Below are 55,309 nucleotides of genomic sequence, written 5' to 3'. Positions count from 1 at the left end.
CACGGCGAAGGACACCGACCTGGCCGAAGCCATTGCAGCTGAAAAGGATGCGACACTAGTCTATGTCGCCAAGGGACACGACCTATTCGCCACTGTCGAAGGCACACTGAGGATCAACAATGATCGGGCAGTCATCGACCGCTTGTGGAACCGCTTTGTCGCCGCTTGGTTCGAAGGGGGCAAGGAAGATCCGAAGCTGTGCTTACTCAGGTTCGATCCTGCGGTCGCCGAAATCTGGAACGATGCATCCAGCATCGTCGCCGGGGTGAAACTTTTCCTCGGGATGGGCGACCCGAAAGCGGACTACAGGGACAGCGTGGCACAGGTTCGCATGAAGTAACCCGGCCCTCTAGACTGGACCCAGGCGAGGAGTGCACGGCGTCCCTTTTCACTGCCGACCGTATGCAGCCATTCATGCCGCGCCGCGAGTCGCTGATCTCTAGGGCCGAAGGCATAAGCCGATGCGCCAGAACGCGTTGCGCTCATCGGGCGAGCGGGTCGGCTTTCGGGTCGAGCTTGTCGCCGACTGGCGCTTGTCGGCAGCATCGTTCGCCTAACCAGATCTGACGACGCTGCCCTAATGCAGCCTCCGTCCAGACGCGCATCCACCTGTCGCATACCCTCGCAGGATCGCAGGGAGTGCCGGGCCACTTGCAACAAATTGCCTATCACGACTGACTTAGACGTATCTTGTCTTCAGTGTGGGTGAATAGACTCCCAGTGAGCGACGCAATCTCTTCCTCTCCCCACATGGCTTTGGTGGCTATGATGGGCACCATCGGCAGATTGGATTCCTCTGCGGATGACCGTCCCTCTTTGAGAGCCGTAATCTCGTCATCCCGCCTGGCAATGCGGCTTTCCAGATTTGCGATGCGCTCCGTCAAAAAGTAGCGCCCGACTAGGAAGCCTCCACCTCCAAAGAGGACCGCGAACGAAGCAAAGGCGACTGGGTTGGCTAGCACCAGGGCCGAGTTGGTTTGTAGAAAAACGATCAGGTTCTGCATCTCTCATATCCCTTTCAGTTCCTCGGCAGCTTGTGAATCTCCAGCCGCACCGGGCCGCCTCGGTCGCAGCTCGTGCAAATCAGCGCCCTTTCCACGGTGCTGAACAGCGCGTCCTTGCCGTATCGCCCGATGAGGGCCGGCGCCTTTACCTCCGCATGGTGTGAGCAGTTTCTGCACCAGGCGCGTAATGTGTGCCATTCGCGAAGATCGCCCAGCGATACGTCCAGCCACGGCATGTACGCTGCCCTCAACGATCGTCTGCGGCGGCACTGTAGGCTCGCCCGGCGTGATGATCTTTTCCATCACATGCCGGCTGTTGTAGTGGATCAGGAGCATACCGGGTCGACGTCGGATAGCGGTTTGCCACGCCGTTTGGCTGACAAATGAGTCCGGTGATCGACAGATGGTCTCGACAAGCGCCTTCTCCTCGCGGTCCCAAACCTCGATCCGGAAATTGTCCTCTGCTGTTGTTGCCATGGCTGGGCCGCGCCTTATGCCAGCCGCGAGAAAAGCCACTCGAGACAGCTGCCCGCGACAACGCAAGCTCGCGCTCGAGTTCGGCATTCCGGATGAGCACGTTCAGCAGGGCAATCACAGCATCTCCGCCTGCCGCAGCTATGGCCTGCTGGGCAACTAGTTCCAATTCACAAATAGCTTCGCCGGCCGGCGTGTTTTGGCGCTTGCCCATAACCCATCCTGCTCAGATGCATCTGAGATAAGGAACATATTCCTCGTCAGTCAAGGCTGGCTTGACGAATTTGTTCTCATTTTGTTCACTTGAGGCGAGGTTAACCGCAGGAGGCGTCACGGACCTGTTTTGAAAACTCCGCCTGAGAAAAGGCACACGCCGCACTGGTTCTTTCGGGTAGCGCCAATCCGTGACCCAACGGTGACATTCATTGTCCGCGTTGCGAATGGCAGCTCTGCGCCCGAACTCGGTCGTCAAAGTTAGCTGTGCCACTGTCTTAAAGCGGACGCTACCGGCCACCGAACTGACGCTTGTAGGCCGGACATCGTTTCTCAGCACACGGCCTAGGCTCGTCGAAGCTCTGACGGCGCAACCCCCTTGTACTGACGATATACCCGGCTGAAATGACCGGCATTTGGAAACCCGCACCTGTAAGCTATGTCGCCGATTTGGAGATCGCTCGTCTCCAAAAGCATTCTTGCATACTGCAGACGTATCGCGAGATATGCCACCATAGGGCTGGTTTGCACCTCAGTCGCGAACAGCCGCTCCAGTTGGCGGCGCGAGATCCCAAGCTTGGCCGCCAAGCCTTCTACGGTGATTTTCTCCTGCAGATTGCTCTCCATCAGAAGCAAGGCGCGCCTTATGTGGCGGCTTCTGGCCTTGGGGAACAGCTCGCCGTTTGGCTGCACGTCCCGGCCTGTTCTGATTCTGTCGAGAACCAATATTTTTGCAGCCTTCTCGGCAGCTCTATTGTCCACGTGCTTCGACACAAAGTGGCTGGCAAGATCGGCTGCTCCGGCGCCGCCAGCGCAGGTGGCCCGGTTTCCGTCGATTGAAAACAACGTGTCCGCATGCGCTCGAACGTGCGGGAAAGAATTCCGAAATTCTTTGATGTGAAACCAGCTCACGCAGGCTCGATATTGGTCGAGCAGACCATAGTGCGCCAGTATGAAACTGCCGGTGCATAAAGCTGTGAGCGGGATGTTGGACTGAGCCGCTCGTCGCAGGAAGGTCTCCTTTTCTGCACTGAGGCACAGAGTCCCATTGAGGAGCCCTCCGACGACAACGATATTGTCGTATTCCTGTGGATTGGTGATTTGCTTGGTCGGCAGTAATTCCACACCGCAACTCGAGCGGATCGGAAGGCCTTTCTCACCGAGGATTTGCCAGTCGAAACGTCCTCGCCGGCTACGGTCGCCATCGTCACCAGCAAGCCGCAGCGTGTCGACAAAAAGCGACATTGGCGAAAGTGTAAAATTTCGGGCGAGCAGGAATCCGAACCGCAATGCCAGCCTCCTATTCTCCGGGCAGGATGTGGCTCGCTTCAGCGCGCCAGGAGACCCAGATCGTGGCACCGGGCGTCAGGTTCAGTTGCTCCAACTCGTCGTGGCTCTTCTGCGCCTTGAGTTCCAGGCCGTCGTCGCCCTCCAGATGGATGACGGCGGTGGCGCCAACAAATTCCTCGCCGACCACTGAGGCGCGCATCGCGTTGGTGGTGCTCGGCTGGCTATTGCTCAGTTGCACGCGATCGCCCGACACAACGAAGGTCGCCCTGTCGCCCTTCGCCAACGCCTTGGTGGGGTTCGGTGCGACGTCAAACTGTCCGGCCGACGTGGCGATCCTGACGGCATTGCTGGTGATCTCAGACACCTTGCCGGCGAAGACATTCGAAGAGCCGAGGAATTCGGCGACGAAGCGCGTGCGTGGGGCGCGGTAGATTTCCTGCGGATTGCCGATCTGCTCGATACGGCCACGGCTCATAATGACGACGCGGTCGGCCATCGAGAAGGCCTCGGATTGGCTGTGTGTGACATAGACAAAGGTAATGCCGAGCTCCTTCTGCAGGTTCGACAGCACTGTCTGCATGCGCACCTTGAGATGCGCGTCGAGCGCCGACAGTGGCTCGTCGAGCAGCAGGATCTCCGGCTCTGTCACCAGCGAACGGGCAAGCGCCACGCGCTGGCGCTGCCCGCCGGAAAGATGCGCGACGTTGCGCTGGGCAAATTCAGTGATCTGCATGCGCTCCAACCACTTGTCGACACGCCGGCCACGCTCGATCTTGTCGATACCGCGCATTCGCAGGCTAAACTCGACATTCTCGCGCACGGTCAGGAAAGGAAATAGCGCGAGGCTTTGCCACACCATTGGCGTGTCGCGCCGCCAGGTCGGCAGGTCGTTGATGCGCTTGCCGGCCAAGCGGATTTCGCCCTCGGTCGGTGCCTCAAGACCGGCGAGCATCCTGAGCGTCGTCGTCTTGCCGCATCCGCTCGAGCCCATGATGGCCAGGAATTCGCCCTTGCGGATGTCGAGGTCCATAGGTTCGACGGCGACGAAGTTGCCAAACCTTTTGACCACGCCGTCAAAGACAACAAGTGCTTCTTCGGTCATGTCTTTGACTCCGCTTTGCCGCCGGTCTGGGCGGGATTGCGTTTCATGAGGAGGAGCTGGGCGAGAACTACCAGGGTCATCGAAGCGAGGAAGACGAACGTGCCGATGACGTTGATCCGCGGGCTGACCTGGCCTTGCAGGAAGCCGAGCACCTTGACCGGCAGCGTTTCGTGGAGGCCCGATACGAACCAGGCGACGGCAAATTCGTCGAACGACACCGCCATGGTGATGAACAAAGCCGCGAAAATCGCAGGCCGGCAGAAGGGGACGATGACATGCCGCATGGCCATCCATTCGGAAGCGCCGAGGTTCCACGCCGCCGCTTCCAGCGAGGGGTCCATCTGCGACAGGCGCAGCCGGCAGATCGCCATGGCGAAAGGGGCGCACATGACCACATGGGCGATGATGACGGCGTGGATTTCACCGGACAGATGGACGTTCGACAAGAACGCCAGCATCGCGAGACCCAGGATGACAACCGGAATGGTTGGCGGCAGCAGCGCCAATGCCACATAAAGGGGCTTGCCGAAGAATTTGTAGCGGAAGTCCGTATAGGCTGCCCCAAAGCCGATCGCTGTGGCCAGCACGGAGACGGTCGAGCCGACGATCAAGGTGTTGCGCAGACCTTCCCATACCAGCGGGTCGGCATAGACGGCCTCGTACCAAATGGTCGAGAAGCCACCAAGCGGCAGCGACGGGAAGCGGTCGACATTGAGCGAAAAGACGAAGCTTGCCGCGATTGGTGCAAAGATGAAGGCGAATGACAGGACGATGTAGAGCCTCAAGGCCCAGTCGACCAGCCGGCTGCGGTTCAAGTTGTTCATCGTCCGCGCTCCCTGTAGGCGTAGGTCACGGCCGCGAACGCCACCGCAAGCAGGGTCGAGATCATGGTCAGGGCGATGACGGCAGCACGCGGCCATTGCTGGCCCGACTTCGTCGTATCAGTAATCAGGATCGAGAGCGTCGGCGGATCGCCACCGCCGAGATAAAGCGGGCTGACGAAATCGCCGAAAGTCAGAATGAAGCAGAACAGGGCTGCGATCACCAGTCCGACCCTTGCCGCAGGCACGACGATCTCGAACACGGTGCGCAGCCGCCCGCAACGCAGATTGTGAGCAGCCTCGATCAGCGTTCTGTCGACGAAAACGAGGCTGAACAATTGCAAAAGCACCACCAGCGGAAAGCTCAAGGTCAGGTAACCGATCATCGTGCCGAAGGTCGTGTTCAGCATGCCGAACGGGCCGAGGCCGGCATGGGTGAAGAGCGCGTTGAAGATGCCGTTGTCGGACAGGAAGATTTGCCAGGAATAGACCCGCACGAGATAGGACGTGAAGAACGGGATGACCATCAGAAACACTGCCCAGCGCCGTGCCGTTTCCGATAGTTTGAAGGCAATCCCATAGGCGCAGGGGAAGGCCAGTGCGCTGGTGATGATTGCGGCGAATGTAGACAGCCACAGCGTGCGAAAATAAGCATCCCAGAAGACGCCGCGGCCGAGCATCCTCGTCCAGTTGTCCGGATTGAAATCCGGTTCCATGCGGAAGTTCTTGACCGTCCAGAAGCTGAGCGCGATCAGGAAGACAAGCGGCGCAAGGAAGAACAGCACCTGCCAGGCCAGCATCGGCAGTGAGAATGTCAGGCCATAGAGGGTGATCGATTTGCGCATGAGAGCGAGCTCTGCCGATTGAATATGGCCGATCTGATGGGGCGGTCACAACAGACCGCAAATGTGAAGGGCGGGCGCATTGGCCCGCCCCTCCTGCTTGACGAACTTATCCGAACCGGGGGGTCAGTATTCTAGGCGCCCTTGTAATCGGACCAGAAATCGTTCCAGTCCTCAAGGCTTTGCTGGACCGGAAGCTGCCGGTATTTGATGCGTCCGGCGCGGATCAGATCCATGGCGTTGCTCTCGTTGAGCAGCATGCCCTGACGCTTGGCTTCCGCCGGTGTTTCCTTGGCCAGCAATTCCCAGCCCTTCTTGTTGGGTATGAGACATGGATAGGCGGCCATATTGGCCGACTTTACCTGGCCTTTTGCCGAGGTGATGTACTGAATCCACTTCTTGGCCAGATCGGCCTTGGTGGAGCCCTTGCCGATGGAGAAGGACTCGGTGAACTGCAGGCCGCCCTCCTCTGGAATGGCGGTGCGGACTTTCGCCCCACCCTTCTCCAATGCGCCGGTGATCCAGTCGCCGATGCCGGCCATGGCCAACATCTGGCCATTCTGCAGTGAGGAGAACGTGCCGCCATAGTCGAAAAAGCCGCCGATCTGCGGGCGCAGGGTCTTCATTTTCTCCTGCAGCGCGCCCCAGGCATCGCTGTCGATGTCATAGGGCGTGGCGTTGCCGTTCAACAAGCTGATCTGGCCGAGATTGGGCAGGTGCCAGTCGAAATGACCCACCTTGCCTTTCAGCTTGTCGGCCCAATACACGTTGTAGGTCGAGGCTTCCTTTTCGGTAATCGCCTCGGTGTTGTAGGCGACCCCCAGGAAGCCGAAGCGCGTGATGACCGAATAGAGGTCGTTGCCCTGCCAGTGGCCGGGGAAATGCTGGAATTCGGGAAAGAAATCGTCAAAGGGATAGTCAGCCGGATCGAGCTTCTCGATATAGCCGGCCGCGTTCAGCTGCTGCACATATTCGGCGTCCGACAGAATGACGTCGAACGTGCCGGGAGGCGACTGCGAGATCAGGCCCAGCATGTTGTCGCCACCGGTATAGTATTTCGGCTTGAACTTGACGTTGTTGGCCGCCTCGAACTCCGCCACCACGTCGGGTTCGGCGTGGCCATACCAGGCGAGCATGTTGAGCTCTACAGGTTCGGCAAAGGCCAGCCGGCTTAGGTACGGCAGAGCGAGAGCGCCACCAGCGAGAACGCTTGCGCCCTTCAAAAGGTCGCGGCGCGTACGCTCGCCGGATAAGGTCTTGCTTATTGTCATGGAGTTCCCCTTCGCGCTTTGGTTTCCGCTAAGGTAGGAAGCTCCCATGTATTTGAAAAATTAATTCTTATAATAAATGCATTTGCAAACCTTATTGCCGATCGAGTTCGATGGGGCGGCGCACCGGGTCGCCGGATACGCCTGCTTCATCCAGCCGCGCGATGATGTGGTTGACCAGTCGGATGCCAGCGTCAGACAGGCGCGGGTGCTTGTAGAACAGCCCGACGCGGATTTCCGCGAGCGGCGGCAGGCCATCGCTGTCGTCGAGCGCTCGCATGCCGGGCAGCATGGTGTACCGGGTCAGCGCGCTGACACCGAGCCCGTTGACGACCGCATTCTGCAAGCCGCCGATGCCGGAGCCCGTGTAAGCGACGCGCCAGCGGATTTGCGCCGCGTCGAGTGCCTGGATCATGCGCGCGCGGTATGCGCATCCTTCCGGGTGGGCTGCAAGCGCAATGCCCTTGGCGAGGTCGAGCTCGCTGGAGGCTGCTACTGCCCAGATAGGACGCTCGATCCAGGAGCGGGACAGATATTGGGCACGCTCATTGTTGACCATGGCCACGGCCAGGTCGAGTTCGTCGGCGCGAAGCCGATCGAGGATTTCGGCACTCCAGCCACAATGGATTTCCAGCGAAATGCCTTGGTGCTGGCGCGTATACTCGGTGATGACGCCCTGCAGGAATGAAACGGCATAGTCGTTGGGCAAGCCGACGCGCAGCACGCCGGCGATCTTCGAGCGGTTGAAATAGGACGCTGCCTCGTCATTGAGACGCAGCATCTCGCGAGCATAGCTCAAGAGCATCTCGCCCTCGCCGGTCAACAGCAGCGTACGGCCGGCTTGCTTGATGATCGGAGCACCGACCAGGTCCTCAAGACGGCGAATCTGCAACGAAATTGCCGGTTGGGTACGGCCGAGCGCCTCGCCCGCCTTGGTATAGGCACCCAAATCGATGACCGAGACGAAGGTCCGCAACAGGTCGGTCTGGAAGTTGACGATGTTTCCCACTGATTTCCATTCCTTATGGAAGGATCACAATTATAAATTTCTCATATCGCATGAATGGGACCAAATCATCAACCCAAACGCTCGAAAGTGGGGATGAAAATGCAAAGTGATACGGTCTTTGCTGCCGAACTGACCTGGCCAGACTACGACGCCAAAGTGCGTGACGGTTCGGTGCCGGTCCTGATCCCGATCGGTTCGATGGAGCAGCATGGATGCCACATGCCGATGCATGTCGATGTGCTGCTGCCCACCGAGTTCTCACGTCGTGTTGCCGTCCAGACTGGCGCCCTCGTCGCACCGCCCTTTACCTATGGCTACAAGTCGCATCAGAAATCGGGCGGCGGCAACCATCTGCCAGGGACCACCAGCCTCGACGGCGCGACTCTGGTCGCGGCACTGCGTGACGTCATCAAGGAATTCGCCCGCCATGGCGTGCGGCGGCTTTGCCTGATGAATGGCCATTTCGAGAATTCATGGTACATCGTCGAGGGTATCGATCTTGCGTTGCGCGAATTGCGCTGGGGCGGCATCGACGACATAAAGATCGTGGTGCTGTCCTATTGGGACTTCGTCGACAAGGCGACGATCGCACGGCTTTATCCGAACGGCTTCACCGGTTGGGATCTGGAACATGGCGGTGTGCTGGAGACCTCGTTGATGTTGGCGCTGTACCCGGACCTTGTCCATCTCGAGCGCGCCGTTGACCATCCGCCTGCCAGTTTCCCGCCCTATGACGTCTATCCGCCCAAGCCGGAGTGGACGCCAAAGAGCGGCACACTGTCTTCGCCCAGGGACGCGTCGCCGGAGAAGGGAGTGATCCTCCTGGACGTCTGCGTCGCCGGCATCGTAAGGGCACTAAACACAGAGTTCCCGCGCTGAAGTTCTTGCCGTCCTACAGGACGAAGAGCCGTTTCCGGCCGACCGACGTCTGTCTGGCCGCGCCAGGCAATCGCACGCAGACCCAATGGCCGCGGCAACTGCTGCAATCGATGGCTTTGGAACCGTGCGCCACCCCAGTCTGCATCTGGAAAGATCGACTGGGTCGAGGACGCAGCGACTGCTACCTGGCTTGTCGGTGCCTTTGTTAGTCCTTCAAGGGCGGGCTTGTCGGCACGGCGGCCGGCCTATGGCAGGCATCTTCATTTGATGGCTTGCGTTCTGGCTGCGTGGAGGAAGCCGCCTTGCCTTGCAGGGCGGTGGCCAAAAATGTTCGCCTGAGAAAGGCAATCATCTCACAGGCCAGGCCATAGGCCGGTGCTGTCGCATAGGGGTCGGGCCGGGCACGCGTGCCCGACCCCTCCCGATGCCAGTCATGGGGGATGTAGTGCATCCTGGTCAGTTCCGGATGATGTTGTGTTCCGGCCCGAAGGGGAAACCGGTGATGTTTTCGGCGCCGTGGTCCTTGACGATCAGGATGTCATGCTCGCGGTAGCCGCCCGCACCTGGCGTGCCTTCTGGCAGCATAACCATCGGCTCCATCGACACCACCATGCCGGGCTCCAGCACTGTTTCGATGTCCTCACGCAACTCGACGCCAGCCTCGCGGCCATAATAGTGGCAGAGCACACCGAAGGAGTGGCCATATCCGAAGGAGCGGTATTTCAGGAGATCCCACTCGCGGTACATTTCGTTGAGCTCGGTTGCGATGTCTTTGCAGCGGACGCCCGGCTTGATCAACTCGAGGCCGCGGCGATGCACGGCGACATTCTTCTGCCAGACGTCCAGGCTGGCATCGTCGGCGTGGTCGCAGAACAGCGTCCGTTCGAGTGCGGTGTAATAACCGAAGATCATCGGAAAGGTGTTGAGCGACAGGATGTCGCCGGCCCGCACGACGCGGTTCGTGACCGGATTATGTGCGCCATCGGTGTTGATGCCCGACTGGAACCAGGTCCAGGTGTCCATCAGTTCGACGAAGGGATGCGATTTCGCGATTTCGCGGACCATCGCATTGGTGGTGGCGATCGCCACTTCGTGCTCCGGAACGCCAGCCTTCACCGCCGCCACGCAGGCCGCACCGCCGACGTCGCAGACGCGTGCACCCTCACGGATCAGAGTCTGCTCCTCCATCGACTTTATCGAGCGCATCCACATCGAAGGCTGGGCAATATCGACGAATTCGACTCCCGGTAGCGCTTCTTCGAGCTGACGGCGGAAGTCGAGATTGACCTGGTCGAACTCGATGCCGACGCGCTTGGCGCCCGCCGTCAGCTGGCGCACGGCGCGGTAGTAATTGTCGCGGCGCCAGTCCGTATAGGTAATGTTGTCGCCGAAGCTGCGGCGATAGGGCTGGCCGCCATCGATGCCGGCCGAAATGGTCGTGGCGTTGTCCTGGTCGATGACCATGCCGTACTTGCGGCCGAAGTAGCAGTAGAGCCAGCCGGAATAATAATTGATGCAATGATAGGAGGTGAACAGGGCAGCATCAACCTTGTTGTCGGCCATCCAGCGGCGTACATCGTTCTGACGGCGCTTCATCTCAGCTTTCGAGAAGGGAGAATAGTCCTTCTCTCCGTTGTGCCATTTTACCACGTGCAGCATGTCGACAGTCATCGTCTGTGCTCCCTTCAAATTGAATGCGGGGAAGCTACTGTTCAGACCGGCATTAGGAAAATTTATTCACCTGATGCCATCATTTCAAAAAATTATGCCGCGAATTTGCCAGGCACCGTCTCTACACTAAAGCCGCAGGTGCTCCCGGCCGATCCGGACGCGTTCCAGACTGCAATCTTATGCGACTTTCGAAGCACAAGTAGAGAACATCCACGGACTCGGTTTCCAGCTCATCACCTTGAGGTCAGCCTCGCGCCAGCTCCTGATGTTGCGCTGCACGCAGGGAAGGTCGCGAGCCGATCCGTTGCCGGCCGTCAATGACATGGGCGTTGGACGCCTGGATTGAGCCCAAGGCGGTCATTTGCACCAACGGAAGCGTGCACAACTATCCAAGCTCATGGATCGTCACGCTCGGAATAATGGCCTTGGCGATCTCGCACAGGTGTTGGTGATGCGTGAGGTAGATCACCTGACCCGCACATCCCATCTCCCCAAACAGCTTGAAGACCTCCTCGGATCGGACGTGATCGAAGGTTTCCATTATACCGTCGGCGATAAAGGGCACAGAGGGTCCAACCGACTCGACTCGCTGTGGCTTTCGCCACATCATGTTCACGGGGGGCGCTTGGGGGATGGTATTCCGATTTCGAAAATCTGTAAGGATTGCGCCGGGAGTCCGGATAAATCTCAACGCGAAAAGTGCCAGCGTGCGGGTTGGACCGAAAGGGCTTGGATATACAGTTAGCACAACAGGCAAGAAGCGCCTCAGTGCGAGCATCCCGGGCACCGGACTTTCTTATTCAGAGGTTGTTTCGTCGAAGCGACAGCCCGTGCCTAGCGCGCCATCGCAATTAGTTGCTTCTCAAACTAAGCCGTCTTCGAAGGGCCCGCTCGCCCTTGTGCTACTCGCCATTGGCGCTGGACTGGTTTTGTGCAGCACGCCGTATAATGAGACCAAGATTACCGGAGAACGGTTATTAACCACCGGATTCGTGCAGCCGAATCTAAAGCCCGCGACAGCAGAACCGGACGCTCGGGCCTCCCAGGGTACAGACGCTTATGCCGGGCCCGCCCCTTCCGTTCAAAAGACACTTTATAGCACCGCAAATGTTCGCCTACGGACATCCCCATCGGCTGAGTCCCAGATTGTACTCACCGTCCCAGTTGGATCTGCAGTGTTGTCATCGAAGCGCGAAGGCTCTTGGCATCACGTTTCATACGGGAACTATTCGGGCTGGATTTTAGGCGATTATCTCGCGGAGCCTGGCACTGAACCAGCGGCAACTTCTTCGCCGATAGCACCACTGGTTTCAGGCGAACAGCCGGCCTCTGACAGCAACACAATCTCAGGCCGCGCGACCATCATCGACGGAGACACGATCGATATTGCCGGCACGCGCGTGCGTTTCAATAGCATCGATGCGCCTGAGAGTGCTCAGCTCTGCCGGAATTCAAAGGGCAAGAACTACCGCTGCGGCCAGTCTTCTGCGAAAGCGCTTGATGCCTGGCTGGCGAAATCCCGGCCCGTAACCTGCACATTCATAGATTGGGATCGCTACGGCCGCTTCGTCGGTGACTGCTATCGTTCCGACGGCGCGGCGGTGGCAACATGGCTGGTCACCGCCGGCCACGCGATGGATTGGCCGCTCCATTCGGGCGGCGCCTACGCGAGCTATCAGGACGAAGCTCGGCTGGCGAAGCGAGGCATCTGGCAAGGCGAGTTTCAGCCTCCTTGGGAATGGCGTGCCGCACAGCAGGCGCCTAAGCCTGAAACCACGAATCCAGTTCGACTGCTCTCCGGCTCATGCGACATCAAGGGCAACATCAGCAACAAGGGGGTTCGCATCTACCACCTCCCCGGCCAGCGATTCTATGACGAGACAGTGATCAGCCCTGCCAAGGGTGAGCGAATGTTCTGTTCAGAAGATGAGGCGCGCGCGGATGGTTGGCGCCGGTCGAGAAGGTGACTATAGCGAGACGGCTGTGCTCACAGCGACCGCGGGACCGGCAGCTTCTTCATGTGTGTGGCGTTCACGATGAACCCGCCGATCGAAGATTTCGCCGGCCGCTGGTGATCAGGCGGCGCCCTCCAGATAGCGCCTGTCGAAGACGCCTTCCGCCGCGCCGCGCTTCGACTCGTCGAGCAGGTTCGCCCTTACCATCAGGTCGATCGTCGTCCTGAGCGCCCTGTCTGGCACGGCAAGGCCTTGCGGCCACATGCCCATGCCACGCATGTATTCCAATCCCCGTCGCGCCAGGGATTCACTTTCGGGCGTGGTGATGCGCTGGAAGGTCGGCAGGGTGATGCCATGGTTGGCCGCATCATTGGTGACCACATGCGCCTCGATCAGCGCCTTGAGGAAGCTGATCACCAAATCGCGGTTCGCACCGAGCCAGGAAGCCTTTCCGATGACGGCGGTGAAGACGATCTCGGGGATCGCGGCGCAGACTTCCCCGAGCAGGTTGTAGCCTTGGTCCTGCGCAAGGAAGTTCCACGGTGCGGGCTGCGGAGCGCAGTCGATTTCGCCCGCCTGCAGCGCCTCCCACCGCTTCGTATGAATGCCGGCCAGGGAAAACTCATAATCGCCGGGATAGTGCAGCCCTTCTGCAGCCAGCATGATCTGCGTGTAGATCGCAGTGCCCTCCGTCAGCGAGGAGGTGCCGACCCGTTTGCCCCTCAGTTCGGCGAGCGAGCCGATGCCCGGGCGCGCCACAATGGACATCGGCAGGCGCACGGCGTTGGCTGCCACGATACGCAGCTCTCCTCCCCTGACGAAGTCAGCGACGGCGCCTTCCGGCGGCGTGATCGCCAGGTCCGCTTCGCCCTCGAGAACGGCCGCGGTTGCCTTTTCGACGCTGCCCATCCGCTTGTACACGATCCGGATGCCGTGCTTTTCGAAAAGGCCCTGTTCGTCGGCAACGAAAACAGGAAGCCAGTTGAACCCCTGCGCGCCGCCCGCGAGCCGAAGATCGGCGAGGCCGACAGGTTCCAAATCGGTCATGACGATATCCTCCCTTGAAACGTCCGGTGCAGGCACCGGCTTGCTCATCTGTCTGGCGAGATGTGGTTCGGTACTGAGACCTTGGCGCCATCCACATTGACAGGCATATCAGATTGAGATACGAATTGGTATCTAAAGAACGATTGGTATGTCAATACATCGATCGGTGAATCGGCTGATGCAACCTCACGCCGAGAGGGGAGGACGTATGCACATTGCCAAGAGTATCGCCGACATTTGCGGCCGGCAGTTCGAAGCACTGACGGACCGCTGACATGAGCGGCCTGGCGCGATCGCCACAGGAAGCGATGATCCTGGGCATGGTTGCGGCGGGTCTGCTGGCGCTTGTCGCCGCTGGGCTGCTGCGCTGGCTCCGCGCCGGGCGGGTCTGGACGGACCTCCTGGTGCCGGCCTCCTTCCTTGTCGCCTACTGGCTCGCCTACAACAAGGTGCCGTCCTTTCCGCCAGCAGGCGCGGTCAACAAGATCTTCTACGTGGCCTTGATCGGAACGGCGCTCGGTGTCCTGGCCGAGGCCGCCGGCCGTAGCGGGCTCGGTCGCGCACTCGTCCTTGCCCAGCCGATCGCGTCCGCAGCGTATATAGGAACTGCTCGGCTGCCCGATGCGCTCCTGGAAGTGGCGGCGGCTGCGCTATGGGGCCTGCTGGTGATGTATGGCCTTTCCCGTGGAACGGGCAACGCCGAGGACGAATCCGGTACAAGACGCGCCGCCCTGCTCGGTACGGCATGCATCGGATTCGCGCCGATCGCGCTGCTGGGAGCATCATCCACCAGCTTCCAGCTCAGCCTGCTTTTTGCAGCTGCCATCGCGGCCATTGTCGCAGCCAACATTTCAAATCCGGACTTCGGATTTCGCTCCGCATCCCTCCTTGGAGGAGCAGGAGGCATGATCGCCGTCGCGCAGACCGTCACGCTCATCACGCGCAAGACCGACATGCTGGCGTTGGCCGTGCTCACCTTGGTCTTTGTCTCGCCTTTTGTCGTCGATCCGGTTCTGCGCCGGGTCCGCGCCACGAACAAGGTCGTCCGAAGCGCCGCATTTGTAGGGATGTGCCTGCTGCCTGTCGGCGCATCCCTGGCGACTGTGATCGCGCGATATGGCTCAAGCTTCCCGGCATGACCCGGGAGAGGACTGTCGGAACCATCAACAGGGAGGAAATTACAACCATGTCGAAGTTACTGCGCACCACCTTGCTTGCCGCCGCCATCGCCTGGCTGCCGCTAACCGCCGAAAGGGCGGCGGCCGGGACATTCGATATTGATCCCGTGCATTCAGGGATCGCTTTCTTCATCGATCATCTCGGCTTCTCGCAGGTGATCGGAATCGCGAAGGAATTCTCGGGCTCGTTTCAGTTCGACGCTGCTCGCCCTGCGGAAAGCAGCCTCGAGGTTTCGGTGAAAGTTGCCGGCATCTCGACCAACAATACCCAGCGAGATAGCGACATCCAGGGCGCGGACTGGTTCAATGCAACAGAGTTCCCGCAGATCACCTTTGTCGGGCACGAATTCAAGGCGGTCGACGCTAAGTCCGGCACGATCGCCGGCGATCTAACGATCGCCGGCGTCACGAAACCCGTCACGCTGGACGTCACCTTCAACAAGGAAGGCCAAAACCCGTGGGACAAGAGCCACGTGGTCGGCTTCAGCGCGCGCACGTCGATCAAACGCAGCGACTACGGCATGAAGGCCGCGCTCGGAATGATCGGCGACGAGGTGAGCCTCGTTGTTCAAGTTGAAGGGCGTGCCCGTTCGTAAGCCAGCGCGGACTTTCCCGGTAGGCAGCAAGCCTGCCGGGCACCTCGATTCCGCGGCAATGGCGGGAAGCGGAGCGCATCGGTGCGGTCCGCCTCATTCCGGCCAATTGAGAAACTCTCGTCGGCGTATCGCGCCCCGGTGAAACTTTCCGTGGCCTATTCCGCCGCCACGGGATCCGTTCGCCTGAAAGAATCGCCACCTTGCGCAAAAAGGTGGCTTGCATGAGCGATGACATTCTCGGTCGTCTCGCGGATATGCCGCTCGACCAGATCCTGTGCCGTGGCCGTGTCGCGGGCGATGACCCGATCCATGATCATCTTGTGCTCGACGTCCTTTGCGCGCCATTGCGGGCGAAACTGCGAGGACATCCTGCGGTAGCGGTGGGCGCGCTCGAAGAGCTTCTGCCGGATTTCGAGCAGATTGGGCGAGCCGCATGCCGCGACCAGCGAAAGGTGGAACGCACTGTGCAACGCGGCCCATTCGTCGGAGAGATAGTAGCTCGCCCCAAGCCGGCTTTGCAGGCGATCCATCCGATGGAACGCAGCCATGATGTCCGCCTCCCAGCGATCGTCGCCACGATCGATCGCCAGCTTGATGCACTGCCGTTCGACGAGCACACGGACATCCGTCAGATCGTTGAGATCGAAAAGCGAGACCGGCGCGACCAGGAACCCACGCTGCCCCTGCGCCACAACCAGACCTTCGGCCACCAGCCGCGAGAGGGCCTCGCGCAAGGTGGAGAAGCTTACTTCATACAGTTCTCTCAGCGTTTCGAAGCGCAGCTTGGTTCCCGGCTTCAAGGCACAGCTGATGATGTCGCCCCGCATGCGCTCCAACACATCCGCAGCACGTGTCTCTCCGACGGGCTTGAGGGTGGTGCCCATGCATACGACTCCGCGTTGAATTAGCGCGGAGATTACTGCCGATTTTCGAAATAATCAAACCGTCGCCCTAAGGGGTGCGGGTACCCGCCGTCCGGCGGGTGCAGAACAGGGCATATTGCTTCTAGCCGTCGGACAACAGCCTCTCGGTATGCCAGCGCAGATGATCGTCCATGAAGGTCGAAATGAAGAAGTAGGAGTGATCGTAGCCCTCCTGCATGCGCAGGACGAGCCTGATGCCTGCTCGGTCGCACGCCTCCTGGAACAGCCACGGCCGCAGACCATGCTGCAGAAAACCATCGGCCGTGCCCTGGTCGACCAGGAATTCCGAGAAAAGCGCACCGTCCTCGACGAGGGCGCAGGCGTCATGCCCGCGCCATGCCGCTTGATCGCCGCCGAGATACTTTTCGAACGCCGGCCGCGACCAGCCGGCAGTGGTCGGCTGCACGATCGGCGCGAATGCCGAGCAGCTCTTGAAGCGTTGGGGATTCTTCAACGCAATCGTCAGCGCGCCATGCCCGCCCATCGAATGGCCAAAGATCGCCTGACGCGTCATGTCGACAGGAAATTCCCGTGCGATCAACGCCGGCAATTCCTCGGTGACATAGGAATACATGCGATAGTTCCCGGCGTAGGGCTTTTGCGTCGCATCGACATAGAAGCCTGCGCCGCTGCCGAACTGCCAGTTGTCTTTTTCATCCGGGACGTCGGCCCCGCGCGGACTGGTATCAGGGCAAACGACGATCAGGCCGAGCTCGGCGGCCAGGCGCCTGTACTCGCCCTTGTCCATTACGTTGGCATGGGTGCAGGTCAATCCTGAGAGGTACCAGACGACCGGCAGCGGACCTTGCGCCGCCTGAGGTGGCACGAAAACGGCAAACGTCATTTCGCAGGCGCAGGCATCCGAAGCGTGGGAATAGGCACCCTGGACACCGCCATGCGATTTGGCGGCGGAAATCATTTTCATCTGTTCTGGCATGTCTTCCTTCTCCGCCAAACGCCAATCGTGGCCGGTGTATCTACCGCAGCGTGTGATCGCAGCAAGCTTAATGGACCGACCAACGGGCATTCCGGAATGCCCGTGCGGCAGGTCTTCCTTCGATGCTGGGGAAGCACAGTTTTTGGGAACTCAGAGCTTTCAACCCGGCGTATGGCTCATACCGATCAGTAGACCACGACGCTGCGAATACCGGTCGCCTTGATCTCGACCAGCACTTCGCCATCGCGCGGACCTTCGAGGTCGACCTCCATGATCTCCAGCGGCTTTCCGGCGGCAACGGCAACAGCGGCGCGGGTTTTCATGTGCATTCTCCAATTTCGATCGATCCCGGCCTGCCGACGACAGGCCGATGCGTCACGGCCGCCGCTATCCGGCCGCCTTCGCGAGCTTCACCTTGTGCCAGGCGATGATGTCCATCAGTTCCGGCGAGAATGCGTCATAGGCGGGAATCCCCACCTGGGCCATCGTGCCCCGCACATTGGCCATGCTGGTCGCCCGCGTCCCCGTCTCAACGAGCGAAGACACAAACGCCGCGAATTCGATCTTCGGCTGATGCGCGTTCGTCGCCAATTCGGGATGCACGAATTCAAGCCCGTGGAAATGGTGATCCGGATCGGACACCTTGCCGACCATATGCGTCCCGCAGGATTTGCAGCGATGGCGTTCGATCTTCTGCGTGGCGTCCACCGCCTCGAGCTTGTCGCGCTGCGCCGCGACCGAGATGCTGCCGGCCGGCACGACGGCGATCTGCGCAAAGACGGCACCGGCAGGCTTCCAGCATTTCGAGCAGCCGCACAGATGGTTGTGCGCCACCGCCTGGTCCACCTCGATCTCCACCGGTTCGCTGGCACATCTGCAGCGCGCGGTGAATGCTCCGGCCGGCGCAGCCGACCCGTCCCGCCCAACAGCGGGGTGCAGCACGGCGGTCTCGCCGCGCAGCGCCTCCGCCCGCGCCTTCAGCGCGCGGTTCAAGTCGTGATAGGCCGTTCTAAGATTGGTATCGATGCTGGGCCAGCGTTCGTCGGCCATCGGACCATCGAAGATCTCGTTGTGGCGCACCCGCGTGCCGCCTTTTTCGGTCGGCTCCAGGATGAAGATATGCTCCGCGCTGAACACGCCGCCCGGCGCCTGGCTCAGCCAGCGCAGTTCCCGCGCTCCCACGATACGGGTGATGGTCGGCGTGACCTCGCGCTCGGGAACGTTGGGCTGGCACAGCGTCCCGGTGACCCGCTGTCCAACCGTCGTGCGTCCGCGCAGCGCCGGCAAGGCCGGATTCCATTCGCCGTAGCGCTCTAGGTCGTCCAGCACGGCCCACACGGTCTGTGGCGGTGCGTCGATGACGATCTCGGTTTCAAGCCAGCGCATGGGGCATCCTCATTCATGGAGCAGATGGTTGGCGTGCGGCAGTGCGCTAATGCGCTGCCGCCGCGGCGGCGTCGCCGAGGTAGGCACTCATGACCTTTGGATCTTTGAGCAGGTTTGGCGCCGTGTCCTCTCCGACGATCCTTCCCGTCTCGATCAGGTAGCCGCGATCGGCGGTCTTGAGGCTCAGCCGCGCGTTCTGCTCGACGAGCAGGATGCCGAAACCTTCGGCGGCGATGGTGGCCAGTGACTTGAACAGCTCCTTGGACAGCAGTGGCGACAGGCCGAGGGAGGGCTCGTCCAGCATCAGGATGTCCGGCTTCGACATCAGCGCCCTGCCGATCGCGACCATCTGCTGCTCCCCTCCCGACATCGTCTGCGCCAATTGGCGACGGCGTTCGGCGAGCCGGGGGAACAGCCCGTAGACAAAATCAAGCATCTTGCCCGCGTCAGCCTTCGCGCGCCTGGCATGGCTTCCAAGCCGCAGGTTCTCCGCCACGGTGAGTTCGCCAAAGATGCCTCGGCCTTCCGGGACGAGCGCGATCCCCTCCTCCACCATCAGATGGGCGTCGAGTTTCGTGACATCCTTGCCGTTCATGACGATGCTGGTGCCGGCCTCCGTCCCGACGAGCCCGGCGACAGCGCCGAGGAAGCTGGACTTTCCCGCGCCGTTGGCACCCAGGATGACGCAGATCTCGCCTTTGGAAACGCATGCGGAAACGCCTTCGAGCGCAACATGGCGTCCGTAGCGGACGCCGAGATTGGACACCTCAAGCATCGTCGTCGTCCCCCAGATAGGCGCGGACAACCTCCGGGTCGGCCAGGACGCTGGCCGAGATGCCGTCGGCGATCTTCGTACCGGAATTCATGACGACGCAGCGTTGGCAAAGCGAGCGGATGGCATCCATCACATGCTCGACCATGATGATCGTCCGGCCCTGCGCACTGATCTCGCGGATGAGCTCCATGCCGATCCTGAGTTCGCTGGGGTTGAGGCCGGCGAGCCACTCATCGAGCAGCAGGACATGAGGGTTGCTCGCAAGGGCACGGGCGAGCTCTATTCTCTTCTGGTCGATATAGGTCATTGCCGCCACGGGAATCTCCTCGCGGCCCTTCAACCCGACCCGTGCCAGCAGTTCGCGGGCAAGCGTCAGTGCCTCGCCGCCCCAGAGCCTGTTGTGCCCGAAGACGGCGCCGGCGACGACGTTCTCCACCGCGCTCATGGACGGCAGGACGCGTACCAGCTGGAAGGTCCGAGCAACCCCGATCCGGGCGATCTTGTGGGCTGCCAGTCCGGCGATGGGATGTCCGGACAGGAGAATATTGCCCGATGTCGGCGACAGCGCCCCCGATATGAGGTTGAGCATCGTGGTCTTGCCTGAACCGTTCGGGCCGATCAGTCCCAACAGCTCGCCCTCGGCGACCTCGAAACTCACATCGTTGACGGCGACGAGGCCGCCGAAGGCCTTGCGCACCCTGTCGATGGCCAGCAAAGGAACGCTCATCTCCCCTCCCCCACGGTCGTTGCCAGCAAGCTCTGGTCGGTTGGGCGGCGACGACGGAACAGGCTTTCCAGCTGGCCCGTGACACCGTCGGGAAGCACATAGACGATCGCTAGGAAAGCGATGCCGACGATCACCGCCGTCTGGTTAGGGAAGTGGCCCGAAATGAAGTCCATCACCAGGGTGAAAGGGACGACGCCGACCAGGGGGCCCCACAGGCGGCGTGTCCCGCCGAGCAGAGCCATGATGACCACGAGGAAGGACGTCATCGGATTGAAGGCCGCGTCCGGCGTGATGTAGGAATAACGAGGCGCCATGATCGCGCCGGCCACGGCAATGAAGGCCCCCGAGACCGCGAACAGGATGATCCTGGCGCGAGCGGTGTCGACGCCGACATGGCGCGCCACGGCCTCGTCACTGCCGATGATGCGCAACGCCAGGCCCAGCCGGGACCTGTTGATAAGCCACCCGGTCATGAACACGATCACCGTCAGCGCAAGCAGCATCCAGTAGAGATGCGCCTCGGTGAGATCGGTGAAGACGTATAGCCCGATCGTGCCGCCGAAATTGGTCTGCACCCAGGTCACGATCTGGCCCATGAGCTCGGCAAGGCCGAGCGTGAAGATCACGAAATAGACGCCTGAGAGCCTGAGGGTCGCCAATCCGACCAATATGGCCAGCAAGGCACCGGCGGCGACCGCGATGAGGATGAGCGCCGGGAAAGGCAGGACGTCGATGAAGATCGCGACCGAATAGGTTCCGACGCCGAAGAAGGCGGCGCTCGCCAACGAGACCAGGTGCGTGGGCCCGGAAAAGAGCGCCCAGGCCGTGCATATGGCCGCATAGAGCATGATGTTCACGCTGACCGACAGCCAGAACCCCTCGGTGACCAAGGGAAGAAAGGCCAGCACAGCCGCGCCGGCAAGGCCGACACCAACAGCCAGAAGTTCATTGCGCGGAATGTTCATCACGCCGGCCGCTTTCCGAAGATGCCCTGCGGCCGGAACAGCAGAACGAGGATGAAAAGGGCGTAGTTGGCCGCCAGCGTCAGCCCCGGGTCCAGCAGGCTGGCGACGAGCGTCTCGGTCAGGCCAAGCACGAGGGCGGCAAGAACCGCGCCACGAATGTCGCCGACACCGCCCATGATCACGATGATCAGCGCCTTCATGGTGAACAGCACGCCCATCGACGTGTTGAACGTGTAGAAGGTCGACAGCAGCGTGCCGGCGCAGGCCGTGATCGCTCCTCCGAGCGCAAAGGCGAAGGCCGCCGTCCGGCGCACATCGATCGCCACGAGCCTTGCGGCGCGCGGATCGACGGCGACCGCGCGAACGGCCGTGCCGCGGTCTGTGTGGTAGAGGAAGACGTAGAGAGCGGCGGCGATGACGGCCGCGGCGACACAGGCCACGACGCGGTTCAGGCCGAACGAGTCGCCCATGATCGAGAAGGGCTGGGCGAGGAACTCATAGTTGAAATAGGACCCGCCGAAGGCCTGCAGCATCAGCCCCTGGAACAAGAACAGCAGTCCGAAAGTCGCCAGGATCGAATCGACCTCGAGCATGCCGCGGTTCCTAGCCCGCTTCACCAGAGGCTGCATCAGCCAGGCATAAATCAGCCAGTTGACGACGAAGGCGCCGGGGCCGATCACCAGCAGGCCAAGGAGCGGATTGATCCCATAGCCTGTATACAGCCAGAAGGTGACGAAGCACGCGGCTACGAGCGTCTCGCCGTTGGCGAGATTCATTATCCGCGCCACGCCGTACTGGAGCGTGAGCCCGAGCGCGATGAGCGTATAGGTGCCCCCAAGGAGCAGGCCTGTCAGCAGGATGAGCATTGGCACTCTCGCAGTGAGGGCCTGGCGCCACGAGGACGCCGAGGCCCCTGGGAGGATCGGATCAGTTGCTGGGCCAGACGGGCTTGATCACTGGCTGCTGCGCGCCCTGGAGGTTCCCGGTCGCCCTGACGCCATGAACGACGCCATCGCTCCACTGGCCCACCGTCCAGTTGTTGTTGTTGATGTTATTGTCGAAGTGGACATCGCCGATGACGGTCTTGAAGGTGCCCGACTGGATTTCCTTGTTGAGCGCTTCCTTGTCCAGGCTGCCGACGTGCTCGACGGCCTGCTGCAGGATCTCCAGGCTGGCATAGGCCACCGGGCTCGCCCACCAATCAGCTTCCTGACCTGTCACCTCGAGGTGCTCCTTACGATAGGCCTGGAAGACGGGATCGCTCGCATTGACGCCGCCCATGATCAAGACCCCGTTGGCAGCGGTGCCAAAGCGCTTTCCGTAAGCGTCGAGATTGCCGCCGACACTGACGAAGAACGCCTTGACGTCGAACTTCTGCAACTGCGCCTGCTCGGTGAGAGCGAAGCTGTCCGGCGGGTAGGAGTAGGCGACGAAGGCGTCGGCATTCGCCGCCTTGGCGCTTGCTATCACGGGAGCGACGTCCTGGTTGCCAAGCGGATAGGAGCTTTCGTAGACGATATCGAAACCGGCCTGCTTGAGCGCGGGCTTGCCGGTCTTGATCATCTCGAGGCCGAAGGCATCGGAGACGTTGACCACCGCGACGCGGTTGCCGATCTTGCCGACGTCGCGCAGATCCTTGAGCGTGCCGACGATACCGTCGGCGATGCCCTGCGCCGGACCGAGCAGCCAGAACGTGTTCGGCCAGCGCTTGACGAATTGGTCGAGATCGTTGGCATTGCCGGTGGAGACGATCTGCGGATAGCCATATTTCGCGATCAGCGGGGCGGTCGCGAGATTGAGGCCTGTCGAATATGGCGGGATGATCAGGTCGACCTGGTCCTGGGTGGCAAGACGCTGAATGTTCTTGACCGCCTCTTCCGGCGACGACTTGTCGTCATACTCGACGATCTCGATCGGCCGCATCTGATCGCCGACCTTGAGGCCGCCGGCCTTGTTCACCTTCTCGGCCCACAGCTTGATGTTCGGCCAAAGGACACCTGACGCGCCGCCCGCGAGCGGCCCGGTCTTGGATGCGCTGACGCCGATCCTGACCGGCTCCTGCGCCACGGCGGCGCCGAACGTGCCGGCCACCAAGGCCGCCGAAAGCATGAGTACGTTGAAACTGCGTCGCAACATCGATTCCTCCCAGTTCTGGTTGCAGGGAGCGCTCCCTCGCCTCGCGGCTCGCGAGAACGAGTTGATCGCCCGGTCCTCCTAGCGAAAAATTGCTTAGGCCATTTTCCTCCGATGATCCAGCTAATTTCGTAATATCTAATATTTTCGTTATTTTTTGCGAGTGACGATATTCCTTGCCCCACCCGAGGCGACTTGGCCGGAGCACGACAGTTGCGTCCTCCAAGACCGCTTTCGCCTCACATCATCAAGATACCATATAGTATTCAGATACGATAAAGGATGTCAATGCCAAAAGTCTGCCGGTGCGCTCTGCTTCCCTGCTTTGTCCGTCAGGCGATACGGAAACGCGGGGCTAGCCGGACCGGCCTCATTTCGAGCTCGCCAGGGCCTCGAGCGTCAGCACCGGATCCGCTACCTGAGCGGGGTCGGGGCTAGCCGACAGGGCAAGGAGGCGCTTTCCGATCAGATAGTCGCGCGGTGCATTCAGCCCGTCGACGGCGACGAACTGCCCCTGGCGGTAGTACCAGTGAGACCGTCCTGGGCCCACCCCCTGCCTGACAACCACCGTATCGCCCGGTCTGGACAGGCCGGCGATCTGCAGCTTGAGATCGAACTGATCCGACCAGAACCACGGCTTTGGCTTATAAGGCTGGTGCGCGCCCATGATGTTGCGGGCGACCAGGTCGGCGCTGTCGATGGCGTTGCCGACGCTCTCCATCCGCAGCCCTCCTCCCGGCAAGGAAAAGTTGGCACAGTCACCAGCAGCCCAGATGAACGGGTCGTCCGTGCGTCCGTAAGCGTCGACGGCGATGCCGTTGTCGACGACAAGGCCTGCCTCAGCCGCCAGCGCCGTTTGCGGCATGCCGCCGATCCCTGCCACCACGACGTCGGCGGCGATAATCGTGCCGTCGTCGAGCTTTGCACCGGCCACGTGGTCAGTGCCCAACAACTCGTTCACCGCCTTGCCGAGATGGAACGTCACGCCCCTGGACCGGTGAAGGTCTTCGACAGCCCTCGCCGTTTCCGCCGAGGCCACCCGCGCTAGCGGCCGATCGGCGGCTTCCACGACATCCACTGTCATGCCGAGCCCACGCGCGACGGCGGCGATCTCGAGGCCGATATACCCACCGCCGATGACAAGGAGCTTGCCACGCGTTTCGAGCGCAGGCCGCAATGCATCGATGTCGGCGAGCGTGCGGATCGTGAAGATGCCCGCAAGGCCGCGCGAAATCGCCTGCGGAAGCTTTCGGGCGGTCGCTCCGGTTGCGAGCACGAGATGATCGTAGGCAAGCATGCCGCCATCGGCGAGATACACGCACCGCCGGCCCCGGTCGATGGATGCGACGCGCGTTCCCAGTCGCAACGCGATCCGGTTCTTTGCATACCAGTCCTCTGCTTTCAGCTTCAACCGGTCCCGTTCGAATTCGCCCAGAAGATAGGCCTTCGACAGCGGAGGACGCTGGTAGGGAGCATCGGCCTCGTCCCCGATCAAGGTGAGCGATCCCACAAAACCGTTCGCCCGCAGCTTCTCGGCCGTGGACAGGCCGGCCTGTCCGGCGCCGACGATCACGATGCTGCTTTCGTTGCCGGGCATGGCGGCGGCGGGATGGTCGATGTCGTGGGTCATGGCCCGCCGCAATCGCTAAGCGGCCGGAATGCGGACGGAAACGTTGTCCAGCGCGTCGCTGACCTTGATCTGGCAGCTCAGCCGGCTTCCAGGTTCACGCGGTGCTTCGGCGAAGTCCAGCATGTCGTTTTCATGTTCGCTGATGGGTCCGAGCGCCGACATGATGTTCTCGGGAAGCACGACATGGCATGTGGCGCAGGCCGCCGAGCCGTTGCATTCGGCGATGATGCCCGGCACGCTGTTTTCAAGTGCGGTTTCCATCAAGGTGCGGCCGTTCTGGGCCTCGACGGCGAGTTCCGCGCCGTCCGCGAGGAGGAACCTGATTTTCGGCATGACAGTCTCCTCAAGCGTCCCAGACAACGGGCATGTGCGTGGGGCCGCGAAACACCCAGCCGCGGATGCGGACGAGTTCCGGATCCTTGAGCTTGAGATTGCGCAGCCGCTCGAACACCGTCGGCACGGCGATCTGGCTCACCAGCGCGCGCGACACCCAGGTGCCGGCGCAGAAATGCGATCCGGCGCCGAACGCCAGGTGGGACTTCTTCTCCCGGAACACATCGAATTTCTCCGGATCGCTGAAACGGCTGTCGTCGTGGTTGGCGGCGCCGACGCATAGACCGACCTGTTCGCCCTTGCGGACCAGCGTCCCCGAGATCTCGACGTCACGGGTCAGGCGGCGCGGATACATGCCGATCGGCGAAATCCAGCGCACCGCTTCCTCGAAGGCCTGTCCCCAGAGCGAAGGCTCGGCGCGAATGCGCGCGAGCTGGTCCGGGTTCTGCAGCAGGCCCAGGATCAGCGTAAGGATCGAGTCGCGGGTCTCATTCAGCCCGCCCCCGATCGCGACCTTGATGTTGGCGTAGATCTGCCCGACCGTCTGAGGAGGATCGGCCTGGAGCATCGAAGACAGCATCGAAGGATTTGGATTGTCCCGATGATGGGGAAGCATCCTGTCGACGGCGCTCTCGACGCCGCTGGCTGCCTCCTTCGCCTTGCAAGCGATCTCCGGGTTGTGCGAGTAGTTGCCGGAACCGTCGATCAGCGACTGCGACCACAGTGCCATCGTGCGCCAGTCGACGCCGTCGAAACCCAGTATGTCGGCCAGTGCGCGCGCCGCGATCGGCGCCGCGAGTTCCTCGAAAAGCTCGGCCTCGCCCTTGTGCTCGATCTGCGAAATAACGTCGTCGCAAATCGCCCGCATGGGGTCGGCCCAGCACCGCTTGACGACGCCAGGCCGCAGGCTCGGATCCATCGCCGCCCTTTCACGGGCATGATCGTCGCCGTCCTTGCGCATCAGGTTCGACCCGATCACCGTGTTCAGCAGCGACTGCGGATTGATGGAGGAAAACGTCTCGGGGTCGCGCTCGATGGCCATGATGTCGTCGAAGCGCGTGACCATCATGATGTTGGCCGCCTCGACCTTGACGACCGGCCCGAGGTCGCGGACGCGCTTGAAGACCGGATACGGATTGGCAAGCAGGTCTTCGAACGCAACGTCGTCGACCACTTTCACGGCTTCGCTCATGATTTCCTCCCTGTCGACAGACGAGGTACGAAATCGACGTGTATTCAGCAATGCGATGGGTTAGATAGAGGTCATCGAAAATTTGCATGGAGGAGAAGGCGGTGCTCTCCGACGAACTTGCCAGTGTAGATCTCGCCACGCTGCAGACGCTTGTTGCTGTCCAGGACCGCGCCTCGTTTTCCGACGCCTCCCAGCTTCTCGGCGTCAACCAGTCCACCATAAGCTACGCCATCAAGAGGCTGCGAAAGGCCTTCAACGATCCGCTGTTTGTCCGCCAGGGTAATTCGATCGTGGCAACCGATAAGGGCGAACAGCTGGCCCAGCAGGCACGCGGCATCCTTGAGCAGATGGCGGCGCTTTCTTCGCCGTCGGGTTTTGACCCAGCCACGGCCGAAGGAAGCGTGACGGTGTCCTGCAACCATCATGAGCGGATGTTTCTCATTCCGGACTTTCTGCGGCGCGCGCAGAAGGAGGCGCCGCAGGCGACGATCCACATTTTCGAGTCCGCCGTCGACGGCAAGCAGCAGCTGAAGGAGAACACCTGCGATATCGTGCTTGGCCCGGTCTCGATTCTCGGGGACATCTACTACCGCAGGAAGATGTTTTCGGATCACTATACGTGCGTCATGGACCCGGCGCACGAGCTCACGCGCGGAGCACTGACGCTTGAGCGCTATTGCGCCTCGCGGCATGTCGCGGTCACCCATAACGGGCGCTGGGAGGCTCTCTATTTCGCCGCGCTGCGCGCCAGGGGCATCGAGTTGGAGCCGGACGTCACCGTCTCCAGCCATGACATACTGGAACGCCTGATACCGGCCTCCGAATTGGTGGCGACGATTCCGTATCGACTGGCGCGTCGCCTTTCGGACAGGCTCGCTTTGCGTCCCTTCCCGATGGACGTCTTCATCCAGGTCGACATGTACTGGACCGAGCGCACGCACCATTCCGGCCTGCACCGCTGGGCCCGCCAGATCCTGGCCGAGGTCGCCGAGAAGAATCTCGGCGACGAGGACTCGCACAAGGCAAGAAGGAGCGGCAGCCTGCCGGGTGGACAGTAGGTCTCGGAAACCGGTTGTTGCGCAAGCGGAGAACCGGCACCTTATGGCGGGGCGGGACACGCTTTGCGCGCCGGACAGGCCGCGCCGAATGGGCGGTCCGCCCGGGGTGGCGCCGCCTAGGCCGTGGTCGCGCCGAGCATGACGACCGAGACCGTCACGGGCTCGGCGAAAGGATTGCGCCAGGCGTGCCGCGCGCCCTGCTGCACGACCGTATCGCCCTGCTTCAGCTCGACGGTCTTGCCGTCGTCGAGCTCGAGGACAAGCCGGCCCCTGACAACGGTCACGTAGTCGACCGTTGGCGTCTGGTGCATGCCGGGATTGTCCATCTCGAAGCACTCGGCGATGCCGGGCGCGGCCTTCAGGTGCTCCGGACCGGCCAGCTCGGGCTTCCAGTCGGGCGACATCATCACGCTGTCCGGCGGAAAGGTGATCATCCAGAACACCGAACCCCCGACCGAAGCGAGCATCGTGCTCTCGCTCGCCATCGGATCGGCGCCGTCCCGTCTGGCCAGATCCGGCGTCCCGTCGATCTTCCACTGCGGAGACGAAACGAAACCGGGCGTGTGCTGCAGCGCCATCTCGCGCGGCGAGGAACCGTCGCTGATGAATACCGATTTTCCTGCGGCGTTCTTTCCAGTTACAACGCGGCGAATCTTCATGTCTTGATCCTCCCAGACAACATGGATACCATTCGGTATCAGCATACTAATGCGTATTCAACTACGGATGGATCACAAAATTCGAAAACCCGCCATGGCGCTGGGCGATGCCCGAGATGGCCTCATTGACCTTGCTCATGGGCGTCGCTTGGGTTTCCAGGAGATCGAAGCTGACCTTGCCGATCCCGACGAGGTCGGCCATTTCCTGGCCCTCGGATGTCGTCAGCCAAGCCGAACCGATAAGACGCTGGTTGCGGTCCATCATCATGTGCACGTCAATGGGAACCGCGCCCATCACGGCGCCGATGTCGACGGCGGTGCCGCCGCGGCGCAACGCCCTCACGCCCGCCAGGAAAGGGTCTTGCGGCGTGCCGGGGCCGTTGCAGTCGATAAAGGCGTCGACACCCTCGCCATGCGACGTCTTGGAACGGGCCCATTCGTCTGCCGATCCGTCATCCAGCGAATGCGTCTCGATGATGCCAGGCGCCAGCGCTTCGATCTCCTTCAGCAGCTTCCTGTCACGACCGGTGCCGAGGATCTTCTTGACTCCGAAGGACGGACCGAACACCGCGATCGATATGCCGAGTGTGCCGGAGATGCCATTGACGAGGATCGTGTCGCCGGGGCCGACCTGGGCCTTCTTCAGGGCGGAATAGCCGGTGCCCATGTAGCCGAGCCGTGCCGCCTGATCGAAGGTCATGTTGTCGGGCAGCGCCACGATCGCCGATGCCGGCGCGGCCATGTACTCGGAAATGCCGCCGACGGGGTAATCTCCGAATGTCTGCAGCGCGTCGTGGCTGAAGCCGAAATAGCCCTGGAAGGCGTAGTGGCGACAGGAGATCGTATCGCCGCGCCGACAATGACGGCAGCTGCCGCAGGAGCGCCCCGGATTGACGTAGACGCGATCTCCGGGTTTCAGACTGTGGACCTGGCTGCCGACCGCGGCGATTTCGCCAGCCGGGTCGAGGCCAAAGATCGCCGGCAGCGGCGGTTGCGGCATGTGGGGGAACCAAGTCGGCCACATCGCCAGGATATTGGCAAGGTTCGGCACGATGCCGCACGATTTGACGCGGACGAGAACGTCCATCGACCCAAGCTTCGGGACCGGCACTTCCTCGATCCTCAGCTGGCCGCCGATCTCGTGCATGCGCGCGGCCTTCATCGTCTGCGGAATTGCTGTCACGTCGATACCTCCCGTTCGCTCAAACCACTGCATGCCGAGCTTTTCGGCGCACATATGGGCCTCCTCCCGAGGCCAGTTCGGTGGTCGCATAGTTTTTTCGAAATATCAATCTTTTTTCGTAACTTTATGATGATGACCGAGGACCGGCGCCAGCAGAAGCGGCGATTAGGCCATTTCCATCCAGATCGGTGCGCTTTGCCGGTTTCTCTCATGGCTTGCATATTTTCGAAAACCCGCTTTACTCCGGGCCAGAAGTACCTGCTTTCAGGGGTACGTCCTAAATGGGTGAGCTTTTGAAATTCGCTTCTTTCGTTGAACGCAACGGTGCCGGCTACGGAATTGTTGAAGGTGAAATGATCCTGCGGCTGGATTCCATTCCCGATGCACCACCGGATCTGAAAACCTATCTCAGCATCCGCTTTCCCGACCTCGCTCCCCGCGAAATGGAGTTCGAGACCTTGCCACTGGCCGGCGTCAAACTGCTCCCTCCAATACCTAACCCAGGCAAGATTTTCTGCGTCGCTACCAATTTCCATGAGGAGGACAAGGCAGCGCCGCAATTTCCGCTCCTATTCATGCGCCACGCGGAAGCGCAGACCGGTCACGGAGGCGCCATCCTGAAGCCTGCGGTTTCCGACAGGCTGGATTTCGAGGGCGAGTTGGCGGTGATCGTCGGCCGCCGCGCGCACAAGATCGCACCTGCTGAGGCGATGGCATATGTCGCCGGCTATGCCTGCTTCAACGAGGGCAGCGTCCGCGACTGGCAGAAACACTCGAGCCAGTTCACGCCCGGAAAGAACTTCTACCACAGCGGCGCGTTCGGCCCCTGGATGGTCTGTACGCACGAGATTCCTGACCCGGCGCGCCTCCGCCTTGAGAGCCGGGTCAATGGCGTGACCAGGCAGTCGATCCCGATCGATCACATGATCTTCGATGTCCCCTGGCTCATCTCCTACATCTCGACCTTTGCTCCGCTCGATCCCGGCGACGTCATCGTTACCGGCGCCCCCTCGGGCTTCGGCGCAAGCCGCAATCCGCCGGAGTTCCTTTTCCCCGGCGATGAGGTCGAGATCGAAATCCGGGGCATTGGAATCCTGAGGAATACGGTGGCCGAAGACAGATCCGACTCCTGATATTTCGCAATAACATATTATTTTCGAAATTTGTTTGCCATCTGACCGAGTTTGATCTAAGCAGGTCGCCAGGGCAGCGGCCGTAGGAGGATAATGGTGATGCACCTGGTGTTTGGGGTCGGTCACATAAAGCTGAATGTCCGCGACATAGGGGCCGTGATCCACGACTCGACGGAAATCCTCGGTTTGCGGGTCACCAGGCAGGCGACGGACGAGACATGGCTGAGCTCGAACGGCCGCAAGGCCGAGCTTGTGCTTCTTAGCTCCGATGAGAATTCATGCCACACGATCGGGCTCGAAGCGTTGACCGCCGAGGCTGTCGCGGAAGCGGCCGCGCGGGTGGACGATGCCGGCTGCCGGATCCTCTCGCGTGAACCGAGCTTAGCCTGCTGCGACGCCGGCGTGACCTTCGCGACGCCGGACGGATTGCGCTTCGAGGTGCACACCCCGGCGCGCGACGACATGTACAATCCGCGCTACCCGACCAACGGCATCAAGCCGCGGCGGCTCGACCACATCAATCTCATCACCCCCGACCCGGTCGCCACAAGGCGACAGCTCTCCGAGATTTGCGGCATGCAGCTCACCGAGCGCATGGTCAACGAGGCTTTGAGCTGGATGCATGGCGGCAACCGCCAGCACCACATTCTGGGCCTGGTGAAGGGTCCGGTCGGGCTTCACCACTACTCCTTCGAATTCAGCCACTTCAGCGACTACTGCCGGCTCGGCGACATTCTCGACGGGTTCGACCGCCAGGTTCTTTGGGGGCCGGGCCGCCATCGTCCGGGCGACAACACCTATGCCTACTACCTAGATGCCAGCGGAGCGATGGTCGAGTGCTCCGGCGCCATGCATACCGTCGCCGACGATGCCCATTTCGAGCCCAATGTCATTAGCAACCTGGAGCGCCCGGGAAACGTCCGCCAGATGAATGTCTGGGGTTCTCCCGCCCCCCAGGAATGGCGCGAGCACCATTTTCCATTCGCCAAGATCGACTGATCCGGAAGGCGCGGCGGCAGACCACACAGGGAAGCAAGGCCAAGCAGCTCGACTCGGGCGGGGCGCTGCTTCGCATAGGAGATTGTTATGCAGGAAAAACTCACGTTCGAATCCGACGGCCTGAAACTGTCGGCGGTTCTGCACATTCCCGACAGCCACCGTCCCGGACAGAAGCTGCCGGCGTTCATCGTCTGCCACGGCTTCGTCGGTTCCAAGGACGAGTCGCACGCCCAGATCCAGGCGGAGATGATGGAGACGTTCGGCTATACCGCGCTGCGCTTCGACTTCCGCTGCTGCGGCGAGAGCGAGGGCGAGCGCGCCCAGGTGCGCTGCTTCGATCAGGTCGCCGACGCAAAGAACGCGCTGACCTTCCTTGCCGGGCGCCCCGAGATCGACCCGAAGCGGATCGGCATCACCGGCCACAGCTTCGGCGCCGCGGTTTCGGTCTATACAGCAGGCGTCGACGAGCGGTTCGCCTGCGTCATCTCCTCATGCGGCTGGGGTCACGGCGAGCGGAAGTTCCGCGGCCAGCACCCCACGCCGGAGGCCTGGGAGCGCTTCATGGGCCTGCTCGAGAAAGGCCGCGAGCACAAGCGCGCGACGGGCGAGAGCATGTGGATCTCGCGGTTCGACGCCGTGCCGATCCCGGAAAAATTGCGCAAGAATCTGTCGCCGAAGGCGATCATGGAGATCCCGACCGAGACGGCATGGAGCATGATGAACTTCAGGGCGGAAGACGTGGTTGCCAACATCGCGCCCCGCCCTGCCCTGTTCTTCCACACCGCCGACGACATCATCACGCCGACCGAGCAATCCATTCGCCTGTTCGAGAAGGCCGGGCAGCCGGCCGAGCTGATGCTGATCTCGGGCACCGCTCACTTCCCGCTCGCACCGGAAGACGCGCCGCGCACCAAGATGATGCTCAAGGGCTGGCTCGATAAATTCTTCCCGGCAACGCCGGCAGCTTGAGGTCGATGCGGCCAGACCAGGAGACATTCGGCATGCCCGTCGTCCAGGAAAGCGAACTGACCAATTTTGCGACCGCACTGCTCAATGCTGCCGGCTATACGCCGGACGAGGCGGTGCAGAGCGCGCGGTTGTTGGTCTGGGCAAATCTGCGTGGCGCGGATTCGCACGGTGTTCTCAGGATCCCGCGCTACATCGAGATGATCGAGACCGCTGTCGTGCGCTCCGGTCAACAGCCGAAGCTGATCCGGGAATTCGGGGCGACTTGCGTCTTCGACTACGGAAAGGCGCCGGGCGCCGTCGCCATGATGCACGCGGCCGGCAAAGCCGCCGATTTGGCGGAAACGTTCGGCATCGGCTTGTGCGGCGCCCGCGATATATCCCATGCTGGCGCAATCGGCTATTTCACCACCAACTTGTCCGAACGCGGTCTCATCGGCATCGCCATGACCGCATCAAGACCGCTCATGAGCTATTTTGGCGCAAAGGGCGAGGCCCTGTCGACCAATCCGCTGTCGATCGCCGTGCCACGGCCTGATGGCGCCGATCCGATCGTACTCGACATGTCTACCGCCGCCGTTGCGCTCGGCAAGATCATGGCGGCCAAAGATTCGGGCAAACCAATCCCCAAGGGCTGGGCCATCGACGCCAACGGCGTCGAAACGCAGGACCCGCATGCAGTGGCGGCCATCCTGCCCATGGCCGGACCGAAGGGATCCGGTCTGTCGCTGATGATTGAAATTCTGTCGAGCGTGCTGGTGGGCAACGCCGTCATCGCGCCGTTCCTGCGCGGCGAGAAGAACGGCGGCTTCAATGGCCTTATGCTTGCCATCAATCCGGCGGCCTTCGGCGACAGCTCGTCCTTTCTCGCCTCGGTGGAAAGCCTCGCCGGCGCGATCCATGCGCTCGATCCGGCAGCCGGCTCCGATGGCGTGAGATTGCCCGGCGAACGCGGGTTCCAGACCAGGCGGGAGCGCACCGCCAACGGCATCCCGCTGGCAAAGGGCACGGCCAGGAACCTCACCGATGCAGCCGTTCGGCTGGGGCTCACAGTGCCGACTTTCCTGCAGTGATGCCGCGCGGCAGTTCGCACCGTTCCGGTCAACAGAGGACCGAAACCAACGAGGGTCTCACTGATGACGCCAGATGAGGCGGACGTCGTTGTGGTTGGGCTCGGGCCGGTCGGCATCACCTTGTGCAATCTTCTTGCGGCCGCAGGCGTCAGGGTAGAAGGCGTTGACGCCGCTGACGACGTCTACGCACTGCCTCGCGCGATCGGCATGGACCATGAGGTGATGCGGGTCTTCCAGAACATCGGCGCGGCCGAGGCCGTGGCCGCAGCGACAGGGCACTATCGCCCGTCGGAATACAGGTCTGCCGACGGTGTCCTGTTGCGCCGGTTCGAGTCTCCTTCCGAGCCCTACCCGCTTGCCTGGCCGCCCTACCAGACCTTCCTGCAGCCCGAGCTTGAACGGGCTCTGCGTGCCAACGGCAAGAGGTTCCCCAACCTGACGCTGCGCACAGGAATGGAGCTCGTCGGCCTTGAGAACCCCGAAAGGCCGGTCCTGACGTTGCGCGACAAGGCGAGCGGCGAGTGTACGAGGCGCACTCCGCGCTATGTCGTCGGTTGCGACGGCGCGAACAGCTTCATCCGGCGCAGGCTCGGCGTCGCGCTGGAGGACCTCGACTTCGACGAACCCTGGCTCGTGGTGGACATGATACTGGAGGACCCGCACGCGCCGTTGCCGGAGACCAACGTCCAGTTCTGCGATCCCGCCCGCCCGCACACGTACGTGAGCGGGCCTGATCGGCTACGACGCTGGGAGTTCATGATCCTGCCGGGTGAAAATCCGCTGGAGATCAACCGCCCGGAGCGCATCTGGCAATTGCTTTCGCGCTGGCTTCGGCCGGACCAGGCCAGGCTATGGCGCTCGGCGACCTACAACTTCCACGCACTTGTTGCGGAGCAGTGGCGGGTGGGCAGTGTCTTTCTCGCCGGCGATGCCTGCCACATGACCCCGCCGTTTCTCGCGCAGGGGATGGTGCAAGGCATCAAGGATGCAGCCAATCTTGCATGGAAGCTGGCCCATGTGATAGACGGCGGATCGGAGCTCCTCGACACCTACCAGGCCGAGCGCAGGCCGTTCATGCGCGAAGTCATCGACATCACCAAGCGGCTTGGGCAGTTCATCTGCGAGCTGGATCCGGACAGGGCGCAGGCGCGCGATACCGAGATGGCTGCGGCCATGCAAGCGGGCCAAGGTGTTCATATCCGGCAGAACCTCTTTCCGCCCATCCGTCATGGGCTTGTCGCCAGCAACATCGACGGCTCGCCGAGCCCTGGCACCGGTGAGCCGTGTCCTCAGCCCTGGATCGTCGCGCCTTTCGGCCGGATGCGACTAGACGATGCGTTGCCGCCGGGATTCCAGCTTCTCATCGCCGGCAACATGGAACCCTCGCCCAATCTTTTGGACAAGGCGCGCGAGGTGGGCATTACCGTACATCGCGTGGCGCAGGAGAGATCCTACCCTTCGCTGCTGGTGGAGGAAGACCGCGTCCTCGCGGACTGGCTGACCTCGAAGGGCGCGCGCGCTGTCATGGTGCGGCCCGACCATGTGGTTTTCGGTACGGCCGCTGACGCAAGGGAGGCCGAGCAGCTCGTGTGTCAGCTGCAGATGATGCTGGTGGCGGCACCCGACAAATGACAGGGCGCGCGCCTGAACGGCCCCGGGTGCGAACCAGGGCGGGCCGATACGCCCACCCTATCCGCGGGCAGCCGGCCGCTTCATGTGCCTGTAGAGATGCGCCTCGTGCATCGAAGTGAGCGTGGCCCTCACCATTTCGCCCGGCGAATCGTCCTTCATGAAGCTGGAGAGGCCGCCGTAGATGAGTTCCAGAACGACGCCGCCCACATAGAGTGGTTCGATATCGGCACCGCCATGGGGAAAAAGCTTTCCGGACAGCAACTTGCCCAGGCCCTCCCACTGGTCCTTGAACAGGCGCAGATGCCGCTCTTCCAGTGTGTTGTCGCGGCGGGCGATCCGTAACAGGTCGATGGCAAGCGTTCCCCAGCGCTTGTCCTTCGCCCGCTGGTTGGCCCAATCGCACATCGCATCGATGATCTCTTTCGGGTCATCGTAGCCGTCGAGCAGGCCGGTGAGCTCGACCACGTCGCCGCCGGCATGGCGCTCGAGCAGTTGAAGGAAGATGTCTTCCTTGTTCTCGAAATTCGAATAGAAGGCGCCCTTCGAATATCCGGCCTCTTCCGCGATGCGTTCGATGGTCGCCCCGGAATAACCGTCGCGAGCCACGACTTCGCTCGCCGACAGCAAAAGCTTCTCGCGGGTCAGAGCCTGGCTCTGTTCGCGCGTCAGTCGCGCCATTCTCTATCCTTCCAAGCCATTCATTGGGATACCTTTGGTATCCGAATCGGCCGAAGGTTAGAAGGCCGAAACAATACAGGCAAGCGCCCAGAAGATCGGGTATTCGGGACCCATCAACTGCCAGCGCCAGCGCAGGCCGTTGATCCGCACCACCGCATAGGCCGCTCCCAGCAAGACGGCCACGCCGCACGCCGCAGCCCATCGCGGATAGATGTCGAACACCATTCCAACGGCGGCAACAAATTCCAGCGCAACCGTCAGCACGATGAAAGGTTTTCCTGGCTTCAGCCCGGCGGCCTCGAACGTCTTCGTCGCCTTTTCGAAGTTCCTGACCTTTCCAATGAGATGCGGAATGAACCAGATCCCGCACAGAATGCGCAACAGATCGATCGGCGTTAGCGTAAACTCAGGCACTGATCCCTCCATGTAGAACGACGAAAGGACCGCCCGGCCCTTCCTCCCGTCCTTGTTGCCGAATCGGGCGACGCTCTCTCATCCAGCGGAGCCGAAGCGTTCGTCGCCATGCCGCAACCGATGCGGCGTTCGCCGACATTTCCCGCAAATTCTGTCGTCAGTGGAAATCGGCTCTTGCGTCATCCAATCCAGATACTATACGGTATCCACAGTCTACGAGGAATGTCAACGAGACATCTCCGCGAACTGGCATACTGGGAGGAACAGACGATGACGATCATGATGCGGGCGGCACGGCTTCATGCCGTGAACGAACCGATGCGTGTCGAGGAAGTGGCGAAGCCGATGGCATCCGGCACGGATGTGGTCGTCGAGGTCAAGGCCTGCGGGATGGTGCCCAATCTCGCGAACGTGCTCAACAACTGGGAGACCTGGTACCCGCATCAGCCGCTGCCGGCGAAGCCCGCGATCTTCGGCCTCGACCCTGCGGGTATCGTGCATCAGGTCGGCGAACAGGTCGTGGCGATCAAGCCGGGTGACCGCGTGTATGTGAACCCGCTGCGATCCTGCGGCGCATGTCATGCCTGCGTCAGCGGCCATCAGGCGAAGTGCGAATACTTCACCTTCAACGGCTATTTCGGCTTCAACAGGAACAGCCTGGAAATCTACAAGCGCTATCCTGAAGGGGGCTTCGCCCAGTTCATGCGCGCGCCCCAGAATGCGATCGTCAAGATCCCCGACAACATGACCTACCCACAGGCGGCCCGCATGGGTTACCTTGGCACGGCGTATTCCGCGCTCAAGAAGTTCGGCGTACCGGCCGGCAAGTCGCTGATCATCAATGGTGCAACGGGCACGCTGGGCGTCGGCGCGACACTCTTCGCGCTCGCCATGGGCGTCTCGACGATCTACGCGGTAGCACGCGGCAAACCTCTGCTCGAGCGGCTGAAGCAGCTTGCCCCGAACCGGATCCAGACTTTCTCCAACCAGGACGGGAAGGTCGCCGACTGGGTCCGCTCGCAGACCGGCGGTCTCGGCGCCGACTTCATGCTCGATTGCCTCGGTGCGGTGGCCGACGTCAACGCCATGAAGGACGCCATGATGGGCGTCAAGCGCGGCGGCCGCATCGTCAACATCGGCGGTACCGGCAGCGACTTGCTGTTCAACACCAAATGGTGGATGGACAATTCGATGGAGCTTCTCGGCTCGGCCTGGCTGACCACGGCCGAGGGCATGGAGATCGCCGAAATGATCGGCTCCGGAGCGATCGATCTTTCGGGGCTGGAGGCGCGGACGTATCCGCTGGAGCGGATCAACGAGGCCATCAATGGCGTCGCCTCCGGTGACGGCGGCTTCACCAACTACGTGCTCGAGCCATAGGCGGGACATCGGCATCGGCGGACCTCACCGTCCGCCGCTTGCCGGAACCGCGGAACGGCGCAGCGGATCGACGATGCGTCACCTTGTGCGTGAAGAGAACGAAATGATCATCGACTGCCACGGCCACTACACGAGCGAACCACCTGGGCATCATGCCTTTCGCAAGATGCAGCTCGAGTTCGTCGAAGGCAGGCGCGACGCCATGCCCGTCTATCCCGGCATCGCCGACGACGTACTAAGGGCGACGATCGAGCACAACCAGTTGCGCCTGCAGCGCGAACGCGGCACGGACCTGACCATCCTGTCGCCTCGCGCTTCGGGCATGGGCCACCATATCGGCAGCGCCGAGAACAATGCCGAATGGTCGCGCGTCTCCAACGACTCGATCGCCCGCATAGTCGACATGTTCCCGGCCAACTTCGCGGGCGTATGCCAGCTGCCGCAATCGATGAGCGGCGACCTCAAGCCGGTCCTTGCCGAGCTCGAGCGCTGCGTCCTCGAACTCGGCTTCGTCGGCTGCAACCTCAACCCTGATCCGTCTGGCGGCTTCTGGTCGGCACCGCCGATCCACGACCCGTACTGGTATCCGCTCTTCGAGAAAATGGTCGAGTTGCAGGTGCCGGCCATGATCCATGTCTCCGGCTCCTGCAGTTCCTGCCTGCATACGACCGGCGCGCATTACATCAACGCCGACACCGCAGTGTTCATGCAGCTGATCCAGGGCGACCTGTTCAGCGCGTTTCCCGGTCTCAGGCTGATCATCCCGCACGGCGGTGGTGCGGCGCCCTATCACTGGGGACGCTATCGCGGCCTGGCGATGATGTTGGACAGGCCGGTACTGGCCGAGCATCTGATGCGCAACGTCTTCTTCGACAGCTGCGTCTATCATCAGGCAGGCATCGACACGCTTTTCCGCGTCGTCGGCCCGGCCAACGTCCTGTTCGGCTCCGAACTGCTCGGAGCGGTCAAGGCCATCGATCCGGAAACCGGCTTCGCCTTCGACGACACGCGGCGCTACGTCGACGCGCTTTCGCTCAATGAGGTCGAACGGCACGCCGTTTTCGAAGGCAATGTCCGAAAGGTCTATCCGAGGCTTGATGCGCGGCTGAAGGCACAAGGACGCTAGACCAGCCAATGAGCACTGTTCGGGTGCGTCGCCGGATGCCGCACCTCATCGTTCCGGGAGAACACCTATGGCCAGAGTCGTCACGAAGACCGAGCGCACACCGATCGAGACCTGCGAGGCTCTTGGCCGGCTTGGCGTGGCCACGGTTCACGAGGCGCGGGGGCGGACGGGCCTGCTCGCCACGCGCCTGCGGCCCATCTACGACGGCGCCAGGATTGGCGGCAACGCGCTGACTTGCGAAGTCGCGCCGGGCGACAACTGGATGATCCATGTCGCGCTGGAACAGGCGCGGCCAGGCGACATCCTGGTCGTCGCCCCGACCTCGCCCTGCGAGGACGGCTATTTCGGCGACCTGCTGGCCGAGTCGGCCAAGGCGCAAGGCATCAGAGGCCTCATCATCGATGCGGGCGTGCGCGATGTCTTGACCCTGCGCTCCATGGCGTTCCCGGTCTGGTCGAGGGCGATCAGCGCACAGGGGACGGTCAAGGAGACGCTCGGCAATGTCCAGGTACCGATCGTCTGCGCCGGCGCCCACATTCGGCCGGGCGACGTAGTCGTGGCCGATGACGACGGCGTGTGCGTCGTGCCGCGCGAAACCGCGGAAAAAGTCCTCGAAACTGCCCGCAAACGCGAGGCGACGGAAGAAAAAAAGCGAAGCCTTTATGCAGCCGGCAAGCTAAGTCTCGATGTCAACGACATGCGCGAGCGCTTGCAGCGCAACGGCCTCATCTACGATAGCTGCAAGAGGGGATAGCGTTGATTTCCCGCTAAACAACGCTAAGGGAGAACGAAGCCTGAACCCGTCAAGCCGCCCGCTGCTTACCCGACAGCACGTCGCCAAGGCGGTTCAGGGACGCATCGGGGCTCGGCTTTCTAGCCCAGGCGCGGCAGTAGATCGCCGCTGTAGAAGAAGACCAGCGTTGCCAGTGTCAGTGCCATGGCGGCGATGCTGCCGGCGAAATAATCGAGGAGCGCGGCAGAGCCACTCAGGCCGGAACCCCGCGGCACGGCGACGATCTGGACCGCGACACCCGTCACCAGCCCGAGCGCATTGCCGAGATTGTAATATCCGCCGGGACCGACCATGCGTGAGCGGATTGCAGCGGTAAACCGCGACCGCGCCCGCACCGCCCGATCCCAATCGAGGATAGCGCTTTTCGGCCGCAGCTTCGGTAACGGTTTTTCGTCGAATTCGCAGATTTCCCGTCGCTGCCGAGAACGGCATTGATGCTATCCGCCGTGTTTCCCCAGGAAAGCCTCGGCCGAACGTTGGCGGAAATCGTCAAGTGCGTGTCTGATCATTCGGATGCTAGCGCACGTCCAGACCAGTTGCGCCAGAATCGGTCATTTCTGGATGATTACGGATTGTCCGCTCGCGCAGTCACTGAGGACATTGGCAACGCAGGATAGCAGCTGCCGGGAAAGGAGCGGCGTACAGAATAAAACTGGGCGCGCCACCACCATCAGACGCGTGCGGCAACTGATGTGGCGACGCGCGCGCATCCTGGTGCCTGGGTGACCACAAATGATCAGCGCGGCCCCCGCAGGGCAGATGGCTCCAAGAGGCTTTGCCCTTCGCCAAAGATAATCGTGCCGAGTTCTTGACTGTTCTCTGGAGGAACAATGCGAATTATTTCCCATCGCCTCGTTTCGTGGATATCTTGGGTGGTGAATAAACCGGATGCATTCGCCCGCACTTGCTTTGAATCTACCTGAGGGGCGGCCAGGGTCCAGGTGGATGGAACAAGCAGGACGCCGGCATAAACGCCGAACGCCATGCATGCACCCCAATAGCGCGGCCTCGCCACGATTGGAGTGCCGGGAACGTGCCGTTTAGGAGACATGATGAGTTCCTTCCCTGTGGCGGTGTGGTTGAGTTGCACCGGGAGCATGGACCGGCAGACGGTTTTCCGTCCTGAAAGGCTGGCGGAAAAATTCCGAAATCATGCGAACCGATCCTAAGTTGCCCGAATGACCGGCGCGCCCCTCGTCTTTGGACCCTTCGTTTTCGACACCGAGCGGCAGACGCTACTCAAACGCGGATCGATTGTTCACATCAGTCAAAAAGGACTTCTGCTTCTCCGCACTTTGCTGGAGGCTGACGGAGCTGTGGTCACGAAATCCGCATTGATGAATGCGGCATGGCCGAACGCCCTGGTCGAGGAGAGCAACCTGACGGTGCAGATCGCTGCCCTGCGCAGATGCCTCGGCGACGCGCCAGGGAGGGGTGAATGGATCGTCACTGTCCCGCGCGTAGGCTACCGGTTCGTCCATTCGGACCGGACGGTTGCCGATGGGGCGGCCGCAACCGCTGCGCTGGTGGGTAAGACGGCGATCGCGGTGATGCCCTTTGCGAACATGAGCAGCGAACCCGAACAGAATTTTTTTACAGAAGGCCTGACGGACGACCTTATTACGGACCTCTCCAAGACCCTCGATCTTCTGGTAATCGCGCGGACCTCGTCGTTTGCCTTCAGGGGGCGGCAAGTCGATGCTCGCGAGGTGGCGAGGAAACTTGGCGTGCGCTATCTCGTAGAGGGAAGTGTCCGACGCACTGCGAACCGTGTGCGCATCAATGCGCAACTGATCGACGCCGCCACCAACTCCCACATCTGGGGCGACCGCTTCGATCGCGACCTCGCCGATGTCTTCGCCCTCCAAGATGAGATTGTCGCAAGGATCGTCGAGGCTCTTTCTGGGGCATTGCCGGGTACGAGGCAGGTCACCCATCGACGCACGGCCAGTTTGGAGGCTTATGATCTGTTCATCCGCGGCAAGGCTCAAATTGCCCAAGCGTCAGAGAGCACGGCGACCGGTCGCGACCTCCTGCTCGGTGCCATCCGCCTCGACCCGTCATTTGCAGATGCCTATGCATGGCTCGCGCACGGTCTACGTGTTGCCTGGATTTACGGTGGTGAGCCGCAAGCCTCGCTCCGTCCCAAGGCACGCGATGCGGCGCAGCAGGCCGTCTCCCTAGACCCCAAGAACGCCGATGCCCGCTGGAGCCTTGGGCTGGTGCTTGCATATGATGGGCTGCTTGCCGACGGCATCGCCGAGGTCGAGGCCGCGCTCCGGTTAAACCCGAACCACGCCGACGCATGGGCGTTCATGACCGACCTTATGGTGCTCGACGGGCAGCCAGCCAAGGGCATCGACTGCGCGCGCCATGCCATACGTCTCAATCCCTACCCTCCGGCTGTATATCACTGGTTTCTCGGCTTGGCCCAGTATGCGGCGGGTCAGTACGATGACGCAGTCACGACCTTGCGCCATGAGGGGACGCATAGGCAAGGGTCACAACGCATCCTCGCGGCGAGCCTGGCGCAACTCGGGCGTATAGACGAGGCGCGGGCGGAGGCCGGGCAATTCCTGTCATCCTACCCCGAATTCACGGCAACGCGTTGGGGGGCCGTTCATCCCTTCCGCAACGATAAAGATCGCAACCACTTCATCGAGGGATATGTGAAAGCCGGCCTGCCGTTGTAACGGCTCAAACGTTTCGAGTTCCAGGTTTGCTCCGGAATGGTGGAATTTTGGCGCATGTTCGAACTGACAGCGCTCGTACGTCTGTTTCCCGGAAAAGGGATCTATTGGCGGCGGGTTTCGGTTGCTCGTCCTTGAGTCATAATTTCACATCCAGGTAGGCTGCAACTGATGAGGAACTGTGTAGACGACCGCTATGAGTTCCGGACTGCAATCTTATGCGACTTTGACCCTTAGGTTGATTGGCGATCCTGCCCAAGTCCATCCGGTTCCCGCGCGGCAACGCCCCGAAGCCACAGCTACCGTCGGGCGGCCGTCTCAACTTCAGGCGCGCCGGCATTCTGCCGACAGGCGCTCGAGCAGCGCGCCTCAGCAAGCTGACGGCGCTTCCCCCTTCCACGCACGTGCCAGCAACGCCCTGAGGCCAGACGCATCAAGCGGGCGTGGATTCCCGTAGGGATTGGCAAGCGCCTCGTCGACGGCGGCGTCAATGCCCTCTTCGGGCATGCCGAGATCGCGGAGCGCCATGGACGCGCCGAGGGACATCGCAAGATCGTGGATGCCTCGCGACGCGTCCGGCGCGTCGATGGCCCGCGATATCCGCTCCATCGCATCAGGCGCGGCGGCCGCGTTGTAGGCCATGCTGTGCGGCAACAGGGCCGTGTGGGTCTCCGCATGTGGCAGATCGAACATCCCGCCCAGCACATGGGCGAGCTTGTGATGCAGCGCCATCGTCGTCACGCCGAGGACAGAGCCGCACAGGAAGGCCCCGTAGAGGGCGTCCGTCCTGGCCTCCGCGTCGCTGGGGTCGGCGGCTATCCGCGGAAGCGCCCGCGCCATCCTTGCTATGCCTTCCTCCGCCATGAGCAACACCACCGGGTTGCCGTCCTCGGCGTAAAGAGCCTCCACCGCATGCGCGATAGCGTTCATGCCCGAGGTAGCAGATACCGAAGCGGGAAGGGTCAGGGTCAGCTCGACATCGTAGATCACCGTCTCCGGCAGGACCTTCGGGTTGCGCTGCGTCGTCTTGCGGCCCTCGGCCGTCTCGCCGAGAACGGGAGTCATTTCCGACCCGGCATAGGTCGTCGGCAGCACGATCTGGGGCAGGTCGGAGCGGAGCGCGAGCGCCTTGGAAAGCCCGATCGTGGAGCCGCCTCCGACCGCAACAAGAATGTCAGCGCACGTCTCCTGCACGGCTGCGAGCGCGCTCTCGGTGACCTCGACGGGCGTGTGCATCGCGGCCCGGGCGCACACGCCTGCGCCGAGGGAGCCGAGATGTCCGGCGATGTCTTCGGCCAGGCGTTCCCCCCGTCCTGGAGTGCTGAGCACGATGGCCCGTCTGCCGCCGAGCCGCTCGGCCTCGGCCTTTACGTGCGAGACCGTTCCGCTCCCGAACACGACGCGCGCAGGAAGCGCCTGGTAAATGAAATTCTGGATCATCGCGAACTCTTCCCGGTCAGCAACGGTGCGTCGCAATGACGCCCCGGCTGGATCACATAAGGAACTTGCCAAGCGCGGCGAGTTCTTCCTGCCGTATTTCGTGGCCGCCGCCATGCAGCGCGAGTTCCACTTGAGCGCCCTGCGCTTCCAGCCAGGCGACCAGCGACTGCGTCATCGGAAGGGGGCAGATCGGGTCGCGCTGTCCCGCCGTGACCAGCACCGACACTGACTTCAAAGCCGGGTTGGGCGTGGGCGTCCAGGGGATGAGGGGATGCATCAGCACCACTCGCTCGAATAGCTCCGGCGCTTCGAAGATGACGGAGGCCAGGATGTTCGCGCCGTTCGAGTACCCCAGCCCATAAACGGGTGCTCCGGGATTGGCTTCCTTATGGGTCCGGATGAACCCCTTCATCTTGTCAGTGCGAGCAGCGAGGTCATCCATGTCGTAGACGCCTTCTCCTGTCCGGCGGAAGAAACGGGCGGCGCCGTGTTCTGAGACATCGCCGAGCGGCGAGACGATTCCCGCATCGGGCAGGAGTTGCTGGAGCAGCCCAGTGAACTGGTGCTCGTCGCCTCCCGTGCCATGGAAGGTGAAGACCAGCGGAGCGCCTGCGGCGGGCGCCTTGGCGATGTGGTGATAGGCCGATTTGGACATTGTTCGAATCCTTCGATGGGTGAAAACCGCCGCACCTGGGCGGCGGTTTCGTTTGGAACTTCACCCTGCGATCGGCGTCAGGATCTGCTCGATCCGGGGGCGCAGGTGCTCGTGCTGGGCGGGGATCTTCAGCGCCTCGCCGAGATGAGCCGTGTCCTCGTCCCTGTCGAAACCCGGCTCGTTGGTCGCCACCTCGAACAGCACGCCGCCCGGCGTGCGGAAATAGATCGCCCAGAAGTAGTCGCGGTCGATCACCGGGGTGACGTTGTAGCCCGTGTCGATCAGCGCCTTCCGCACCTCGAGCTGGTCCTTGCGGTCCTTGACCGCGAAGGCGACATGATGGACCGACCCTGCGCCCTGACGCGCGGGAGCCGCGCCGGGCAGGACCTCGAGGTCGATGAAGTCGGCGCCGTTGCCGCCGGGCATGGCCACCCGGGTCAGATCACCCTGGCGGTCGACTTCCTCGTATCCCATGTATTTCAGCAACTCGCTGGTGGCGCCGCCGTCCCGAAGGCGCATGGTCACGCCATGGAGCCGTGCACCCCGACGCTCTCCGGCACCGGACCGCCGTCGAAGGGCTTGCGGTTGTCGCCGTCCACTTCCACCAGCGCGAAGCCGTCGCCGTCGGGTCCGAAGAAACGAAGCCGCTTCCCGCCGAACCGCTCCTGCTCTTCCAGCCCCGAGACGCCCTGCGCCTCAAAACGCTCCTTCCAGTAGCCGAGTGTTCCGCGCGGCACGGCGAAGACGGTTTCGGAAGCCTCGCCGGCGCCCCGGCGTCCCTTCGCGATGTGCGGGAAGGGAAAATAGGTCATGATCGTGCCGGCGCTTCCGGTCTCGTCGCCGTAATAGAGGTGATAGACATCGGGAGCGTCGAAGTTGACGGTCTTCTTGACCCGGCGCAGGCCTAGCTGCTTGGTGAAGAAGTCGTTGTTCTGCTGGGCGTCCGCCGCCATCGACGTGACGTGGTGCAGGCCCTTGATCTGTTCGATCATTGTGGATCTCCGTGGGTTCTGGTGTTTCGTTGCCCAGAAGGTAGGGTTTGCCGCAGAGCAACAGAATAGACATAATCCGGCAGATATTGTTGCGCCCTTTGCAATGGTGATGAGATGGGCGAGCTCGAATCCCTTCGTGTCTTCCTGGCGGTCGCCGAGCACCGGAGCTTCAATGGAGCCGCTCGCCAGGTCGGCATGACTCCCGCCTCCGTCACGCGTGCGGTGGCCGCGCTGGAGGAAAGGCTTGGCGTGCAGCTTCTCCTGCGGACCACGCGGCAGGTGTCGCTCACCTCGGCAGGAGCGGTTTATGCCGCGCGCGTCGCTCCGCTGGTGCACGGAATCGCCGAAGCGGCTTCCGAGACGATGGAAGCGCAGGGCATCACGTCAGGCCTGATCCGTGTCAGCGCGCCGATGTCGTTGGGACTGAAGCTACTTCCGGCGGTGCTGTCGCAGTTCGCGACGCTCTTTCCGCAGACCCATGTCGCGCTGACGCTATCCGACCGTTTCGTCGACATCGTCGAGGACGACTACGACTTGGCCATCCGTATCTCCGGTCCTCCCTCTGACAAGTCGACGATCTGGCGGAAGGTCTGCAGGGTGCCCCGGACGCTCGTCGCCGCTCCCGCCTACCTGGCCCAGCGGGGCGCTCCGGAGAAGCCGGAGGACCTGACCGGGTTCTCGTGCCTGAGCTACAGCCAGGACGCAGGGATAGAGACCTGGGAACTGTCCAAGGGAGCGAGCCGCCGCAGCCACAGGGCGGAAGGCGGCTTCAGCGCCAACAACGGCGACTTCCTTGCGCGGCTCGTGATGAACGGGGAGGGCATAGCGCTCCTGCCGCGCTTCATTGTCGAAGACGATCTTGGCACAGGACGCCTGGTGGAGGTCCTGCCGGAGTGGACCGCGCCGGAGATCTGGCTGACGCTCTACTATCCGCCCTACGCGCAACTGCCGCTGCGGGTGGCGACGTTCTCGGATTTCTTCGAGCACTACGTGAAAGACACCCGGCCTCTGTGAGCGACAGAGTAGTCGGGCAAGTCGGGGGGTGCCGTCGGCCGCTTCTCCGCTACCTCCAAAGAAGGGAGGACCCTCTCGATCCTGATTGCCTGCCTCGAGAGGAGCGAGTTCGGGAAGTCGCTTCTCGCCGACTTCGGTGTTCGCGCGGGCTCTCGGGCTAAGATTGAAACCTACACCGAAGTCGTCCTGAAAAAGGGCGGAGACAAGACGTTCCGGCCCGATGGCCTGCTGATCCTGAAGACAGGAAGCAAAACCTGGACGGCATTGGTGGAAGCCAAGGTAGGGAACTCGGAACTGACACCGCAGCGGCTCGACAGCTACCTCGATATTGCGAAAATGAACGGTGTAAACGCGCTCATCACTATCTCGAATCAGTTCGCACCGTTGCCTTCGCATCACCCGGTGCAGTCGAGCGACCGGCCGCGCACGAACAACCTGACTTGCCGCGCCACCGTGCCGGATTATCGAGCTGTGATCCGCGCCGTCACGCGCCGCGATCGGGCGCGCGCCGTCATCGATGGTATGACGGCCGCCAACGACCTCGGCCTGACGACCGCCGTCCCCGCCCGAATAGAAGTGCTGGTCGATGCGCGGTTGAAGCCAATCAAGCTCGGCACGCAGGAAATCCACTTCAAATACGCTGCCCCTAGCCGCCTCTATTGGGCGGATCGGCCGGGGATGCGGGTCGTCCAGGCCTTGCATTGGATGCAGGACATGCTGACCCAGAAGTTCAAACGGAAGCGTATCCAGGCGACGTTGCTCCGCCTGTTTGCCGACCCCAAGCACGGCGAGGCCATTCGCGAGGATCTGCGCGCCGGTCTCTCCGCCGTGCCGATCTGGATGCAGGAGTTCCTCCGCGAAATCCTGAGGGCGGATCCGCACGAGGCGAAGCCATGAGTACCGATGCTTACCGCCAGATCATCGCGGCATCCCCACGCGACCGGCTCGACCTGTTCCTCGCCACGGCCAATCGGATCGGAGCTCCGGTGGGCAATGTCGAAAAGGATTTCTGGGTCTGCTGGACCCTCAATTCGCTCTACCACGAACGGCCTGCGGGGGAGCCACGGCTGCTTTTCAAGGGCGGGACGTCGCTGTCAAAAGGCTATGGCCTCATCCAGCGTTTTTCCGAGGACATCGACGTTACCGTGTTCCGCGACGATCTCGACGAGGCTGCGTCCGTCGAAGAGCTTGAGGGACTGTCGAACAAGAAGCGCCGCGCCAAGCTCGACGCCATCCGGGACGCCTGCCGTGCGTAAGGCCGACGTAGCGGGCGAGCTAACCGTTGACATAGACACTGGGCCACACCGCCGGGCCAAAGCGTCAACCCCCTCTATTCGGTTCCAAATCTACAGGAAGCGAGGATCAGAGAAGACGGTCAGAAGAACGTTCACCGTCAGCGTTCATCTGAGTGGGGAGGTGTCAGTGTCTGCGCGCGGGATCGTGGCGAAAGAAGTAGGAAACATAGGGGATAGGTCGGACGAGCGGTTCCGCAACTTTGTAGCCGAACTGATCGAGGACGCCGCTAAGGGCACTTAGCCAGCAACCCATCGAAGGCAGCTCATTCGACGCGAGCAGCGGATAGTCGGGGCCTTCTGCCCCGGAACAAGCCCGTCCTGGCAGCGATTACGCGCGCCGCCGAGCGCAACCATGCTGTATCGACAGAAGCCCAGGCGGAGATTGCGGAGGCGATCAGCCGGGTGGCGAAGGTCGCCGCGAAAGCGGCCAATAAATCGGAAGCAGTCGACGGCTTGCGCGATCTCGATACTGCCTTGCAGGGCATTGATCAATCGAAGGCCCCGCAAGGCAGTGCCGCGGGTGCTATGGGCGCGAGTTCGGCTGAGGGCGAGCGAACTCCCGCTACCGGCTGCTTCCCGGCTGGTCAGTCTGCAAAGACTGTTGCGGAGAAGGAGAGCAGCCAATTTGCGCAAGCTCGATTCACCGATACCGGTATTCGGCGATGGAGTCTGGCTTCATCTCGATCGAGAATCCCGGCAGCTTCGGCGGCATGTAGGCGGCATTCTCGATCAGGCACGGCTCCAGGAAATGCTCGTGCAGGTGGTCGACATACTCGATCACCCTGCTGTCCTTGGTTCCCGACACCGCGACATAGTCGATCATCGACAAATGCTGGACATATTCGCACAAGCCCACGCCGCCGGCATGCGGCCAGACCGGCAGCCCGTATTTCGCCGCCATCAAAAGGACCGCCAGCACTTCGTTGAGACCACCCATGCGGCAGGCGTCGATCTGGACGATGTCGATCGCGCCACCGGCTATCATCTGCTTGAAGATGATGCGGTTCTGGCACATTTCGCCGGTAGCGACCTGCACCGGCGCGACCGCCTCGCGGATCTTTCGGTGACCAGCGACATCGTCGGGGCTTGTCGGTTCCTCTATGAAATAGGGTTTCGCAAACGCCAGCTTCTTCACCCAGTCGATCGCCTGTCCGACCTCCCACACCTGGTTGGCGTCGATCATCATGTAGCGATCCGGGCCGAGCACCTCGCGCGCAATTGTCAACCGGCGGATGTCGTCGCCGAGATCGCGGCCGACCTTCATCTTGACGTGACTGAAACCCGCATCGACCGCTTCCTGACAAAGCCGGCGCAGTTTCTCATCCGAGTAGCCTAGCCAGCCTGCCGACGTCGTGTAGCAAGCGTAGCCTTCACGCTCGAGGGTAGCGATTCGCTCCGCCTTGCCGGGTTCGGCACGGCGCAGGATTTCCAACGCTTCCCCGGGCGTCAGCGCGTCGGTGAGATAGCGAAAGTCGACGATGCGCACGATCTCCTCGGGGCTCATCTCGGCGACGAGACGCCAGACCGGTTTGCCCGCTTCCTTGGCCCATAGATCCCAGACGGCATTGACGACCGCGCCGGTGGCAAGGTGCATGGCGCCCTTGTCCGGACCGATCCAGCGCAATTGGCTGTCGCCAGTGACATGCCGCCAGAACCGGCCCGGATCCTCCTTGATCCAGTGCAGTTCGAGGCCGACGAGAAGATGCGTCATCGCCTCGATGGCGCGGCAGCAAATGTCGTTGCCGCGGCCGATGGTGAAGGTCAGCCCATGTCCTTCGAAATCGCCTTCCGTCTCCAGCACGACATAGGCGGCTGAATAATCCGGATCGGGATTCATCGCATCCGATCCGTCCAAGCTTTGCGACGTCGGAAAGCGAAGGTCGTGGGTGCGAAGTCCGGTAATGCGGGTCATCTCAAATCCATCGATATGAACATAGCGCCGAGGTCAGATCGTCCAACCTCCGTCGATCGCATAGGCCTGGTCGGCGGTGTATGAGCCTGCGAGCAGTTCCGAAGAGGATCGTTGATCAAAGATCGCGTAACATCTCCTGGAGTAGCTCCTCGACAGAGTGCGGCGAAATTCCAAGTTCTCCCAATCCGGGCATCTCCGGCGATGACACGTTGTCGACCTGCATCAATTCCACTTGGTTCCGAGTGACGAGCGGACTCGGAAGCATTTCCGAGGCCCATGCCAGTGCGTGCCAAGCGGCAAATGGCGCTGGTATCAGTATCGGTCTAAGACCGGCTTGGTGCGCAACGGCTCTGAGACATTCCTTGTAAGAGTAGACGCGAGGACCGCCGCACTCATATGTGATCGCATGCGTTCCCGTCTCCTGCAGCGTTCTTGCGATCGCCTCCGCCACATCGTCCACATAGGCCGGCTGCAATCTCGTCAGGCCGCGACCGAACATCGGATAGATTGGAAGCCGGCGGAGAAGTTTGAGGATGACGGTGAGAAACGCGTCATCCGGTCCGAACATCACCGCCGGGCGGATGAGTGTGGCGTCGGCAAACGCCGCCCGAACCGCCAGTTCGCCTTCGCCGCGCTTGCGAATATAGAGTGACGACGAGGCAGCATCGGAACCGATTCCTGAAACGTGAGCGAGCCGTTCGACGCCGGCTCGGTGTGCTTGAGCTGCTACCCGCTGGGCCGACTCGACATGCACGGAATGAAAGGTCTCCTGCCCGCGTTCGACATAAAGACTGACCGCATTTTACCACGCCGTAAGCGCCACCAAGCGCATCGGCGACCGACCGCTCATGGTGGATATTGGCTTCGACTGATTGAAGTTGCGGATCATCAGAACCGAACAACTTCTTGCCCCGTTCCGGATGTCTTGATGCGATCCGAACGAAAAACTCGCCATTGCGGAGATGCCGAACAACGCGGCGGCCGAGAAAACCGGTTCCACCGAACACGGTGACGACGCGATGGTTCATGGCAGCCATGGCTTAGACTCGTCAGCTTATCCCGGCTGTCTCGACCCCGGCGGTTCAGGTCACGTGGCCAGCAGGCCTACTGACCACTATCTATCACCTGGGCCACCTCGTACAGATTGGGATCGATCTCATCCGTCAACTGATCGAAGTGACCCCACTCCTTGCGAAATTCCGGCGATTGATGAGCCGATCGCAAGAGATCGCGATTCTGCCATTGGACGTAGTTAACGATGCGCCGCCCGTCGAGGCTGCGATGCAGGCTGATTGAGATGAACCCAGGCTGACGCGCCATAAAGCGCGCGCGCTCGGTCATGACGGACAATGCCTCGGCCTGCTTTTCCGGTTCAGAATCGATGATTGTGATTTGGGTGACGGGCTGGTTGTCGGCTCGGATCTGTGTCATGGAGACCTCGCTGGATTGGCAGTTGGATGGGCTGGCCGAGCTTGGGAATTAATGCCAAGTAGTCTCTCGGCCGCCACGCAGAACGCATGCTCTCGGTTCATCGGCGCGACGTAATCGAGCCGGTTGAAGTAGGGCGCCTTCGACAGCTTCGGTCCCCCGGTGCAGTAGCCCGATACGCGGATCGACGCGCTCAGCTATCTCTCCATCGAGTTCGAGAAAGAGGCACAAACGGGGCCCCGGGTGCTTGGCCCCAAAATTGATGGTGAAATTGCGGAGAGCAGTTTCGGCCATGCCGATCTCACCTCAGTTGCAGGTTCAACGCTGCCCACTTCTGCTTGTTCCGAGACGCCTAAGCATTCGGCGGTTTAAGCGATGCGACTCAAAAATTTGGGGGCGGCATGCCTGGTTTCGCTAAGCGCATGCCGCCCCCGTCTCTTTGTCGCAAGCGTCCCTGAACCTCAGGCGGCGTTCAGGTGCCGTTCAGCGTCACGTGCGGCGATTTTGGCGAGCGGCGCGAGGATCGAACTTTCGCCCTTCAGGGCGATATCACCCAGCGAGATGAGGCCCGTCATCCGCTTCTGCCGGTTGAGCACTGGAAGGTGATGTACCTGGCGCTCCTGCATTTGCCCGAGCGCCTGCTCCAGTGTCTGGTCCTCGAAACAGAAGAATATGCCGGGCGACATCACCGCGCGGCACGTCAACGCATCGAGGCGTTCGCCGGCGGCCACGCCGCGGCAGGTGATGTCGCGATCTGTGATCATGCCAACAAGCCGATCGTTCTCGCCGATCGGCACGCAACCGATACCTTCATCACGCATGACGCGCGCGACTTCCTGTATCGGCGTATCGGGGGAGTACCAACGCACTTCGCCCGTCATCGCTTCCTTTACCAGCATGGTAGCCTCCATGTGGCCTGGTCCCATCGGGATCGCGGACGGATGCAGCACAAAGACGGGACCGGGCAATGGTATTGCTGCGGACAGTACCGCCCGCGAAGTCCCGGCCATAACTATGTAGCCGGACGATGCGGTCTGACCAGCCCATTCAGCCGACAGATCCGAAAAACTGAGCTGGCCGCAGCGCGGCCGAGATCGGTGGCGAGACAAGCACCGCAGCACGGACAGAAGTATTAAAGGATCCCCCACGCCCGGTAGCGCCCCCGTCCCGTCACCTCCCGGATGCCGAGTTCAGCGACGAGGTCGAGCGCGGCGCGCTGGCTGATTTTCAGCTCGGCCGCGATCAGTCCCGCCGACACCACAGGCTGCGCCAGAACCAGTTCGATCAGCGCCGGCAGGCTCGAGCTCTTTCGCCGGTTCCTGATCCGGCGTTCCATCTGGCCTTTGGCCATCACCAGCCGATCATGCTCCTTCAATCCGGCCGCGGCGGCCTCCGCAAAAGCATCGAGGCTGGCCAGCAGCCGGACGATCCGGACCGGGCTTTTGCGCCGGTCGCGCGGAACGGTCCGCAGTCCGGCATGCAGGCAAAACAGATGCGAGCCGACCTTGCCGTGCTCCCTGAGCAGCGCGGCGACCAGCAGCGGACCGAGCCAGTGCTGGTGCTGCAGCGGTTCAATGTCCTGCCACGCCTCCCAGGCGATCGTCGCGGCCAGTACGGCCGGCATGGTTTCGCCGCGCAGTTTGTCGACGACGGCGAGCCAGTCGGCAAGCCGCCGGTCCTCGTCCCAGTCGAGATCGCGGATCAGCGGCCCGAGACTGTCCGGCAAGGCCTGCCGCGCGTTTGCCCCCTGCCCTGCCGTGTCGACCTCCGGGCTGTCCGCCGCGCGCGGCGCGAACTTTTGGCCCGCCAGCAGCCGGCTGGAGCGTGCCAGCACGGCGTCGATCTCGGCCATTTCTTGTGCCAGGGCATCGGTTTGTTCAGTCTCATCGGCAAGCCCGCTGTCGCCGGCGTCGTCGTCCGGTCCGGCGGCGGCCGCCGCGGCATCAGCACCGGAGCCGCCCTGCCCTTCACGGCCGCGCAACGCCAAAATGCCGACGCGAGAAAGCGCCCAGTCGGGTGGGTGCAAAAGAATGCGGCGGCGGGCGCGCAGCACGGCATGCGCCCGGGTGAGTTCGTGGGTCGGCGTGCGGATGTCCATGTGGGCATCATGCAAGACGAGGTCTTCTGTGTGGACGAGCTCGCCGTCGAGCCACAGCGCGGCGGCCGCGTCGGCGAAGTGGGAGCGTTCGCCAAAACCGAAGCGGACCGGGCTTTTGAGCACGCGCTCGTCAAGGCGCGCCAAAAGGTCTTCGGCACGGGCGAGCGGCCCGATCAGGGCCTTCAGGGGCAAGTTGGCAAGATCATAAGTCATTGATTCGATTGTATGTCATTCGCGAAACAGAAGCTATCTTGTATTTCACTTCCGTCACAGGCGATGATCCCGGGACAAAAGCTCACTATCGATAATGACCTCTTATCGATAGTGATTGTTTTTGCGGCGCAAATCAGCCAGAATCGCCCTCCAGAGCCCGCCGGCGACGACAATCGGGCTTGCCATCGACGAGAAAGCGTTTTCTTTCGTTCCCGCCGCAGAGAACCTTGCATGATCACCGACCCCGTCCGCCTGCCCGACCCTGCTTCCGTCGAAACCGTGCTCGCATCTCTGGAGGCGCAGTCGGCCGACGCCGCGCTCGCCCCTGCCCTCAACAAGGCCTTTCCAGGCTTTGCCTTCACCGACGTGACGATCGACGATCCCTATTGGTGCAACCCTCACGCAGTTGTCGCTGCCGACGGCACGCGTTGCGGCGACCACCGTGCCTGGATGGAGAGGGGGCTGGCCGAACTCAACGGCGATCTCACCGCCTTCTGGAACCGGCATCGCGTGGACGGGGAAAAATTCGCCGAATGGCGCGGCGCCAGCGCCTTCGCCTTCGCCCCGACCGGGCCGGGCGTCGCCGATTTTTTGCAACTCTCGCTCGGCCGCGAGCTCGAGGTCCTGGCGGGCCCCGTAGTCGATCCCGACTACCGCCCCAACAGCGTCGACCATCTCTTCGAGCCGATTTGGGTTTCTCGCGATTCCGCTGCCGAGGCGCAGCAACTCGCAGGGCCGGTCTACCGGCTGCGCGGCCGCGCCGGCGGCGGCATCGTTCACATGCGGAGTTTTTTGACGCGCCGGAAGCGTATCGAACGCGAGCAGCGCGAGGCAAGCCGTCCCGAGCTGGCGAACCGTGTCATCCGCGAGGTCGGTCCCGACGGCAAACGCGACACCGCGTTTTTAGACGCCAATCCGGACTGGTTCGATTTTGTCCCACGTGAAAACCGCTTTTTTGCCGACTGGGAGCGGTCGAGCGCTTGCGCCCACCGCATTTTTGACCATTGGGCCTTCGACATCCACGATCGCGAAGATCGTGGCCGGCGCGAGATCGGCTTTATCCCGCGGCCGCTCAAAATGCCGGCCGAGAAGCTGCCGTTGCAAGAAGGTATTTCGGTGCACCGCCTGATGGAGCGGACCGAGGCGATCGACGCCGAGATTGGCCTGCCCTTCGCCTGGTTCTTTCTGATGACGCACGGGCACTGGGTCGATCCGGACGTCGGCGACACCATCGCCGACGGATTGCGTGCCGGCCGCGTGCGCCTGCCAGACCGCGATGCAGCCGTGCTGCTCGCCTGGGCCGACAAAAAATATCTGTTCTGAGCGCCGACATGGATCTTCGCCTGCCAAAGCCCGTACCCGACCAAAAACTGCGCCGTGCGGAGGCGCTCGATGCGCTGGATTCGGTGTTGCCATTCGACCGGCGCGATTTTCTGGCCGAAATCCTCACCGACGACGACGTCGCCACACTGCGCCATCTCGCCAAAGAAGGCATCGGCGAGAATTCGCTGCGGGCGCTGGCCTCCGACCTCGGCTATCTCGAGGCCTGGTCGCTCGCCGCGACCGGTTTTTCGCTCCCCTGGCCGGCGCCGGAGGTGCTGCTGATAAAATTCGTCGCCCATCACCTGTGGGATCCCGCAAAGCGTGAAACCGACGTCTCGCACGGTATGCCGGAAAACGTAACGACGGCGTTGAAGTCGGCCAAACTGTTGCGTGTCGATGGACCGCACGCGCCGAACACCGTGCGCCGGCGTCTGTCCAGCTGGTCGACGCTGACTAAATGGCGCGGTCTTGGGGGAAAATTCAACGCGCCGGGCCTGCAGAGCGCGATAAAACTGGCGGTGCGCGCCAGCGCCCGCCCGCGCGGCCGCAAGAGCAAGAAGGCGGTGACCGCCGACATTTTGACCGCGCTCCTAAAAGCCTGCGCCGGCGACCGTCTCGTCGACGTGCGCGACCGCGCCCTTCTCATCACCGCCTTTGCCTCCGGCGGCCGCCGCCGCAGCGAAATTGCTTCGCTCCGGTTCGAGCAGATCGTCGAAGAAGAGCCGGTACCCACCGATCCCAAGGCTCCCGACGGCGAAAAACTGCCCTGTCTGTCGATCCGGCTCGGCCGGACAAAAACGACACA

55 protein-coding genes and 5 pseudogenes (2 of these 60 cut by a window edge) are annotated in these 55,309 nt (G+C 62.0%); 20 read left to right on the top strand and 40 right to left on the bottom strand.

Features of this window, described 5'->3' with window-relative positions; all coding sequences use genetic code 11:
• Window positions 1-340, top strand: the 3' portion of a protein-coding gene (locus AC0L3L_RS17070) for a pyridoxamine 5'-phosphate oxidase family protein (protein WP_473638452.1). Its footprint begins 86 nt before the window's first position; the window shows 340 of its 426 coding nt (coding positions 87-426); its start codon lies beyond the left edge, outside the window; its stop codon occupies window positions 338-340.
• A 328-nt stretch (window positions 341-668) separates the two neighbouring features.
• Here AC0L3L_RS17070 and AC0L3L_RS17065 read toward each other — a convergent pair whose 3' ends face one another.
• The 9 genes from AC0L3L_RS17065 to AC0L3L_RS17025 form a co-directional block, all read right to left on the bottom strand.
• On the bottom strand, window positions 669-1,004 hold the full coding sequence (locus AC0L3L_RS17065) for a hypothetical protein (protein ID WP_473638450.1): 336 nt from the start codon (window positions 1,002-1,004) through the stop codon (window positions 669-671).
• Window positions 1,005-1,018: 14 nt separating this feature from the next.
• Entirely contained in the window at window positions 1,019-1,240 is a 222-nt protein-coding gene (locus tag AC0L3L_RS17060) for a hypothetical protein (protein ID WP_473638449.1), read from the bottom strand.
• A gap of 11 nt (window positions 1,241-1,251) precedes the next feature.
• On the bottom strand, window positions 1,252-1,692 hold the full coding sequence (locus AC0L3L_RS17055; protein ID WP_473638448.1) for a hypothetical protein: 441 nt from the start codon (window positions 1,690-1,692) through the stop codon (window positions 1,252-1,254).
• 344 nt (window positions 1,693-2,036) lie between these two features.
• Entirely contained in the window at window positions 2,037-2,981 is a 945-nt protein-coding gene (locus AC0L3L_RS17050; RefSeq protein WP_473638447.1) for a GlxA family transcriptional regulator, read from the bottom strand.
• 10 nt (window positions 2,982-2,991) lie between these two features.
• Entirely contained in the window at window positions 2,992-4,083 is a 1,092-nt protein-coding gene (locus tag AC0L3L_RS17045; protein ID WP_473638446.1) for an ABC transporter ATP-binding protein, read from the bottom strand.
• On the bottom strand, window positions 4,080-4,907 hold the full coding sequence (locus AC0L3L_RS17040; RefSeq protein WP_473638445.1) for an ABC transporter permease: 828 nt from the start codon (window positions 4,905-4,907) through the stop codon (window positions 4,080-4,082). Before AC0L3L_RS17040 ends, AC0L3L_RS17045 begins: the two co-directional genes overlap by 4 nt.
• A complete protein-coding gene (locus AC0L3L_RS17035) occupies window positions 4,904-5,749 on the bottom strand; it encodes an ABC transporter permease (RefSeq protein ID WP_473638444.1) in 846 nt (281 codons plus the stop codon). The genes AC0L3L_RS17040 and AC0L3L_RS17035 overlap by 4 nt, the downstream gene beginning before the upstream one ends.
• Window positions 5,750-5,880: 131 nt before the next feature.
• Window positions 5,881-7,017: an extracellular solute-binding protein gene (locus AC0L3L_RS17030; RefSeq protein ID WP_473638443.1), complete on the bottom strand. Its 1,137-nt coding sequence runs from the start codon at window positions 7,015-7,017 to the stop codon at window positions 5,881-5,883.
• 91 nt (window positions 7,018-7,108) lie between these two features.
• A complete protein-coding gene (locus tag AC0L3L_RS17025; protein WP_473638442.1) occupies window positions 7,109-8,023 on the bottom strand; it encodes a LysR substrate-binding domain-containing protein in 915 nt (304 codons plus the stop codon).
• 99 nt (window positions 8,024-8,122) lie between these two features.
• Here AC0L3L_RS17025 and AC0L3L_RS17020 point away from each other — a divergent pair, with 99 nt between their 5' ends.
• Entirely contained in the window at window positions 8,123-8,902 is a 780-nt protein-coding gene (locus AC0L3L_RS17020) for a creatininase (RefSeq protein ID WP_473638441.1), read from the top strand.
• A 456-nt stretch (window positions 8,903-9,358) separates the two neighbouring features.
• On the opposite strand, the gene AC0L3L_RS17015 is transcribed toward AC0L3L_RS17020, so the two are convergent.
• Complete coding sequence (locus AC0L3L_RS17015) at window positions 9,359-10,573, bottom strand: M24 family metallopeptidase (RefSeq protein ID WP_473638440.1); 1,215 nt, start codon at window positions 10,571-10,573, stop codon at window positions 9,359-9,361.
• Between the two features lie 385 nt (window positions 10,574-10,958).
• Window positions 10,959-11,138 (bottom strand): annotated as a pseudogene (locus tag AC0L3L_RS17010) (hypothetical protein); the annotation flags it as partial.
• A gap of 43 nt (window positions 11,139-11,181) precedes the next feature.
• On the opposite strand from AC0L3L_RS17010, the gene AC0L3L_RS17005 reads away from it, so the two are divergent.
• Window positions 11,182-12,540 (top strand): DUF4236 domain-containing protein, encoded by a 1,359-nt coding sequence (locus AC0L3L_RS17005; protein WP_473638439.1) that lies wholly within the window; start codon window positions 11,182-11,184, stop codon window positions 12,538-12,540.
• A 108-nt stretch (window positions 12,541-12,648) separates the two neighbouring features.
• Here AC0L3L_RS17005 and AC0L3L_RS17000 read toward each other — a convergent pair whose 3' ends face one another.
• The gene (locus AC0L3L_RS17000) at window positions 12,649-13,575 is read right to left on the bottom strand and encodes an ABC transporter substrate-binding protein (RefSeq protein ID WP_473638438.1); all 927 of its coding nucleotides are present in this window, start codon (window positions 13,573-13,575) and stop codon (window positions 12,649-12,651) included.
• Between the two features lie 275 nt (window positions 13,576-13,850).
• On the opposite strand from AC0L3L_RS17000, the gene AC0L3L_RS16995 reads away from it, so the two are divergent.
• Together AC0L3L_RS16995 and AC0L3L_RS16990 are read left to right on the top strand one after the other, a co-directional pair.
• The gene (locus AC0L3L_RS16995; protein WP_473638437.1) at window positions 13,851-14,714 is read left to right on the top strand and encodes a hypothetical protein; all 864 of its coding nucleotides are present in this window, start codon (window positions 13,851-13,853) and stop codon (window positions 14,712-14,714) included.
• Between the two features lie 71 nt (window positions 14,715-14,785).
• Entirely contained in the window at window positions 14,786-15,349 is a 564-nt protein-coding gene (locus AC0L3L_RS16990) for a YceI family protein (RefSeq protein ID WP_473638436.1), read from the top strand.
• Window positions 15,350-15,504: 155 nt separating this feature from the next.
• On the opposite strand, the gene AC0L3L_RS16985 is transcribed toward AC0L3L_RS16990, so the two are convergent.
• The 12 genes from AC0L3L_RS16985 to AC0L3L_RS16930 form a co-directional block, all read right to left on the bottom strand.
• Complete coding sequence (locus tag AC0L3L_RS16985; protein ID WP_473638435.1) at window positions 15,505-16,233, bottom strand: FCD domain-containing protein; 729 nt, start codon at window positions 16,231-16,233, stop codon at window positions 15,505-15,507.
• Between the two features lie 121 nt (window positions 16,234-16,354).
• Window positions 16,355-17,209 carry an S-formylglutathione hydrolase gene (gene fghA, locus AC0L3L_RS16980; RefSeq protein ID WP_473638434.1) on the bottom strand — a complete coding sequence of 285 codons (855 nt, stop codon included), beginning with the start codon at window positions 17,207-17,209 and terminating at the stop codon, window positions 16,355-16,357.
• A gap of 185 nt (window positions 17,210-17,394) precedes the next feature.
• The gene (locus AC0L3L_RS16975; protein WP_473638433.1) at window positions 17,395-17,532 is read right to left on the bottom strand and encodes a hypothetical protein; all 138 of its coding nucleotides are present in this window, start codon (window positions 17,530-17,532) and stop codon (window positions 17,395-17,397) included.
• A 64-nt stretch (window positions 17,533-17,596) separates the two neighbouring features.
• Window positions 17,597-18,595 (bottom strand): SRPBCC family protein, encoded by a 999-nt coding sequence (locus AC0L3L_RS16970; RefSeq protein ID WP_473638432.1) that lies wholly within the window; start codon window positions 18,593-18,595, stop codon window positions 17,597-17,599.
• A 46-nt stretch (window positions 18,596-18,641) separates the two neighbouring features.
• Window positions 18,642-19,370 carry an ABC transporter ATP-binding protein gene (locus tag AC0L3L_RS16965; RefSeq protein ID WP_473638431.1) on the bottom strand — a complete coding sequence of 243 codons (729 nt, stop codon included), beginning with the start codon at window positions 19,368-19,370 and terminating at the stop codon, window positions 18,642-18,644.
• The gene (locus tag AC0L3L_RS16960; protein WP_473638430.1) at window positions 19,363-20,097 is read right to left on the bottom strand and encodes an ABC transporter ATP-binding protein; all 735 of its coding nucleotides are present in this window, start codon (window positions 20,095-20,097) and stop codon (window positions 19,363-19,365) included. Before AC0L3L_RS16960 ends, AC0L3L_RS16965 begins: the two co-directional genes overlap by 8 nt.
• The gene (locus AC0L3L_RS16955) at window positions 20,094-21,062 is read right to left on the bottom strand and encodes a branched-chain amino acid ABC transporter permease (protein ID WP_473638429.1); all 969 of its coding nucleotides are present in this window, start codon (window positions 21,060-21,062) and stop codon (window positions 20,094-20,096) included. The genes AC0L3L_RS16960 and AC0L3L_RS16955 overlap by 4 nt, the downstream gene beginning before the upstream one ends.
• Window positions 21,062-21,928: a branched-chain amino acid ABC transporter permease gene (locus AC0L3L_RS16950; protein WP_473638428.1), complete on the bottom strand. Its 867-nt coding sequence runs from the start codon at window positions 21,926-21,928 to the stop codon at window positions 21,062-21,064. Before AC0L3L_RS16950 ends, AC0L3L_RS16955 begins: the two co-directional genes overlap by 1 nt.
• A 61-nt stretch (window positions 21,929-21,989) precedes the next feature.
• A complete protein-coding gene (locus AC0L3L_RS16945) occupies window positions 21,990-23,198 on the bottom strand; it encodes an amino acid ABC transporter substrate-binding protein (protein ID WP_473638426.1) in 1,209 nt (402 codons plus the stop codon).
• A 367-nt stretch (window positions 23,199-23,565) separates the two neighbouring features.
• Window positions 23,566-24,825: an NAD(P)/FAD-dependent oxidoreductase gene (locus tag AC0L3L_RS16940; RefSeq protein ID WP_473638425.1), complete on the bottom strand. Its 1,260-nt coding sequence runs from the start codon at window positions 24,823-24,825 to the stop codon at window positions 23,566-23,568.
• A gap of 15 nt (window positions 24,826-24,840) precedes the next feature.
• Complete coding sequence (locus AC0L3L_RS16935) at window positions 24,841-25,158, bottom strand: 2Fe-2S iron-sulfur cluster-binding protein (RefSeq protein WP_473638424.1); 318 nt, start codon at window positions 25,156-25,158, stop codon at window positions 24,841-24,843.
• 10 nt (window positions 25,159-25,168) lie between these two features.
• Window positions 25,169-26,350 carry a cytochrome P450 gene (locus AC0L3L_RS16930; RefSeq protein WP_473638423.1) on the bottom strand — a complete coding sequence of 394 codons (1,182 nt, stop codon included), beginning with the start codon at window positions 26,348-26,350 and terminating at the stop codon, window positions 25,169-25,171.
• Window positions 26,351-26,436: 86 nt separating this feature from the next.
• Between AC0L3L_RS16930 and AC0L3L_RS16925 the strand changes: the two genes are divergently transcribed.
• On the top strand, window positions 26,437-27,408 hold the full coding sequence (locus AC0L3L_RS16925) for a LysR family transcriptional regulator (RefSeq protein WP_473638422.1): 972 nt from the start codon (window positions 26,437-26,439) through the stop codon (window positions 27,406-27,408).
• A gap of 116 nt (window positions 27,409-27,524) precedes the next feature.
• On the opposite strand, the gene AC0L3L_RS16920 is transcribed toward AC0L3L_RS16925, so the two are convergent.
• Both AC0L3L_RS16920 and AC0L3L_RS16915 read right to left on the bottom strand, forming a co-directional pair.
• Entirely contained in the window at window positions 27,525-28,067 is a 543-nt protein-coding gene (locus AC0L3L_RS16920) for a cupin domain-containing protein (protein ID WP_473638421.1), read from the bottom strand.
• A gap of 61 nt (window positions 28,068-28,128) precedes the next feature.
• Window positions 28,129-29,283, bottom strand: coding sequence for an alcohol dehydrogenase catalytic domain-containing protein (locus tag AC0L3L_RS16915; protein WP_473638484.1), 1,155 nt, complete (start codon window positions 29,281-29,283; stop codon window positions 28,129-28,131).
• A gap of 248 nt (window positions 29,284-29,531) precedes the next feature.
• On the opposite strand from AC0L3L_RS16915, the gene AC0L3L_RS16910 reads away from it, so the two are divergent.
• From AC0L3L_RS16910 to AC0L3L_RS16890, 5 genes are all read left to right on the top strand, one after another.
• Window positions 29,532-30,383 carry a fumarylacetoacetate hydrolase family protein gene (locus tag AC0L3L_RS16910; RefSeq protein ID WP_473638420.1) on the top strand — a complete coding sequence of 284 codons (852 nt, stop codon included), beginning with the start codon at window positions 29,532-29,534 and terminating at the stop codon, window positions 30,381-30,383.
• A gap of 99 nt (window positions 30,384-30,482) precedes the next feature.
• The gene (locus AC0L3L_RS16905) at window positions 30,483-31,382 is read left to right on the top strand and encodes a VOC family protein (protein WP_473638419.1); all 900 of its coding nucleotides are present in this window, start codon (window positions 30,483-30,485) and stop codon (window positions 31,380-31,382) included.
• 87 nt (window positions 31,383-31,469) lie between these two features.
• Window positions 31,470-32,351, top strand: coding sequence for an alpha/beta hydrolase (locus tag AC0L3L_RS16900; protein WP_473638418.1), 882 nt, complete (start codon window positions 31,470-31,472; stop codon window positions 32,349-32,351).
• A gap of 32 nt (window positions 32,352-32,383) precedes the next feature.
• Window positions 32,384-33,421 carry an Ldh family oxidoreductase gene (locus tag AC0L3L_RS16895; protein ID WP_473638417.1) on the top strand — a complete coding sequence of 346 codons (1,038 nt, stop codon included), beginning with the start codon at window positions 32,384-32,386 and terminating at the stop codon, window positions 33,419-33,421.
• Window positions 33,422-33,484: 63 nt separating this feature from the next.
• Window positions 33,485-35,053: a bifunctional 3-(3-hydroxy-phenyl)propionate/3-hydroxycinnamic acid hydroxylase gene (locus tag AC0L3L_RS16890; RefSeq protein ID WP_473638416.1), complete on the top strand. Its 1,569-nt coding sequence runs from the start codon at window positions 33,485-33,487 to the stop codon at window positions 35,051-35,053.
• 57 nt (window positions 35,054-35,110) lie between these two features.
• On the opposite strand, the gene AC0L3L_RS16885 is transcribed toward AC0L3L_RS16890, so the two are convergent.
• Together AC0L3L_RS16885 and AC0L3L_RS16880 are read right to left on the bottom strand one after the other, a co-directional pair.
• On the bottom strand, window positions 35,111-35,731 hold the full coding sequence (locus AC0L3L_RS16885; protein WP_473638414.1) for a TetR/AcrR family transcriptional regulator: 621 nt from the start codon (window positions 35,729-35,731) through the stop codon (window positions 35,111-35,113).
• A 57-nt stretch (window positions 35,732-35,788) separates the two neighbouring features.
• The gene (locus tag AC0L3L_RS16880) at window positions 35,789-36,145 is read right to left on the bottom strand and encodes a DoxX family protein (RefSeq protein WP_473638413.1); all 357 of its coding nucleotides are present in this window, start codon (window positions 36,143-36,145) and stop codon (window positions 35,789-35,791) included.
• 270 nt (window positions 36,146-36,415) lie between these two features.
• Between AC0L3L_RS16880 and AC0L3L_RS16875 the strand changes: the two genes are divergently transcribed.
• From AC0L3L_RS16875 to AC0L3L_RS16865, 3 genes are all read left to right on the top strand, one after another.
• A complete protein-coding gene (locus tag AC0L3L_RS16875) occupies window positions 36,416-37,525 on the top strand; it encodes an alcohol dehydrogenase catalytic domain-containing protein (RefSeq protein WP_473638412.1) in 1,110 nt (369 codons plus the stop codon).
• Between the two features lie 103 nt (window positions 37,526-37,628).
• Complete coding sequence (locus AC0L3L_RS16870; RefSeq protein ID WP_473638411.1) at window positions 37,629-38,651, top strand: amidohydrolase family protein; 1,023 nt, start codon at window positions 37,629-37,631, stop codon at window positions 38,649-38,651.
• Between the two features lie 67 nt (window positions 38,652-38,718).
• On the top strand, window positions 38,719-39,405 hold the full coding sequence (locus AC0L3L_RS16865) for a 4-carboxy-4-hydroxy-2-oxoadipate aldolase/oxaloacetate decarboxylase (RefSeq protein ID WP_473638410.1): 687 nt from the start codon (window positions 38,719-38,721) through the stop codon (window positions 39,403-39,405).
• 119 nt (window positions 39,406-39,524) lie between these two features.
• Here AC0L3L_RS16865 and AC0L3L_RS16860 read toward each other — a convergent pair whose 3' ends face one another.
• Together AC0L3L_RS16860 and AC0L3L_RS16855 are read right to left on the bottom strand one after the other, a co-directional pair.
• Entirely contained in the window at window positions 39,525-39,779 is a 255-nt protein-coding gene (locus tag AC0L3L_RS16860; RefSeq protein ID WP_473638409.1) for a hypothetical protein, read from the bottom strand.
• A 401-nt stretch (window positions 39,780-40,180) separates the two neighbouring features.
• Complete coding sequence (locus AC0L3L_RS16855) at window positions 40,181-40,429, bottom strand: hypothetical protein (RefSeq protein WP_473638408.1); 249 nt, start codon at window positions 40,427-40,429, stop codon at window positions 40,181-40,183.
• Between the two features lie 193 nt (window positions 40,430-40,622).
• Between AC0L3L_RS16855 and AC0L3L_RS16850 the strand changes: the two genes are divergently transcribed.
• Window positions 40,623-42,137: a winged helix-turn-helix domain-containing tetratricopeptide repeat protein gene (locus AC0L3L_RS16850; protein WP_473638407.1), complete on the top strand. Its 1,515-nt coding sequence runs from the start codon at window positions 40,623-40,625 to the stop codon at window positions 42,135-42,137.
• A 366-nt stretch (window positions 42,138-42,503) separates the two neighbouring features.
• Here AC0L3L_RS16850 and AC0L3L_RS16845 read toward each other — a convergent pair whose 3' ends face one another.
• The 3 genes and pseudogenes from AC0L3L_RS16845 to AC0L3L_RS16835 all read right to left on the bottom strand — a co-directional run bounded on the left by AC0L3L_RS16845 (window position 42,504) and on the right by AC0L3L_RS16835 (window position 45,221).
• Window positions 42,504-43,574: a maleylacetate reductase gene (locus tag AC0L3L_RS16845; RefSeq protein ID WP_473638406.1), complete on the bottom strand. Its 1,071-nt coding sequence runs from the start codon at window positions 43,572-43,574 to the stop codon at window positions 42,504-42,506.
• A 52-nt stretch (window positions 43,575-43,626) separates the two neighbouring features.
• On the bottom strand, window positions 43,627-44,229 hold the full coding sequence (locus AC0L3L_RS16840; RefSeq protein ID WP_473638405.1) for an alpha/beta hydrolase: 603 nt from the start codon (window positions 44,227-44,229) through the stop codon (window positions 43,627-43,629).
• A 60-nt stretch (window positions 44,230-44,289) separates the two neighbouring features.
• Window positions 44,290-45,221: pseudogene (locus AC0L3L_RS16835) on the bottom strand (ring-cleaving dioxygenase).
• A gap of 114 nt (window positions 45,222-45,335) precedes the next feature.
• On the opposite strand from AC0L3L_RS16835, the gene AC0L3L_RS16830 reads away from it, so the two are divergent.
• The 3 genes and pseudogenes from AC0L3L_RS16830 to AC0L3L_RS16820 all read left to right on the top strand — a co-directional run.
• The gene (locus tag AC0L3L_RS16830; protein ID WP_473638404.1) at window positions 45,336-46,235 is read left to right on the top strand and encodes a LysR family transcriptional regulator; all 900 of its coding nucleotides are present in this window, start codon (window positions 45,336-45,338) and stop codon (window positions 46,233-46,235) included.
• Window positions 46,236-46,499: 264 nt separating this feature from the next.
• Complete coding sequence (locus AC0L3L_RS16825) at window positions 46,500-47,132, top strand: DUF6088 family protein (RefSeq protein WP_473638403.1); 633 nt, start codon at window positions 46,500-46,502, stop codon at window positions 47,130-47,132.
• Window positions 47,129-47,488 (top strand): annotated as a pseudogene (locus AC0L3L_RS16820) (nucleotidyl transferase AbiEii/AbiGii toxin family protein); the annotation flags it as partial. The gene AC0L3L_RS16825 and the pseudogene AC0L3L_RS16820, both read left to right, overlap by 4 nt.
• 682 nt (window positions 47,489-48,170) lie before the next feature.
• Here AC0L3L_RS16820 and AC0L3L_RS16815 read toward each other — a convergent pair.
• The 7 genes and pseudogenes from AC0L3L_RS16815 to AC0L3L_RS16785 all read right to left on the bottom strand — a co-directional run bounded on the left by AC0L3L_RS16815 (window position 48,171) and on the right by AC0L3L_RS16785 (window position 53,181).
• Window positions 48,171-49,442 (bottom strand): L-fuconate dehydratase, encoded by a 1,272-nt coding sequence (locus AC0L3L_RS16815; protein ID WP_473638402.1) that lies wholly within the window; start codon window positions 49,440-49,442, stop codon window positions 48,171-48,173.
• A gap of 115 nt (window positions 49,443-49,557) precedes the next feature.
• On the bottom strand, window positions 49,558-50,196 hold the full coding sequence (locus AC0L3L_RS16810; RefSeq protein WP_473638401.1) for a Rossmann-fold NAD(P)-binding domain-containing protein: 639 nt from the start codon (window positions 50,194-50,196) through the stop codon (window positions 49,558-49,560).
• Between the two features lie 100 nt (window positions 50,197-50,296).
• A pseudogene (locus AC0L3L_RS16805) lies at window positions 50,297-50,470 on the bottom strand (complex I NDUFA9 subunit family protein); the annotation flags it as partial.
• A 76-nt stretch (window positions 50,471-50,546) separates the two neighbouring features.
• Window positions 50,547-50,873: an antibiotic biosynthesis monooxygenase family protein gene (locus AC0L3L_RS16800; RefSeq protein ID WP_473638400.1), complete on the bottom strand. Its 327-nt coding sequence runs from the start codon at window positions 50,871-50,873 to the stop codon at window positions 50,547-50,549.
• 35 nt (window positions 50,874-50,908) lie between these two features.
• Window positions 50,909-51,164: pseudogene (locus AC0L3L_RS16795) on the bottom strand (NADH-quinone oxidoreductase subunit D); the annotation flags it as partial.
• Window positions 51,165-51,331: 167 nt separating this feature from the next.
• Window positions 51,332-51,751: a CBS domain-containing protein gene (locus AC0L3L_RS16790; RefSeq protein WP_473638399.1), complete on the bottom strand. Its 420-nt coding sequence runs from the start codon at window positions 51,749-51,751 to the stop codon at window positions 51,332-51,334.
• Between the two features lie 251 nt (window positions 51,752-52,002).
• Entirely contained in the window at window positions 52,003-53,181 is a 1,179-nt protein-coding gene (locus tag AC0L3L_RS16785; RefSeq protein WP_473638398.1) for an RHE_PE00001 family protein, read from the bottom strand.
• Window positions 53,182-53,412: 231 nt separating this feature from the next.
• Between AC0L3L_RS16785 and AC0L3L_RS16780 the strand changes: the two genes are divergently transcribed.
• Window positions 53,413-54,504 (top strand): hypothetical protein, encoded by a 1,092-nt coding sequence (locus AC0L3L_RS16780; RefSeq protein WP_473638397.1) that lies wholly within the window; start codon window positions 53,413-53,415, stop codon window positions 54,502-54,504.
• 8 nt (window positions 54,505-54,512) lie between these two features.
• Window positions 54,513-55,309: the 5' portion of a site-specific integrase gene (locus AC0L3L_RS16775; RefSeq protein WP_473638396.1), read on the top strand. Its footprint extends 373 nt past the window's final position; only the first 797 of its 1,170 coding nucleotides appear in the window; its start codon is at window positions 54,513-54,515; the stop codon falls past the right edge of the window.

The sequence above is a fragment of the Mesorhizobium sp. WSM4849 genome, from assembly GCF_055811385.1.
Note: the sequence above shows the minus strand (reverse complement) of the source record. Positions and strands in the feature narration are given on the sequence as shown.

Bases quoted from the DNA above. Each gene is read 5' to 3' on its own strand.
- AC0L3L_RS17065 (WP_473638450.1), bottom strand. From the start codon at position 1,004: ATGCAGAACCTGATCGTTTTTCTACAAACCAACTCGGCCCTGGTGCTA.
- AC0L3L_RS17060 (WP_473638449.1), bottom strand. From the start codon at position 1,240: ATGCCGTGGCTGGACGTATCGCTGGGCGATCTTCGCGAATGGCACACA.
- AC0L3L_RS17055 (WP_473638448.1), bottom strand. From the start codon at position 1,692: ATGGGCAAGCGCCAAAACACGCCGGCCGGCGAAGCTATTTGTGAATTG.
- AC0L3L_RS17045 (WP_473638446.1), bottom strand. From the start codon at position 4,083: ATGACCGAAGAAGCACTTGTTGTCTTTGACGGCGTGGTCAAAAGGTTT.
- AC0L3L_RS17040 (WP_473638445.1), bottom strand. From the start codon at position 4,907: ATGAACAACTTGAACCGCAGCCGGCTGGTCGACTGGGCCTTGAGGCTC.
- AC0L3L_RS17035 (WP_473638444.1), bottom strand. From the start codon at position 5,749: ATGCGCAAATCGATCACCCTCTATGGCCTGACATTCTCACTGCCGATG.
- AC0L3L_RS17030 (WP_473638443.1), bottom strand. From the start codon at position 7,017: ATGACAATAAGCAAGACCTTATCCGGCGAGCGTACGCGCCGCGACCTT.
- AC0L3L_RS17020 (WP_473638441.1), top strand. From the start codon at position 8,123: ATGCAAAGTGATACGGTCTTTGCTGCCGAACTGACCTGGCCAGACTAC.
- AC0L3L_RS17015 (WP_473638440.1), bottom strand. From the start codon at position 10,573: ATGACTGTCGACATGCTGCACGTGGTAAAATGGCACAACGGAGAGAAG.
- AC0L3L_RS17005 (WP_473638439.1), top strand. From the start codon at position 11,182: ATGTTCACGGGGGGCGCTTGGGGGATGGTATTCCGATTTCGAAAATCT.
- AC0L3L_RS17000 (WP_473638438.1), bottom strand. From the start codon at position 13,575: ATGACCGATTTGGAACCTGTCGGCCTCGCCGATCTTCGGCTCGCGGGC.
- AC0L3L_RS16995 (WP_473638437.1), top strand. From the start codon at position 13,851: ATGAGCGGCCTGGCGCGATCGCCACAGGAAGCGATGATCCTGGGCATG.
- AC0L3L_RS16985 (WP_473638435.1), bottom strand. From the start codon at position 16,233: ATGGGCACCACCCTCAAGCCCGTCGGAGAGACACGTGCTGCGGATGTG.
- fghA (WP_473638434.1), bottom strand. From the start codon at position 17,209: ATGCCAGAACAGATGAAAATGATTTCCGCCGCCAAATCGCATGGCGGT.
- AC0L3L_RS16975 (WP_473638433.1), bottom strand. From the start codon at position 17,532: ATGAAAACCCGCGCCGCTGTTGCCGTTGCCGCCGGAAAGCCGCTGGAG.
- AC0L3L_RS16970 (WP_473638432.1), bottom strand. From the start codon at position 18,595: ATGCGCTGGCTTGAAACCGAGATCGTCATCGACGCACCGCCACAGACC.
- AC0L3L_RS16965 (WP_473638431.1), bottom strand. From the start codon at position 19,370: ATGCTTGAGGTGTCCAATCTCGGCGTCCGCTACGGACGCCATGTTGCG.
- AC0L3L_RS16960 (WP_473638430.1), bottom strand. From the start codon at position 20,097: ATGAGCGTTCCTTTGCTGGCCATCGACAGGGTGCGCAAGGCCTTCGGC.
- AC0L3L_RS16955 (WP_473638429.1), bottom strand. From the start codon at position 21,062: ATGAACATTCCGCGCAATGAACTTCTGGCTGTTGGTGTCGGCCTTGCC.
- AC0L3L_RS16950 (WP_473638428.1), bottom strand. From the start codon at position 21,928: ATGCTCATCCTGCTGACAGGCCTGCTCCTTGGGGGCACCTATACGCTC.
- AC0L3L_RS16945 (WP_473638426.1), bottom strand. From the start codon at position 23,198: ATGTTGCGACGCAGTTTCAACGTACTCATGCTTTCGGCGGCCTTGGTG.
- AC0L3L_RS16940 (WP_473638425.1), bottom strand. From the start codon at position 24,825: ATGACCCACGACATCGACCATCCCGCCGCCGCCATGCCCGGCAACGAA.
- AC0L3L_RS16935 (WP_473638424.1), bottom strand. From the start codon at position 25,158: ATGCCGAAAATCAGGTTCCTCCTCGCGGACGGCGCGGAACTCGCCGTC.
- AC0L3L_RS16930 (WP_473638423.1), bottom strand. From the start codon at position 26,350: ATGAGCGAAGCCGTGAAAGTGGTCGACGACGTTGCGTTCGAAGACCTG.
- AC0L3L_RS16925 (WP_473638422.1), top strand. From the start codon at position 26,437: ATGGAGGAGAAGGCGGTGCTCTCCGACGAACTTGCCAGTGTAGATCTC.
- AC0L3L_RS16920 (WP_473638421.1), bottom strand. From the start codon at position 28,067: ATGAAGATTCGCCGCGTTGTAACTGGAAAGAACGCCGCAGGAAAATCG.
- AC0L3L_RS16915 (WP_473638484.1), bottom strand. From the start codon at position 29,283: ATGCAGTGGTTTGAGCGAACGGGAGGTATCGACGTGACAGCAATTCCG.
- AC0L3L_RS16910 (WP_473638420.1), top strand. From the start codon at position 29,532: ATGGGTGAGCTTTTGAAATTCGCTTCTTTCGTTGAACGCAACGGTGCC.
- AC0L3L_RS16905 (WP_473638419.1), top strand. From the start codon at position 30,483: ATGCACCTGGTGTTTGGGGTCGGTCACATAAAGCTGAATGTCCGCGAC.
- AC0L3L_RS16900 (WP_473638418.1), top strand. From the start codon at position 31,470: ATGCAGGAAAAACTCACGTTCGAATCCGACGGCCTGAAACTGTCGGCG.
- AC0L3L_RS16895 (WP_473638417.1), top strand. From the start codon at position 32,384: ATGCCCGTCGTCCAGGAAAGCGAACTGACCAATTTTGCGACCGCACTG.
- AC0L3L_RS16890 (WP_473638416.1), top strand. From the start codon at position 33,485: ATGACGCCAGATGAGGCGGACGTCGTTGTGGTTGGGCTCGGGCCGGTC.
- AC0L3L_RS16885 (WP_473638414.1), bottom strand. From the start codon at position 35,731: ATGGCGCGACTGACGCGCGAACAGAGCCAGGCTCTGACCCGCGAGAAG.
- AC0L3L_RS16875 (WP_473638412.1), top strand. From the start codon at position 36,416: ATGACGATCATGATGCGGGCGGCACGGCTTCATGCCGTGAACGAACCG.
- AC0L3L_RS16870 (WP_473638411.1), top strand. From the start codon at position 37,629: ATGATCATCGACTGCCACGGCCACTACACGAGCGAACCACCTGGGCAT.
- AC0L3L_RS16865 (WP_473638410.1), top strand. From the start codon at position 38,719: ATGGCCAGAGTCGTCACGAAGACCGAGCGCACACCGATCGAGACCTGC.
- AC0L3L_RS16855 (WP_473638408.1), bottom strand. From the start codon at position 40,429: ATGGCGTTCGGCGTTTATGCCGGCGTCCTGCTTGTTCCATCCACCTGG.
- AC0L3L_RS16850 (WP_473638407.1), top strand. From the start codon at position 40,623: ATGACCGGCGCGCCCCTCGTCTTTGGACCCTTCGTTTTCGACACCGAG.
- AC0L3L_RS16845 (WP_473638406.1), bottom strand. From the start codon at position 43,574: ATGATCCAGAATTTCATTTACCAGGCGCTTCCTGCGCGCGTCGTGTTC.
- AC0L3L_RS16840 (WP_473638405.1), bottom strand. From the start codon at position 44,229: ATGTCCAAATCGGCCTATCACCACATCGCCAAGGCGCCCGCCGCAGGC.
- AC0L3L_RS16830 (WP_473638404.1), top strand. From the start codon at position 45,336: ATGGGCGAGCTCGAATCCCTTCGTGTCTTCCTGGCGGTCGCCGAGCAC.
- AC0L3L_RS16815 (WP_473638402.1), bottom strand. From the start codon at position 49,442: ATGACCCGCATTACCGGACTTCGCACCCACGACCTTCGCTTTCCGACG.
- AC0L3L_RS16800 (WP_473638400.1), bottom strand. From the start codon at position 50,873: ATGACACAGATCCGAGCCGACAACCAGCCCGTCACCCAAATCACAATC.
- AC0L3L_RS16790 (WP_473638399.1), bottom strand. From the start codon at position 51,751: ATGACGGGCGAAGTGCGTTGGTACTCCCCCGATACGCCGATACAGGAA.
- AC0L3L_RS16785 (WP_473638398.1), bottom strand. From the start codon at position 53,181: ATGACTTATGATCTTGCCAACTTGCCCCTGAAGGCCCTGATCGGGCCG.
- AC0L3L_RS16780 (WP_473638397.1), top strand. From the start codon at position 53,413: ATGATCACCGACCCCGTCCGCCTGCCCGACCCTGCTTCCGTCGAAACC.